The 57,671-nt window shown below is 39.2% G+C and carries 54 protein-coding genes, 1 pseudogene and 1 riboswitch (2 of these 56 cut by a window edge); of the genes and pseudogenes, 36 read left to right on the top strand and 19 right to left on the bottom strand.

From position 1 onward, the window contains the following. Positions 1-63, top strand: the 3' end of a protein-coding gene (locus PQ456_RS03470) for a GNAT family N-acetyltransferase (protein ID WP_273614870.1). Its footprint begins 477 nt before the window's first position; the window shows 63 of its 540 coding nt (coding positions 478-540); its start codon lies beyond the left edge, outside the window; the stop codon is at positions 61-63. 145 nt (positions 64-208) lie between these two features. Here the strand turns inward: PQ456_RS03470 and PQ456_RS03475 are convergent, their stop codons facing one another. Further along, positions 209-1,546: an SCP2 sterol-binding domain-containing protein gene (locus PQ456_RS03475; protein WP_273614871.1), complete on the bottom strand. Its 1,338-nt coding sequence runs from the start codon at positions 1,544-1,546 to the stop codon at positions 209-211. A gap of 54 nt (positions 1,547-1,600) precedes the next feature. Then, the gene (locus tag PQ456_RS03480) at positions 1,601-2,059 is read right to left on the bottom strand and encodes a MarR family winged helix-turn-helix transcriptional regulator (protein ID WP_273614872.1); all 459 of its coding nucleotides are present in this window, start codon (positions 2,057-2,059) and stop codon (positions 1,601-1,603) included. 200 nt (positions 2,060-2,259) lie between these two features. Here PQ456_RS03480 and PQ456_RS03485 point away from each other — a divergent pair, with 200 nt between their 5' ends. Next, positions 2,260-3,285 carry a LacI family DNA-binding transcriptional regulator gene (locus PQ456_RS03485; protein WP_273614873.1) on the top strand — a complete coding sequence of 342 codons (1,026 nt, stop codon included), beginning with the start codon at positions 2,260-2,262 and terminating at the stop codon, positions 3,283-3,285. 104 nt (positions 3,286-3,389) lie between these two features. Here the strand turns inward: PQ456_RS03485 and PQ456_RS03490 are convergent, their stop codons facing one another. After that, positions 3,390-3,836, bottom strand: a complete 447-nt coding sequence (locus PQ456_RS03490; RefSeq protein ID WP_273616229.1) for a GNAT family N-acetyltransferase — start codon at positions 3,834-3,836, stop codon at positions 3,390-3,392. Positions 3,837-4,162: 326 nt separating this feature from the next. Between PQ456_RS03490 and PQ456_RS22940 the strand changes: the two genes are divergently transcribed. The 4 genes from PQ456_RS22940 to hxlB all read left to right on the top strand — a co-directional run bounded on the left by PQ456_RS22940 (position 4,163) and on the right by hxlB (position 8,762). After that, the gene (locus tag PQ456_RS22940) at positions 4,163-6,064 is read left to right on the top strand and encodes a PfkB family carbohydrate kinase (RefSeq protein ID WP_337957874.1); all 1,902 of its coding nucleotides are present in this window, start codon (positions 4,163-4,165) and stop codon (positions 6,062-6,064) included. A gap of 2 nt (positions 6,065-6,066) precedes the next feature. Further along, entirely contained in the window at positions 6,067-7,365 is a 1,299-nt protein-coding gene (locus tag PQ456_RS03505) for an MFS transporter (RefSeq protein ID WP_273614874.1), read from the top strand. 110 nt (positions 7,366-7,475) lie between these two features. After that, complete coding sequence (gene hxlA / locus PQ456_RS03510) at positions 7,476-8,171, top strand: 3-hexulose-6-phosphate synthase (RefSeq protein WP_273614875.1); 696 nt, start codon at positions 7,476-7,478, stop codon at positions 8,169-8,171. Positions 8,172-8,195: 24 nt separating this feature from the next. Beyond that, complete coding sequence (gene hxlB / locus PQ456_RS03515) at positions 8,196-8,762, top strand: 6-phospho-3-hexuloisomerase (protein ID WP_273614876.1); 567 nt, start codon at positions 8,196-8,198, stop codon at positions 8,760-8,762. A gap of 199 nt (positions 8,763-8,961) precedes the next feature. Here hxlB and PQ456_RS03520 read toward each other — a convergent pair whose 3' ends face one another. The 4 genes from PQ456_RS03520 to PQ456_RS03535 form a co-directional block, all read right to left on the bottom strand. Then, positions 8,962-9,252: a DUF5316 family protein gene (locus PQ456_RS03520; protein ID WP_273614877.1), complete on the bottom strand. Its 291-nt coding sequence runs from the start codon at positions 9,250-9,252 to the stop codon at positions 8,962-8,964. Between the two features lie 206 nt (positions 9,253-9,458). Continuing rightward, positions 9,459-10,187 carry an amino acid ABC transporter ATP-binding protein gene (locus tag PQ456_RS03525; protein WP_204825619.1) on the bottom strand — a complete coding sequence of 243 codons (729 nt, stop codon included), beginning with the start codon at positions 10,185-10,187 and terminating at the stop codon, positions 9,459-9,461. Further along, a complete protein-coding gene (locus PQ456_RS03530) occupies positions 10,180-11,628 on the bottom strand; it encodes an amino acid ABC transporter substrate-binding protein/permease (RefSeq protein ID WP_273614878.1) in 1,449 nt (482 codons plus the stop codon). Before PQ456_RS03530 ends, PQ456_RS03525 begins: the two co-directional genes overlap by 8 nt. 349 nt (positions 11,629-11,977) lie before the next feature. Further along, the gene (locus PQ456_RS03535; protein WP_273614879.1) at positions 11,978-12,790 is read right to left on the bottom strand and encodes a hypothetical protein; all 813 of its coding nucleotides are present in this window, start codon (positions 12,788-12,790) and stop codon (positions 11,978-11,980) included. Positions 12,791-12,976: 186 nt separating this feature from the next. Here PQ456_RS03535 and PQ456_RS03540 point away from each other — a divergent pair, with 186 nt between their 5' ends. The 7 genes from PQ456_RS03540 to PQ456_RS03570 all read left to right on the top strand — a co-directional run bounded on the left by PQ456_RS03540 (position 12,977) and on the right by PQ456_RS03570 (position 20,777). Next, positions 12,977-13,900, top strand: a complete 924-nt coding sequence (locus PQ456_RS03540; RefSeq protein WP_273614880.1) for a nucleoside hydrolase — start codon at positions 12,977-12,979, stop codon at positions 13,898-13,900. Between the two features lie 467 nt (positions 13,901-14,367). Further along, positions 14,368-15,165: a DeoR/GlpR family DNA-binding transcription regulator gene (locus PQ456_RS03545; RefSeq protein ID WP_204825615.1), complete on the top strand. Its 798-nt coding sequence runs from the start codon at positions 14,368-14,370 to the stop codon at positions 15,163-15,165. Positions 15,166-15,395: 230 nt separating this feature from the next. After that, complete coding sequence (gene ilvA / locus PQ456_RS03550; RefSeq protein WP_273614881.1) at positions 15,396-16,667, top strand: threonine ammonia-lyase IlvA; 1,272 nt, start codon at positions 15,396-15,398, stop codon at positions 16,665-16,667. 94 nt (positions 16,668-16,761) lie between these two features. Continuing rightward, positions 16,762-17,061 carry a putative quinol monooxygenase gene (locus tag PQ456_RS03555; protein WP_273614882.1) on the top strand — a complete coding sequence of 100 codons (300 nt, stop codon included), beginning with the start codon at positions 16,762-16,764 and terminating at the stop codon, positions 17,059-17,061. A gap of 208 nt (positions 17,062-17,269) precedes the next feature. Then, on the top strand, positions 17,270-17,569 hold the full coding sequence (locus PQ456_RS03560; RefSeq protein WP_273614883.1) for a putative quinol monooxygenase: 300 nt from the start codon (positions 17,270-17,272) through the stop codon (positions 17,567-17,569). A 368-nt stretch (positions 17,570-17,937) separates the two neighbouring features. Further along, complete coding sequence (locus PQ456_RS03565) at positions 17,938-20,097, top strand: S8 family serine peptidase (protein WP_273614884.1); 2,160 nt, start codon at positions 17,938-17,940, stop codon at positions 20,095-20,097. 29 nt (positions 20,098-20,126) lie between these two features. Then, entirely contained in the window at positions 20,127-20,777 is a 651-nt protein-coding gene (locus PQ456_RS03570; RefSeq protein ID WP_273614885.1) for an S-layer homology domain-containing protein, read from the top strand. A gap of 104 nt (positions 20,778-20,881) precedes the next feature. Here the strand turns inward: PQ456_RS03570 and PQ456_RS03575 are convergent, their stop codons facing one another. Together PQ456_RS03575 and PQ456_RS03580 are read right to left on the bottom strand one after the other, a co-directional pair. Next, positions 20,882-21,841, bottom strand: a complete 960-nt coding sequence (locus tag PQ456_RS03575) for a polysaccharide deacetylase family protein (RefSeq protein ID WP_273614886.1) — start codon at positions 21,839-21,841, stop codon at positions 20,882-20,884. A gap of 374 nt (positions 21,842-22,215) precedes the next feature. Next, positions 22,216-22,659 carry an NUDIX domain-containing protein gene (locus PQ456_RS03580; RefSeq protein WP_273614887.1) on the bottom strand — a complete coding sequence of 148 codons (444 nt, stop codon included), beginning with the start codon at positions 22,657-22,659 and terminating at the stop codon, positions 22,216-22,218. A 165-nt stretch (positions 22,660-22,824) separates the two neighbouring features. Here PQ456_RS03580 and PQ456_RS03585 point away from each other — a divergent pair, with 165 nt between their 5' ends. The 7 genes from PQ456_RS03585 to PQ456_RS03615 all read left to right on the top strand — a co-directional run bounded on the left by PQ456_RS03585 (position 22,825) and on the right by PQ456_RS03615 (position 30,261). Next, a complete protein-coding gene (locus PQ456_RS03585; protein WP_273614888.1) occupies positions 22,825-23,292 on the top strand; it encodes a nucleoside 2-deoxyribosyltransferase in 468 nt (155 codons plus the stop codon). Then, on the top strand, positions 23,282-24,283 hold the full coding sequence (locus tag PQ456_RS03590) for a thymidylate synthase (protein ID WP_273614889.1): 1,002 nt from the start codon (positions 23,282-23,284) through the stop codon (positions 24,281-24,283). Before PQ456_RS03585 ends, PQ456_RS03590 begins: the two co-directional genes overlap by 11 nt. Next, positions 24,283-25,047, top strand: a complete 765-nt coding sequence (locus tag PQ456_RS03595; RefSeq protein ID WP_273614890.1) for a class I SAM-dependent methyltransferase — start codon at positions 24,283-24,285, stop codon at positions 25,045-25,047. The genes PQ456_RS03590 and PQ456_RS03595 overlap by 1 nt, the downstream gene beginning before the upstream one ends. A gap of 43 nt (positions 25,048-25,090) precedes the next feature. Further along, positions 25,091-26,317: a thiamine pyridinylase gene (bcmE, locus tag PQ456_RS03600; RefSeq protein ID WP_273614892.1), complete on the top strand. Its 1,227-nt coding sequence runs from the start codon at positions 25,091-25,093 to the stop codon at positions 26,315-26,317. 40 nt (positions 26,318-26,357) lie between these two features. After that, on the top strand, positions 26,358-27,182 hold the full coding sequence (gene thiD, locus PQ456_RS03605; protein ID WP_273614893.1) for a bifunctional hydroxymethylpyrimidine kinase/phosphomethylpyrimidine kinase: 825 nt from the start codon (positions 26,358-26,360) through the stop codon (positions 27,180-27,182). A 524-nt stretch (positions 27,183-27,706) separates the two neighbouring features. Then, the gene (locus PQ456_RS03610) at positions 27,707-28,360 is read left to right on the top strand and encodes a type 1 glutamine amidotransferase domain-containing protein (RefSeq protein ID WP_273614894.1); all 654 of its coding nucleotides are present in this window, start codon (positions 27,707-27,709) and stop codon (positions 28,358-28,360) included. 344 nt (positions 28,361-28,704) lie between these two features. Then, positions 28,705-30,261 (top strand): Ppx/GppA family phosphatase, encoded by a 1,557-nt coding sequence (locus PQ456_RS03615; RefSeq protein ID WP_273614895.1) that lies wholly within the window; start codon positions 28,705-28,707, stop codon positions 30,259-30,261. On the opposite strand, the gene ppk1 is transcribed toward PQ456_RS03615, so the two are convergent. From ppk1 to PQ456_RS03635, 4 genes are all read right to left on the bottom strand, one after another. Continuing rightward, positions 30,194-32,338, bottom strand: coding sequence for a polyphosphate kinase 1 (gene ppk1 / locus PQ456_RS03620; protein ID WP_273614896.1), 2,145 nt, complete (start codon positions 32,336-32,338; stop codon positions 30,194-30,196). The two genes, PQ456_RS03615 and ppk1, sit on opposite strands and share 68 nt — an antisense overlap. Positions 32,339-32,506: 168 nt before the next feature. Then, positions 32,507-32,734, bottom strand: a complete 228-nt coding sequence (locus PQ456_RS03625) for a hypothetical protein (protein ID WP_273614897.1) — start codon at positions 32,732-32,734, stop codon at positions 32,507-32,509. 150 nt (positions 32,735-32,884) lie between these two features. Further along, on the bottom strand, positions 32,885-33,820 hold the full coding sequence (locus tag PQ456_RS03630; RefSeq protein ID WP_273614898.1) for a polysaccharide deacetylase family protein: 936 nt from the start codon (positions 33,818-33,820) through the stop codon (positions 32,885-32,887). Positions 33,821-34,214: 394 nt separating this feature from the next. Then, positions 34,215-35,225: an NADP-dependent oxidoreductase gene (locus PQ456_RS03635; RefSeq protein ID WP_273614899.1), complete on the bottom strand. Its 1,011-nt coding sequence runs from the start codon at positions 35,223-35,225 to the stop codon at positions 34,215-34,217. Between the two features lie 119 nt (positions 35,226-35,344). On the opposite strand from PQ456_RS03635, the gene PQ456_RS03640 reads away from it, so the two are divergent. From PQ456_RS03640 to PQ456_RS03655, 4 genes are all read left to right on the top strand, one after another. Further along, the gene (locus PQ456_RS03640) at positions 35,345-35,890 is read left to right on the top strand and encodes a TetR/AcrR family transcriptional regulator (RefSeq protein ID WP_273614900.1); all 546 of its coding nucleotides are present in this window, start codon (positions 35,345-35,347) and stop codon (positions 35,888-35,890) included. Between the two features lie 561 nt (positions 35,891-36,451). Next, positions 36,452-37,552 (top strand): glycerol dehydrogenase, encoded by a 1,101-nt coding sequence (locus PQ456_RS03645; RefSeq protein ID WP_273614901.1) that lies wholly within the window; start codon positions 36,452-36,454, stop codon positions 37,550-37,552. 185 nt (positions 37,553-37,737) lie between these two features. Continuing rightward, positions 37,738-38,763 (top strand): nucleotide-binding protein, encoded by a 1,026-nt coding sequence (locus PQ456_RS03650; RefSeq protein WP_273614902.1) that lies wholly within the window; start codon positions 37,738-37,740, stop codon positions 38,761-38,763. After that, a complete protein-coding gene (locus PQ456_RS03655) occupies positions 38,760-38,981 on the top strand; it encodes a hypothetical protein (protein ID WP_273614903.1) in 222 nt (73 codons plus the stop codon). Before PQ456_RS03650 ends, PQ456_RS03655 begins: the two co-directional genes overlap by 4 nt. Positions 38,982-39,099: 118 nt before the next feature. On the opposite strand, the gene PQ456_RS03660 is transcribed toward PQ456_RS03655, so the two are convergent. Both PQ456_RS03660 and PQ456_RS03665 read right to left on the bottom strand, forming a co-directional pair. Then, complete coding sequence (locus PQ456_RS03660; RefSeq protein WP_273614904.1) at positions 39,100-40,113, bottom strand: nuclear transport factor 2 family protein; 1,014 nt, start codon at positions 40,111-40,113, stop codon at positions 39,100-39,102. A gap of 285 nt (positions 40,114-40,398) precedes the next feature. Next, complete coding sequence (locus PQ456_RS03665; RefSeq protein WP_273614905.1) at positions 40,399-41,406, bottom strand: hypothetical protein; 1,008 nt, start codon at positions 41,404-41,406, stop codon at positions 40,399-40,401. 267 nt (positions 41,407-41,673) lie between these two features. Between PQ456_RS03665 and PQ456_RS03670 the strand changes: the two genes are divergently transcribed. Genes PQ456_RS03670 through PQ456_RS03680 form a run of 3 tightly spaced genes read left to right on the top strand, consistent with a single transcriptional unit; the run spans position 41,674 to position 45,616 of the window. Continuing rightward, positions 41,674-43,608, top strand: coding sequence for an AraC family transcriptional regulator (locus PQ456_RS03670; RefSeq protein ID WP_273614906.1), 1,935 nt, complete (start codon positions 41,674-41,676; stop codon positions 43,606-43,608). 38 nt (positions 43,609-43,646) lie between these two features. Then, positions 43,647-44,600 carry a FecCD family ABC transporter permease gene (locus tag PQ456_RS03675; protein WP_273614907.1) on the top strand — a complete coding sequence of 318 codons (954 nt, stop codon included), beginning with the start codon at positions 43,647-43,649 and terminating at the stop codon, positions 44,598-44,600. Next, positions 44,597-45,616, top strand: a complete 1,020-nt coding sequence (locus PQ456_RS03680) for a FecCD family ABC transporter permease (protein ID WP_273614908.1) — start codon at positions 44,597-44,599, stop codon at positions 45,614-45,616. The genes PQ456_RS03675 and PQ456_RS03680 overlap by 4 nt, the downstream gene beginning before the upstream one ends. Before the next feature lie 38 nt (positions 45,617-45,654). On the opposite strand, the gene PQ456_RS03685 is transcribed toward PQ456_RS03680, so the two are convergent. The 3 genes from PQ456_RS03685 to PQ456_RS03695 form a co-directional block, all read right to left on the bottom strand. Beyond that, positions 45,655-46,389 (bottom strand): MBL fold metallo-hydrolase, encoded by a 735-nt coding sequence (locus PQ456_RS03685; RefSeq protein ID WP_273614909.1) that lies wholly within the window; start codon positions 46,387-46,389, stop codon positions 45,655-45,657. 219 nt (positions 46,390-46,608) lie between these two features. Then, the gene (locus PQ456_RS03690; RefSeq protein WP_273614910.1) at positions 46,609-47,187 is read right to left on the bottom strand and encodes a TetR/AcrR family transcriptional regulator; all 579 of its coding nucleotides are present in this window, start codon (positions 47,185-47,187) and stop codon (positions 46,609-46,611) included. 172 nt (positions 47,188-47,359) lie between these two features. Further along, positions 47,360-48,028, bottom strand: a complete 669-nt coding sequence (locus PQ456_RS03695) for a DUF1129 family protein (RefSeq protein WP_273614911.1) — start codon at positions 48,026-48,028, stop codon at positions 47,360-47,362. A 148-nt stretch (positions 48,029-48,176) separates the two neighbouring features. Between PQ456_RS03695 and PQ456_RS03700 the strand changes: the two genes are divergently transcribed. The 4 genes and pseudogenes from PQ456_RS03700 to thiE all read left to right on the top strand — a co-directional run bounded on the left by PQ456_RS03700 (position 48,177) and on the right by thiE (position 51,699). Continuing rightward, positions 48,177-49,007, top strand: a complete 831-nt coding sequence (locus PQ456_RS03700) for an alpha/beta hydrolase (protein ID WP_273614912.1) — start codon at positions 48,177-48,179, stop codon at positions 49,005-49,007. A 170-nt stretch (positions 49,008-49,177) separates the two neighbouring features. Further along, positions 49,178-49,280, top strand: a riboswitch (TPP riboswitch). A gap of 93 nt (positions 49,281-49,373) precedes the next feature. After that, complete coding sequence (thiM, locus tag PQ456_RS03705) at positions 49,374-50,183, top strand: hydroxyethylthiazole kinase (protein WP_273614913.1); 810 nt, start codon at positions 49,374-49,376, stop codon at positions 50,181-50,183. 39 nt (positions 50,184-50,222) lie between these two features. Continuing rightward, positions 50,223-51,044: pseudogene (thiD, locus tag PQ456_RS03710) on the top strand (bifunctional hydroxymethylpyrimidine kinase/phosphomethylpyrimidine kinase). Next, positions 51,028-51,699, top strand: coding sequence for a thiamine phosphate synthase (gene thiE / locus PQ456_RS03715; RefSeq protein WP_273614914.1), 672 nt, complete (start codon positions 51,028-51,030; stop codon positions 51,697-51,699). The pseudogene thiD (PQ456_RS03710) and the gene thiE overlap by 17 nt, the downstream one beginning before the upstream one ends. A gap of 239 nt (positions 51,700-51,938) precedes the next feature. Here thiE and PQ456_RS03720 read toward each other — a convergent pair whose 3' ends face one another. After that, entirely contained in the window at positions 51,939-52,466 is a 528-nt protein-coding gene (locus tag PQ456_RS03720) for a DoxX family protein (protein ID WP_273616231.1), read from the bottom strand. A 437-nt stretch (positions 52,467-52,903) separates the two neighbouring features. Between PQ456_RS03720 and PQ456_RS03725 the strand changes: the two genes are divergently transcribed. The 5 genes from PQ456_RS03725 to PQ456_RS03745 all read left to right on the top strand — a co-directional run. Next, positions 52,904-54,142, top strand: coding sequence for a DUF3048 domain-containing protein (locus PQ456_RS03725; RefSeq protein ID WP_273614915.1), 1,239 nt, complete (start codon positions 52,904-52,906; stop codon positions 54,140-54,142). Between the two features lie 193 nt (positions 54,143-54,335). After that, positions 54,336-54,950: a DUF47 domain-containing protein gene (locus PQ456_RS03730; protein ID WP_069327490.1), complete on the top strand. Its 615-nt coding sequence runs from the start codon at positions 54,336-54,338 to the stop codon at positions 54,948-54,950. Positions 54,951-55,104: 154 nt separating this feature from the next. Next, complete coding sequence (locus PQ456_RS03735) at positions 55,105-56,106, top strand: inorganic phosphate transporter (RefSeq protein ID WP_273614916.1); 1,002 nt, start codon at positions 55,105-55,107, stop codon at positions 56,104-56,106. Between the two features lie 143 nt (positions 56,107-56,249). After that, positions 56,250-57,215 carry a magnesium/cobalt transporter CorA gene (corA, locus tag PQ456_RS03740; RefSeq protein WP_273614917.1) on the top strand — a complete coding sequence of 322 codons (966 nt, stop codon included), beginning with the start codon at positions 56,250-56,252 and terminating at the stop codon, positions 57,213-57,215. Positions 57,216-57,411: 196 nt separating this feature from the next. Beyond that, positions 57,412-57,671, top strand: the 5' portion of a protein-coding gene (locus PQ456_RS03745) for a YerC/YecD family TrpR-related protein (protein ID WP_069327488.1). It continues 31 nt past the right edge of the window; 260 of the gene's 291 nt are visible here — the first part of the coding sequence; the start codon lies at positions 57,412-57,414; its stop codon lies beyond the right edge, outside the window.

Genomic DNA, 57,671 nt, shown 5'->3' on the forward strand with positions numbered 1-57,671 from the left:
TTTCATGATTCTTCTCTGTATTCTATACTTGCAAAAGAATATACAGCTCGCTCCAAATCATAAGTGATATTAGCTTATACAGGGATATGTCTCTGTTATTACATGCTAAACTAAAAAAAGAAACCCTGAAAAGTATCACTTATCAGGGTTTCTTTTTCATATCAATTACAAAATAAAAATGTACTCTAGTATTATGCTACATTTGCTATTAGGCAAAGCACTTTTCAAATTTCATCAGCAATTTAGGATTACCTTTGAGCCGTAGTTTTCCTGTGAGTAAGGCTACGCCTACATTTTTTTCTTTCGCTACGATTTTAAGCCATGTTTTGCTGTCTACAGTAATCTGGATGTCGGGTGTACCCTGTAGACCATCTTGTACCTGAAGCTTTTTATCTCGAATATCGAATGTGGTTTGTCTATTTTCATCACCTATGAACGTAAAGTGATACGTGCAGTTTAAGTCTGCTGACTGATTCGGCTGAAATACATGAGGCATAAGAGTCACCAGAAGACCGATCGAATTGGGTATTAATCCATTACCAACACGTTTGATCGTTTTATGAGGAAAACGTTTTTTGACATGCGCTTCTGCATCTGAATTCGGTATCACATAAATAGTCTCTTCTTTTGCTTGCAACGGTTTTACGATATCTTTCATAAATCCTTTGCGATCTTCTAGAAATGGCCCGATTACATCATCGCCTGCCGGACACACAGATAAGCAATAAGCCGCTTTATAATTAGCACCAAAACTCAAACTTTGCCACCATGAAGCCGCTTCAGTTGCTGGTACTTCGCTCCGGAATTCTTTCGTATTTTTGCTCTCTACCACCGTCTCTACAAAATCGCTAAAACCACCCATAAATTCCCGATAATTATGTGTAGCACAAGATGAGAAATTGAATTGTCCATCTGCGCCGATTGCACCTACCGGGCAGGCGGCTACGCAAACTTTGCATTCCAGACAAGGATTATAGTCGATTGGACGGTCTTCTTTGCTAACCGGAGCATCTAGTATAATAGCGCCTAACAGAATAAAATTACCGAATTTGGGATGGATGACATTGCGATGAATCCCCATCTTACCTAAGCCTGCTGCAACCGCTACAGGTTTAAGTGAAACGACCCAAGCTTTGCCGGGAAACTTATCCATTTCCATCGGGAACCCCATAGCTGCATTCAAAGCCCGTATGCCTCGTGCTTCTAATGTAGATACGATATTATGAGATATATCTGCCACCCTATCCCCTGTATGATGAAATTCAATATTAGCAAGTGAGCGAGCAGGGGTACGGATCGGTTCTCGATTCATTTTAGCAACAAAGCTAATCATCGTTTTGGCATGTGGAAATACAGATAGAATATCTTCACGTTGATCATCCAATTCGGAACGTTCCATAGAAATCACTCCGACATCATCTGCTCCAGCGTCCAGACATAATTCACGTATCCAATCATAATCAAGAATTTCATTTTTGACAGGGGTAGATTGCGCAACCGATTCATAATAACGAAGAACAGTAGGATGTTTTTTCATATCAGCCATATATATCGATCCTTTCTAAAATAAGTGTATATACACCTAATTGATCAAAAAAAATTAATTTTGTCTATTTAGCTTCACAATATCAGATAATTGTCTAAGTAAACCTCTATAACGATCTTCGCCCATATACTCTTGTACACGAACTTGTGCCTGTTCCCATAATGGTAAGGCAGTGTTGAGAAGGTGCTGACCGTCAGGTGTCAAAGCAATAAAACGTTTTCTACGATCCTCTCCTGGTGTAATTGATACCCATCCATTTCGTTCAAGTGGTTTTAGATCGCGTGGTAATGTAGTGCGATCCATCAAAAGTAATTCAGCAAGAGTCGTAATAGTGACCGATCCTGCTTGTTCAAGTGCCATCAGCAATGATAACTGGGTCGCTCGAAGCCCTACAGGTCTTAAATACTCATCATATAGGCTAGTAATAAAACGTGACGCTTTTCTAAAATTTAAGCAGGCGCACTCTGCTGTGTAATCGATTGTTTTGGGCAGATTAGAATTATGGTTTCTCATAAATATGAGTATATACACATATTTGTTGATGTCAATCTTTATGCTTGTTATACAGCGTAGCAACCAGATGAGATATTCTTCAAAAATAGCCATTTGTGCTACAATGAGTCCTTACGCTATGATAATATTCAAACACAGATCAACCATATCCGTATGAGCATCTGTAACTACACTCGGATCATAGAGAAAGGGCAGTAACTATGGCGAAAATGACAATGGCAGATGTAGCTCGTGAAGCAGGAGTATCCAAAAGTACAGTCTCCCAATATCTTAACGGGCGTTATGAATATATGAGCAGTAATACAAAAGATAAAATAGCTGCGGCGATTCAGGCATTGGATTATCGTCCGAATGTACTGGCACGTAGTCTCAAACAAAAACGTACGTTTACGATTGGCGTAATCGTTGCAAATATGTTGCATCAATTTTCTTTGGAAATCTGTCGGGGGATTGAGAGCTATTGCCGGGAACAGGGCATTAGCGTAATTCTATGCAATACCGATGAAGATGAAGCAAGAGAACGTGAAGATCTGGAATTGTTGCGCTCCAAGCAAGTAGATGGCGTGATTGCTTTTCCGTCCGGTCAATTAACTCCTTTGTATCAGAAGCTAGTTCAAGAAGGCTTTCCATTAGTATTTGTAGATCGGAAGCTGGAAGGGGTACAGGTAAGTCGTGTCGTTGTAGATAATGAACAAGCTGCATATAAAGCGACAGAACATCTGATCCATACGGGGCACCAACATATTGCAATGCTTACAGCACCGCTGTCTATTTCTACTCGTGTAGAGCGAGTACATGGATATACACGTGCGATGGAGGAACTATTACCACAGATCACACCGATGATATTATCGGATGAAGTTAAGCAATTACGTCATACATTAAGCACCTGGGCACAGCAAAAGCAATTACCAACAGCAATTATTGCAGGTAATGATCTGGTATTGCTTGAAGTTCTTGCTTTTCTCAAAGAATATCAATTGCAGATTCCGCAAGATATGGCATTGATCGTATTTGATAATATACCGTTTGCTGAATTGCTAACCCCTACATTGTCTACGATTGTTCAACCTTCGCATGACATGGGCAGACAAGCCGCAGAAATGTTACTTGCTTCGATTTCTGCACAGAGTACACAACAAGAACAACCAGCTATACAAGAAAAGCAATTTAATTGTACATTAATGATCCGCGAATCTTCGGCACAACCGATGAATATACAATAAAATGAATACTTGATCATCAGAATAAAGATAGAACTATACGTTTGTGATCAAAAAAAGACCGTCCAACATCTGATCAATTTGATGTTAGACGGTCTTTTTTGGTGCTATACAATCATATAATCGACCCAATCGACTCTCGTACATCCCATTCGATCAAAAAAGCGATGCGCACGTGTATTATGCGGTGCAGCTACCCAGCTCATATGAGCAAATCCATGATCTTGAGTATATGTCTGGCAGTGCTTAAACAATTGAACTTCCACTTCAGTATCTCGTAAATGCTCTTGCAGATAAAGATCGTTCATAATCGTGACTTTATCGGCTTTGATCGAGCTGAATGAAAAGTACAATGTGGCAAATCCTACGGTCTGATCATTTTGCTCGACTACAAATTGTACCCCTAATTGCAGATCCAATAACGTTGTAATTAGATGATGTAGCTTTTCTACAGGTGGTTTGGGCTTTTGATAAAAGTCTCCAATATATTCATTCATAATACTTATCAACGCTTCGACATCTGCTGTAGTTGCTTGACGAATCACTGTCGGCACAGTTTCCAAAAACATCATCTCCTTTATATGTAAAAAATAAATATACATAATTATGAATTTAAATGCAAATAAATTTATATTTATTAGTTAATTATTAGTTAATTATTTCAGAATGGGTCCAAAGTACCTTTTACCATATAAATACAGATAACGTTTACAAAAAGACTTGTATTTATAAAATAGTTGCATTATACTGACCTCATAAACCGATTTACTAAACCGATTTACTAAAATGAAATTAACTTATTGTGTTGAACATTTTCATATGAATTGAGCAGATGAAATAGATAGTAATGCTCTACTTTGTAGTTGAAAGGAGATTATCAATGTCGATTACTATTATTCCTACTTCTGTTTTTGCAGATGTCGTTAATGGAGAAGTTGCACAATTGCAAGTAGCTACACGTATTGCTGATCTTGGAGCACAGGGAATAGAGATTCGTCGTGAACTTTTTGTAGAGTCAGACGATAGTTTGCCTTTAGAACAGTGTAGACAAGCGATTCAACAAGCTAATCTTTTATATACTGTCTATTCTGTACCTGCATCGTTATGGCAAAAGAATCATGGACTGAATCAAGAAATAGTATATCGTTCTTTCACAGAAGCACAGCGATTAGGAGCAGATGCAGTCAAGTTATCACTTGGTCATTACGATAATGTGCAATCTTCTATCGATGTATTGCTTACAAGTTTGGATCAATTTTTTGCTGAACAGTCATCGGTATCTCCCATTCATCTATGGATAGAAAACGATCAGACAACATACGGGGGAGATCCTGCACATATACTTTCGTTTTTTGAACAATTAGCTACTTTGCAAGCGCATTCGCAATGGTATTCGATCGGAATGACATTCGATATCGGTAACTGGTTATATGCAGGACAAGATGCACTGGAAGCGGCGCAACATTTATCACCTTATGTGACTTATATTCATGCGAAGCATTCGGTTCGGCAAGAGAATAGATATCTAACACTTCCTTTACCGATAGAGGAAAAAGCATTATGGCGACAAGTAATCAAACTTCTTCCGAATCAAGCATGGCGGGCGATCGAATTTACTTTATCTGACGATACAGAGATTAAATATTACAACCATGTACTAAGCACAGCAGGAAGGGGCAACATTGCGATGGATCATCCAACAGATACTGCTAGAGTAAATGGAAATAAGCTTTTACCATTATCCAACTTACCTGTAGAAAGTAATAACACATTACTGGACATTGTGACATTTGGCGAAGCAATGACTATGTTTGTAGCTGAAGAAGTAGGCGATCTGCATAATGTAGCTTTATTTAGTAAACGATTAGCAGGAGCTGAAGCCAATGCAGCGATTGGATTTGCACGTCTCGGTCTTCGATCGGGTTGGGCAAGTAAAGTCGGTGCCGATGCATTTGGAACTTTTGTACAACATAAGCTAGCGAGTGAACATGTGAATCTAGATCATGTACAGATAGATTCAGAACGTCCTACAGGATTTCAGCTCAAGTCCAAAGTCATCAGCGGTGATCCGCAAGTTCAATATTTCCGTCGTGGATCAGCAGCAAGTCAGATGAGTATAGCTGATCTGGATGCTACTTATTTTAGCTCAGCACGTCATTTGCATATGACAGGTATTCCATTAGCATTATCAGATCATAATCGTGTATTTGCACAGCATGTAATTCAGCAGATGCGTGCTCACCATCGAAGTATTTCATTTGATCCTAATCTGCGTCCTGCATTGTGGAGCAGTCATACTGAAATGATCGAGACGATCAACCATTTTGCTATTCAAGCTGATATCGTGTTGCCAGGTATTGAAGAAGGACAGATATTAACAGGATCATCAGTACCTGAAGAAATTGCTGAATTTTACTTGCAGCAAGGAGTCAAAGTCGTTGTCGTTAAATTAGGCCCGGCTGGTGCTTATTATCGCACGCAGGAACAATCAGGCACAGTATCTGGTTTTATCGTCGAGCAAGTGATTGATACGGTAGGTGCTGGGGATGGATTTGCTGTTGGAACTGTTAGTGGTTGGTTAGCCGGACTGACAATAGAAGAAGCGATTACCAGAGGATGTGCCATTGGAGCTTTAGCAGTCCAATCGATCGGCGATCATGAAGGGTATCCTTCAGAAAATGAATTACAATATATGATTGAACATCATCCCAGATATCCAGCAACAGATATAGTTGTTGAGGACGTTACTCGTTATGACCCATCTTTGGAAGGAGTGAAATAAACATGCAAGAAAAGACAGCATTACCTGCTTCTCGTTGGTTAAGACTGATTCCGGTTATTTTTATTACGTATAGCCTCGCTTATCTGGATCGTGCGAATTATAGCTTTGGCGCGGCATCAGGTATGGCACATGATCTGAATATTTCAGCAGCGATGTCATCGTTACTGGGAGCGCTTTTCTTTCTAGGTTATTTCTTTTTCCAAATTCCAGGTGCTCATTATGCAGAGAAAAAAAGTGCGAAAAAACTGATTTTCTGGTCATTAATTCTATGGGGTGGACTTGCATCCGCTACAGGGATGATCACCAATGTCAATCTGTTGATCGTTATCCGATTCGCACTTGGAGTTGTTGAAAGCGCGGTCATGCCAGCGATGCTTGTTTTTAATGCACACTGGTTTACGAACAAAGAACGTTCACGTGCAAATACTTTTCTGATTTTAGGTAATCCTGCAACTGTTTTGTGGATGTCGATTATTTCCGGTTATCTAGTGACCGCAGTCGGTTGGCGTTGGATGTTTATTATAGAAGGGATGCCAGCTATTATCTGGGCATTTGTATGGTGGAAAGTAGTACAAGATAAGCCTTCAGAAGCGAAATGGTTGACCGATGCGGAAAAACAAGCATTAGAAGACGAATTAGAACGTGAACAAGCAGGAATGAAGCAAGTAAAAAATTACCGCGAAGCTTTTCGTTCGCCTACGGTTATTAAGTTAAGTCTGCAATACTTTTTCTGGAGTATTGGGGTGTACGGATTTGTGATGTGGTTGCCATCCATTATTGCTAAAGCACCGAATATGGATATGGTATCAACAGGCTGGTTAGCTGCTGTTCCGTACGTACTGGCTGTCATTTTGATGCTAGTGACTTCATTCTTTTCTGATAAAATGCAAAGTCGCAAAAACTTTGTCTGGCCGTTCTTATTGATTGGTGCGCTTGCTTTTTACGGTTCCTATCTCATTGGACCAAATCATTTCTGGATTTCATTTGTACTACTTGTGATTGCTGGTGGAGCGATGTATGCGCCGTATGGCCCGTTTTTTGCGATTGTACCAGAAGTCTTGCCACGTAATGTAGCCGGTGGAGCTATGGCATTGATTAACAGTATGGGAGCATTAGGTTCATTTGCCGGTTCTTATATTGTAGGGTATCTCAATGATCTGACAGGTGGGTTTGATGCATCGTATATGTTTATGGCGGGATCACTGCTTCTGTCGGCGATCTTAACAATGATGGTACGCAAGCCACAGACGCAGAAACCTCAAGCTTCTCCAGAATGGAAACGCAAAGTCAGTGCGACGTAATCCAAAGAGTAGTGAACACATAAAATAACACAACAATACAACAGCGTAATTCTTTTATATCTAATGATGTAAAAAAATATAGTCTATATTTGGTAAAGGAGTGAACGAGTATGAGTGAACAACAACCTGTACGTGTGCAATTAGCGCTAGATCGAATGACTATCCAAGAAGCGATAACGATGGCCAAACAAGTAGAGCAACATGTTGACTGGATTGAAGTGGGTACATCCCTAATCAAAGAGTTCGGCATCGAAAGTGTGCGCCAGATGAAGCAAGCTTTTCCACATAAAATCATTGTTGCGGATATCAAAACTTTTGATAATGCGAAATACGAATTTGAGCTTTGTTTTGAAGCAGGAGCAGATGTCGCTACTGTTATGGGAGCGGCGCCAGATGCTACATTAGAATTATGTATGCAGACAGCACGTCGCTATCAGGGGCAGACAATGATTGATCTGCTCAGCGTATCGCCTGATCGAATTCAAGATCTTGAGCGCTATACAGATGCTGTATTATGCCATCATGTTAGCAAAGACGAGCAAGAGCATAACGGACAAAAGGCCGGGCAATCAAATAGACATGAAGCTCATGCTACTTCTAATGCTAACCATGCAACACCTCAGATTGCGGTAGCAGGCGGCATTACGTTAACGACATTACCGACAATTTTACAGCAATCCCCGTCTGTGATTATTGTGGGTTCTGCGATTACTCAAGCTGCTCAACCTCAACAAGCGGCGCAACAGATTCGAGAACAGATTAATCAATTTGCTATCCCAAACGTTAATCCTTTAGCTTCTTTATAACTATATAACAGGGAGTGATATTCAATGAACCAAGTTCAATCGACAGCAACCGCAGAGCAGATTATTGCTGAGATTAGTCAGGTGATCACGCAGGTTCCACAAGAAACGATCCAACAACTAGCTACTCAATTAGTAAATAGTCAGCGTATTTTTGTAACTGGTGAAGGACGGTCTGGCTTTATGGCTAAATCATTCGCAATGCGGTTGATGCATCTAGGTGCAGATTCCCATGTGATTGGAGAAACGGTCACACCTGCACTTGCTGCGGGCGATCTACTAATTGCTGTATCTGGATCAGGCACAACCAAAGCGGCTGTATGGACCGCAGACAAAGCCAAAGAGTTAGGATGCCATATTGTGGCGGTGACTACCGACGAATCATCGCCACTAGGTACTCTAGCAGATACAATCTTGCATATTCCAGCAGCGACCAAGTATAGACGAGAAGGCGAAGCGCCAAGTATTCAGCCTTTGGGTTCTTTATTTGATCAATGTACACATGTATTACTGGACGCAGTCTGCTTGAATTACGGACAGCTCAAGCAAGTTCAACATGGCGATGTATTTGCCAAACATAGCAATGTCGAATAAGTAATTACATTTACTACGGATAGAATAGATAGGAATATGATAAATATCAAAAACCCTGCACACCATTTTTGGATACAGAACACTTTGTAGTGAAAAGTGCTTATCCATCAGGCGAGCAGGGTTTTTAGTGTGTTATTTGTTATGAGTAAATAGCTAGTAAGATAAATCTACAATAATAAAACACTACTTATTAATCAATTTATCCCCAAAGATACGAGACGATCATTACCACATAGACTGGTAAACTGAACAACAACATACTCCATGAGTTCACCATATTGCGATCTCTGGAACTCGGATCGATCGCTTGATTCGCACGCATCCGATCTCCACTGACCATTGTACCTGAAAGAGCTAGTGTAGCAATAATTAAAATGATGGTGACGACTCTAAGAATATCATTAAAGTCGTAGGGTAATAGAAAATGAATCAAATACAGTAATCCTAGAAAAAGAACGCCCGATCCTAACAGCAAACCTGATTTTTTCATATCGATCTACACCTTTCTACTATGTATTGGCAACGATGATCAATCTAAAATCTACGATGATAAAACAAAAGACTGTCGAATAATCTATTCGCAGTCTTTTGTCTATTATATCAATTAAACGTTTGACATTATACCTAACAACTAAGATCAATCAGATTTCTACAATCGAACATCATAATGTTAATGCTACCATGTTGCTTTATAACTTAAAGTACTTTTTCTAAAAAGCTAATCGTACGTTCATGCTGAGGGTTACCAAATACTTCTTCAGGCGTACCATCTTCGACAACATAACCGCCATCCATAAAGATTACACGATCCGCCACTTCGCGAGCAAAGCCCATTTCGTGAGTTACGATCATCATGGTCATTCCTTCTTTAGCAAGGGAATTCATAACACCCAATACTTCACCAACCATTTCAGGGTCAAGTGCAGAAGTCGGTTCATCGAATAACATCACATCTGGATTCATAGCCAGTGCACGCGCTATTGCGACACGTTGCTTTTGTCCACCCGATAATTGGTTAGGTAGAGCATCTGCTTTATCTGCAAGACCGACACGATCTAACAGTTGAAGCGCAATTTTACGAGCTTCTGCGGGCGAAGATTTTTTTAGTTCAGTTGGAGCTAACATAATATTTTTGATAACACTCATATGCGGAAAAAGGTTAAAGTGCTGGAATACCATTCCGATATTTTCGCGTACTTTGTTGATATCGGTTTGTTTGTCATTGATATTGTGATCATCGACAATAACGGTACCTGCTGTAATATCTTCCAGACGATTAATACAACGAAGGAAGGTACTTTTACCAGAACCGGATGGACCAATAACACATACCACTTCGCCTTCTTTAACTTCCAGATCGATACCTTTCAGTACATGATTGGAACCAAAGCTTTTTTTCAGACCGGTAACTTTAATTTTATCCATTGCTGACCTTCCTTTCGATGTGGTTAGAGATTTTAGTAAGAATGGTAATCACGATCAGGTACATTAGAGCAACCATTAACCAGATTGTAAATGAATCCAGTGTACGAGCAATAACGATTTTACCGGATTGAGTCAATTCAACTAAACCGATTGCAGATAAAATTGATGTATCTTTCAATGTAATAACTAACTGATTAATGAAAGAAGGAATCATTAATTTAACAGCTTGTGGAATAATAATTTTGATCATGGCTGTACGATAAGGTAGCCCTAGTGAACGAGCAGCTTCCATTTGTCCACGATCAATTGATTGAATACCACCACGAATAATTTCAGTTACATATGCCCCTGCATTCAGACTTAATGCCAAAATGGAAGCAACGAACAATGGCATTGTAAATCCTAAAGCTCCTGGAATACCAAAATAAATAAAGAATGCTAATACCAACAATGGAACTCCGCGGAATACATCAACAAATACTGTTGCAATACCTCTTAAAATACGATTATGACTAACTTTCATAAATCCAAAGATTAGACCTAAAATAAACGCAAAGAATAAAGAAACAATAGTGTAAAGTAGAGTTTTTAATAAGCCATTTACTAGATAAGGGAAAGATTGTTGAATTAATTCCCACCGACTTAATTTCTCTGTAACTACGCCTTTACCGTCTTTACCTAAATATTTTTCTAAAATCTTATCGTATTCTCCATTACTACGAAGATTTGCAAGACCAGCATTAAACTTTTGTAATAGTTCTTGATTTTGTCCCTTGCTTACAGCAAATCCATAAGAACCACCCGGTTCTTTTTCAGTAACTAATTTAAGTCCTGTATTTTGTGTAACACCATACGCCAAAACAGGATAATCATCAAAACAAGCTACTGAATTTCCTGTTTTTACATCATCGTACATTTGTGAAGAATCATCGAATGGAACCATAGTAAATCCATACTTATCTTTAATCGAATCAGCAAAAGTATAGCCTTCTGTTCCTGTTTTAACAGCTACACGTTTGCCACGCAAATCTTCATACGTTTTTACAGTGTCATTATCTTGTTTAACAGCCATGACTACACCAGAATCAAAATAAGGCTTGGAGAAATCAAATGTTTGTTTGCGCTCATCGGTGATGCTCATACCTGCAATAACACCATCAACCTGATTAGATTGAAGTGCTTGAACAGCAGCATTAAATCCTAGAGGTTTAATTTCATAACTAAAGTTCTGGTCTTTGGCGATTGCTGCCATAAGATCCATATCAATTCCTACAAATTGTCCCTTTGAATTTTGGAATTCGAAAGGAGCAAAAGTAATATCTGTAGCAATTTGATAAGTTTTGCCTTCCTGTGCTTGTGCAGTTGTGGCAAAGCTTCCTGTAGATACTCCAAAGAAAAGAAGGAGAGCCATTACTAACCACATTACCCTAGATTTCTTCATAAAATCCTCCATTTCATTGACTTCTTCATGTACATCAGCAATTGTTGTAGTGCGTATACCTGGATCGAGCTAGAACAAATCTACTTACGATCAGTATTGCTTACAATAGATATCTCAAATTGATATCTTACATCACATGTCTTCCCATTCTACAAAAAAAACAAGCTATTGACTATAGTTCATTCTACTTTTCGGTTAAATATGTATCACGTAAACGGTATCATTAAAATATTCATGTCAGGTATTCAAAAAAATTAAATTTAATTTGTAATCAATGTATGATATTAGTAAGAAATTTAAATGTAAAATCCCCTCAAGAATTGATCATCTTGAGGGGGAAATTTAAAATTTAAAAAACGCCTTGTCCATTTATAAATAGTTGCCATTGGAAAGATTGATTCTGATGATCATCTCCTATAAATTTAGCAGTAAGTTGAATACCAAGTTGTGTAGCAAGACCACCATCTAGTACTTCTGTCCAACCAGTATTTTGTAAATTAACTAACTTTGTCGTACCGACTTTATATGTTAAATATTGCGAAGGTAGAGTCATAGTTTGAAGTTTTGCTTTACCATCAAGTCCAGGTCCTGATTGATTAACTCTGCCATTTACACTTAGAAGAGGACCTTTAGTATTTGGTTTATCATATCGATAATAAATTTTGTCTAAACCAAGATAACTATTTCCGTCACTTTTAGTTTTGGTATGATAAAATAGCCGAATAGTAAGGCTTAAACCACTAGCAGCATCTTTTTCTGTACCTTTTCGTTCATAAGAGCCGGGCGCTGAAACTGAAAGATCAGTTACATATTGATTCAAAGTATTTCCTGTATTTACATCTTGCAATTCTCTATACAAATGAGTTTCTTCATTATTCACTTTATTATATGTGTTTTTCGATACGCTATCGCTCTCAATTGAATCGGTAGATATAGAGTTTTGCTTGTTTTCTAGGGCAGTCATTGAATTTATTTCTACGGGATTACTTACTTTAGTATTTTCATCATTAATATCATACTGTTTGATTACTTTGTAACCTTCTGGAATACTTTCGTCTTGAGGCATTCCATTGGGTTCAGCGGCTGAAGCTAAGCCCACTGAAGATAATGTTAATGCACTAGCCATGATTACGCTAAATAATTTCTTTGGAATTTCTTTCATCTTCTGTACCTCCATAAGTTGTAATTTTTTTCTTGTAATATGTTAAAGCATGCATATAAAAAATTCAAGTTTACTAGAATTCTACATATTAGCTATTATTTTTAAGTGATCTCAAACTGCCTCTCCCTTTACACCTTCACCACATATGATAAAATGCAATGAACATATAAGAAGGGGACGGGATATATGAAATCAGTTATTTTAGATGTAGATACAGGGATCGATGATTCATTAGCGCTAGCCTATGCGGCTCATTCACCTGAATTGGATATTTTGGGAGTGACGACGGTATTCGGCAATATTACAGTAGAAGAAGCAACACGTAATACACTGGTAGTGCTCGACAAATTAGAGCGTGAAGAAATTCCAGTCTATGCCGGAGAAAGCAAGCCGATGAGTCGAGAATATACGAAGCCATTTGCCCGTCATATTCATGGAGAAGATGGTATTGGCAATCAGTATCGGGAACCGTCTGAGCGTCAAGCAGAGACGATGAGTGCATCTGACTTTATCGTTCAGCAAATTATGGCTTCTCCTGGAAAAGTGACTGTGGTTGCTGTAGGCCCTCTAACCAATATCGCCAAAGCTATTCAGACCAATCCAGAGATCGTACATACTATTGAACGATTAGTAATCATGGGAGGAGCGGTAACGGTACCGGGGAATGTCACTCCATATGCGGAAGCCAATATTTATTCCGACCCTGATGCCGCGGCGCTTGTGTTAACCTCTGGCATGCCGATTACATTGGTTGGACTGGATGTCACGATGAAAACATTGTTAACCGGTGTTCATCTGGATGAGTGGAGACGGGAAAACAGTTCGTTATCTGTTTTTTTAGCAGATATGACTGAATTTTATATGGGTGCATACAATGAGATTGTAACAGGTGGTAAAGGTTGTGCTCTACATGATCCATTAGCTGTCGGCGTAGCGATTGATCCAACGATCGTGCGCACAACCTCATATGCAGTACATGTAGAATGTACAGAACAAGATACACTAGGAAATACAACAGGCAAACACGATACTTTATTACCGCATATTGATGTTGCTTTAGATGTAGATTCTTCACGTTTTTTAAATCATTTTTTAAGTCGAATTGTGTAATCATTTTTGCATAGAAATAATTCAAGCCTGTGTAGCGTATATAAGGAGGTCGTTTATCCTTGTTGAGTTATACAGGCTTTTTTAATGATATCTAGTCAAAATTTATGAATACAATAGAGATGATTTCAACATATGTGGGTTGGATGATGGTTTATACTTTTATCTACAAAAAGATATCTGTGAGCCATTATTGTTATCCGATCATAATGCTAATAGATGTCTGAACAGAGTCACTTATTGACAAAATTTTTATAAAATTGAAATTTATTTGTACAAATAAACGACTAAAGTAGACATTCTCTTTCATTTTTTATTGTTACTGTAAGGTAAATACGGTATCATTAGAGTATATAGCTAAAGCTATTGATAAACGCTTACACGAATCGTTTCGACACGAATGAGCATTGTACTAGATGCTGACCTATATACGTTTGACAATATACAATAGTAAGGCCAGGTGTAACTCCATGAGCAGCAAGAATCCAAAGCGACAAGACACTACATCCGCAGCACAACGCAAGCTGGAGACGCTGCGAATTTTGGAAGCGGAAGGCACTGTGCGGGTATCCGGACTCAGTCGCCGTTTTCAAGTAACTGAAGAGACAATAAGACGTGATCTGGAACGTCTGGAACATGAAGGTGCTGTAGTTCGTACGCATGGCGGAGCCGTATTTAACCGTAATCGGGAACAATATGAATCTCCTGCTGTTCAGCGTGAGACACAGAACCTAGAAGAGAAAAAAGCAATTGTCGAATATGCCTTATCTTTGATTGAACCCGGTGATGTGATTGCGCTGGATGCAAGTACAACTTGCCTGCATTTGGTCAAACAATTGCCTAATCGATCATTAACTGTACTGACATATTCACTAGCGATTGCTAACGAATTGGTACAAAAAACCGAGATCAATGTGATTGTGATCGGAGGCTACCTGGATCGAGATTCAATGGCGAATACAGGGATTCATGCAGAGAAAATGGTCGAAAGTTATCATGTCGATAAATTTCTATTTTCCTGTCATGGCTTTGATTTAACACGCGGGTTAACCGAACCTTCTGAAGCACATGTACAATTAAAGAAAAAGATTATTGAGATTTCAGACGAATTGATTTTGTTAACAGACAGTACGAAGTTTCGCCGCAAATCATTAGTACGTCTGATGGGTATGGAAGATTTGAATCGTTTTGTAACCGATGATCAGTTGCCTCAAGAAGCGATTCAAGATTTACAAGATATGGGTGTGGATGTCATCGTTGTTGAGTAATAGGGCGATGGTTGCTACCTGCATTTAAGCCTTTTCCTTTAGGGAAAAGGTTTTTTTGTATATAGAAATAAATGTAAGATTTTTGTTGGTTTTAGATTAATTTTCAACAAATTCTTCGGTTAAGCTTGAAAATAGGGTACGTTAGGAGTACTTTAGATAAATGAGAAAACGTTGAGAACCGTATAGAGATGGTTGAGATCAATGAGGCGTTTGGAGTGAGGAGAGAATCAATGACAGCAACTGGTGAATATAATCCGCAAATCGTAGGCATGGAAGATATCGTCCGTGCTCATCATGTATTACGCGAAGTAATTGTGCGTACCCCGTTACAGCGAGACAATACATTATCTGAAAAATACGAATGTAATATCTTTTTAAAGCGTGAAGATATGCAAGTCGTTCGTTCATTCAAAATTCGCGGGTCGTATAACCGTATTCGTAGTCTTTCTCAAGCAGAATTGGACAAAGGTATTGTATGTGCTAGTGCAGGTAACCATGCGCAGGGTGTAGCCTTTTCATGTTATGCGCTTAATATTCATGGCAAAATCTATATGCCAAGCACAACACCGAACCAAAAAGTAAAAATGGTGAAAAAGTTCGGAGGTAAAAATGTAGAAGTAATTCTAGTCGGTGATACATTTGACGATGCTTATGAAGAAGCGATGAAAACATGTGAAGAACAAGGTATGGCATTTATTCATCCATTTGATGATCCGAAGATTATTGCCGGTAACGGTACGATCGGGATGGAGATTATGGAAAGTCTAGATGTACCGGCTGATTATATTTTTCTAACGATTGGTGGCGGTGGTCTGGCTGCTGGTGTTGGGCAATATATGCATACGATGAGTCCTACCACTCAATTGATCGGTGTCGAACCAGCAGGTGCGGCGTCTATGAGTGAAGCAATTGCTCGGAATGAAGTCGTCACACTTGGTGAAATTGATAAATTTATTGATGGTGCAGCAGTGAAGCGTGTCGGTCAGCTCACCTTCGATATTTGCCGTGAGGTGTTAAACGATGTCGTGAAAGTGCCAGAAGGTAAAGTGTGTTCGGCGATTCTGGATCTATATAATGAAAATGCGATTGTAGCGGAACCAGCAGGAGCTTTGCCTATTGCGGCGCTTGATATGTACCGCGAGCAGATCAAAGGGAAAACGGTTGTCTGTATTATCAGTGGTGGTAATAACGATATTGATCGTATGCAAGAGATCAAAGAACGCTCACTGATCTATGAAGGATTGAAGCATTACTTTATGATTAATTTCCCACAACGTGCAGGCGCTCTACGTGAATTTTTGGAAAAAGTATTAGGGCCAAATGATGATATCGCTCGCTTTGAATATACCAAAAAACATAATAAAGAAAATGGGCCAGCGTTAGTCGGTATCGAACTTAGTACACCGGAAGATTACGGTGCACTGGTCGAACGAATGGAAGCTCATGGTATTAAATATACAGAGCTTAATCGGGATCTGAATTTGTTCAATTTGCTCATCTGATGAGTATTCTTAGAGTTATAGTTGGGTTTTGAGCGGAATTACTATATAATTAATAAGTCGTGCCAGTTTATTATTTATAGGAGGCTTTACCCCAATGTTAGTAATTCATGCTGAAATATTGATTCAACCAGAACACGTAGAAACTTTTCTACAACTTGCTGATCCTTTTGTGAGTGCTTCACAAGCAGAAGCAGGCAATATTCGTTATACACTGATGGTGGATTTACATCAATCCAACCTATTTACCATGGTTGAAGAATGGGAAAGCCAAGAAGCGCTTACCGCCCACGAACAAAGTGCTCATTTTCTGAAGCATATCAATGATACAAAAGATATGGCGGCTGCACCTTTGAACGTTAAAGTATATGAAGTGATGCAGTTGCCTGTAGTTTAATAAGTAAATAAGTCTGCACTATACAAAGGCTATTTCTTTCGGGAAGTAGCCTTTTGTATATCTATATGTGTTATTAGCCGTAGCTAAATTTCGTAGGTTTACAATATAATTTGGGTTTTGACATCATATAGGTTATAATTAGTAAGTGAGATTTTTAGAACATTAAAAAAATCATATTACATTATATACTTATAGGAGGTTTACTTATATGTTTGTTATTCATGCTAATATCACGATTAAACCTGACAGAGTAGAAGAATTTTTAGTAGAAGCAGAAGGTTTGGTTAGTGCTTCTCAAGCAGAAGCAGGTAATATCCGTTACACACTAATGCGTGATCTTCACCAACCGAACTTGTTCACAATGGTTGAAGAATGGAAAGACGAGCAAGCGGTACAAGAACACAACGCAAGCGCTCATTTCCAAAAATTCGTTAAAGATATGCAAGAATTTGCAGGTGCACCTTTGGATGCAAAACTGTTCAACGCAACAGAAGTACCAAGAGGTTAATTACCTGTATCTCGATGCTAAAATAGATATGTTGCGTGGCAACAATCGTTTTCGTATTGCATCATTTGGTATGGATAACTAAATAGTTACGTAAGCAAACGTTCTTTCCATTGGAAAGGACGTTTTTTTGTTATTTAGTATACATAATTCCTAAAAGCCATCCGATAAATGCTATAAGGTAAATGTCGAAATTGCTCGAAAGAGTAGAAAAGGCATCGATTGAGTAGAATGTAACGTCGTGTTTTACTGTCTGAAATTATATTTTTCGCTATTTAATTTTACGTAATCTTAATTGAACAAATGTGCGTACTACAAATAGTATCTTGCATCAAAGGCTTTCATTTTATCTATCAAAGGAGAATCAGTGAATGAAAAAATATATTGCTATCGTAGCTTCTTCGTTGCTTACATTATCTCTAGTTCATACCGGCTTAGTATACGGGGAAGAATCAGTTCCTTCTGCAACAGGGCCAGATCAAGAAGTCGTGATTGTCTACAAAAATGCAGCAGGTAAAGAAGCAGCTATCGATCAAAGTGTAGAAGTACAGCATGAATTTAAAACATTGCCTGCGGTTTCTGCGACTGTCAGTGCAGGTGAATTACAAGACCTTGTGCAAGATCCTAATATTGCTTATATCGAACGTAATGTTCCTTTTCAAGTCACCGATTCATCCGATTTTCAAGTGTTAGGTTCGACAGTCAATGCCACCGAACAATCACAATGGAATTATCAAGCAGTACAGCCTAACCAAATGTGGGATAAAGGATATAACGGATCAGGCATCAAAGTTGCTGTGATTGATTCTGGTGTAGCTCCTCATAGTGAGCTCACTATTGCTGGTGGTGTATCGACTGTAGATTATACAACATCTTATGCAGACGATAATGGACATGGTACTCATGTCAGCGGAATTATTGCAGCTCATAGCGGCGATGGTGCTGTAACAGGAACAGCTCCTGGAGTGCAATTATACGGTGTCAAAGCATTGGGCGCAGATGGTAAAGGAAATTTGCAAGATGTATTAGAAGGTATAGATTGGGCGATCCAAAATCATATGGATATTATCAATATGTCTTTGGGAACCGAATATGATTCACAAGCATTGCACGATATGGTCGACAAAGCATATAAAAATGGAATTTTGGTTGTATGTTCTGCGGGAAATAGTGGAGCAGGCACAGATACAGTCAATTATCCTGCACAATACAGTAGTGTAATCGCTGTTGCAGCAGTAGACAAAAATTTAAATCGTGGTGACTTTTCATCTACAGGTCCCAAAGTAGAGGTCTCTGCACCTGGGGTTGATATTGTGTCTACGTATCTTAATGGCAAATATGCTGTAGCTAGCGGTACATCTCAAGCAGCTCCTCATATTGCAGGTATACTAGCGATTTTAAAACAAGAACATCCTTCCGAATCCATAGCGAATCTACGTACCGATTTGGAAAATTATACAGTCGATCTAGGAGCAACAGGAAGAGATAATTCATACGGATATGGATTTGTTACATTCGCTCCTAAAGTAGACAAAACAGCTCCAGCAGAAGTGAGTGGCTTAACTGTAAGTAACACAACTACTCACTCTTTAACATTGAATTGGCAAAACCCGGCAGACAAAGATTTTGCAAAAGTAAATATCTACAATGATGCAGGCAAATTCGTAACTTCTGTTACTCAAAATGTATATCAAGCAGAAGATTTATCTCCATCGACAACGTACTCATTTACATTAAAAACAGTAGATACAACAGGTAATGAATCAACAGGCAAATTTATCTCCGGTCAGACACTATCTACACCTAGTGATTCTACACCGATCGTTGAAAGTAAGCCTGTCGTTCCAGCACCAACAGCTGTCGTGAATCCAACACCAGCCGTAACTGTACCCGTCGTGACCACACCAGCACCTACTAATCTGGTAGCGGCTGTTCCATCAGGTGGTGGGGGCGGAGGAGGCGGCGGTGGTGGAGGTGGCGGTATTCCACGCCAACCATCTACACCGAGTACAAGTGTTACTGCCCCTGTGGCTGCTCCAACACCAACACCGACTCAACAAGCAACACAACAACTGAATACAGCCAAAACATCAGGTAAAGCCGCAGACTGGTTAAAAGCCAAATTTGATGGCAAAAACGTAACAGATGCTAATTTCCAGAAGCAATTAGCACAAATCAAACAGTCTATGGGTATTAAAGACTTGCCAAGCAAAGCACAATTATCTCCTTCGATTCCGGTAAGTATCAGCTTGCAAGTTGCACTCAAAAATAAACAATATAAATATATCGATCCTTCTTCGATTACAGCCGATCATGTCACCGTGCTTAACAGTAACGGAGAAGTAGTCACCAATGTGAATCTATCTGTTAAATGGAATCGTATCTTTATCACACCAACAGCTAGTGGATTTGCCAAAAATGAAACGTATAATATCATTATCGAAAAAGGCATCCAGGCGAAGCCATCAGCGAATAGTGATCAACAAGTCACATCGACCACTCCACTAATCTTGCAATTTACAACACGTTAAAATAACACAGATCAGAAAGGTGCACACCGATGAAAATAAAATCAGTATTTCAGATTGGACTTACGCTTTGTCTGGTAGTGTCTTTGTTCGGCACTATGTTTGCTACTAAAGCACAAGCGGCAGATGGACTTCCTTTTTCAGATATTTCCAATAATTACTGGGCAAAAAATACGATTCAATGGGGTTATGAAGCTGGCTTAGTCAATGGATACAAAGACGGCCAATTCAAACCGAACAAAACAGTTAGTGAAGCCGAATTTTTGGCGATGTTGATTCGTACGTTTGAACCCGAAGTAACCAGTAGCAAAACAGGCAATTGGGCGAATCCTTATTATGTTCGTGCCAAAGCTTTGAATTATCCGGTGAGCAGTTATACCAATGCATCGACTCGTAATCAAATTTTAACCCGTACTCAAGTGGCTGAATTAATCTCTTCTGCGGAAGGTGTCAATTACAGCGGTAATAATGCGATTCAATATATGTTATCTTTGGGTCTGGCTAACGGTAGTGATGCTTCTCAAGTATCGATCGCTTCATTCAAAGGAAGTAAAGCCTTAACTCGTGCCGAAGCATTGCAGTTTATCAAAAACTTTGCAGATTATGGAGTAGGCGGTTTGCTTGATCGTCCAACTGAACCTTCAAATCCAGCCGACCTTCCTGCATTGCCGACAGCCAATTAAGTTTTGTATTATTCATAAGCAAAAAAAGCGACTTCAATGGATAGGATGTATGTCTATCCAGAAGTCGCTTTTTTAATTGTTTTTATTGGATAATCATTCTTATATTAAGGTGCAACAGGGGATGTGCCTTCAGGATCATGATCCATATTCAGCAATTCTCCGATATTGGTATTGGATACGACGGTTAATCGCTTCAATGTTAACGGATCATCGCCTGGTCGGACAAATCCTTGATGGACAGTGAATGCCATCCGATAACCTGACTCTTTAAGTGCATAGACCATTTGCATCCGGAAATCTCCAAAAGGATAAGCAAAATACGGTGTATTGATACCTGCTTCAGAACGCATAATTTTATCATCAGCGATAAAGCTAGCTTCATTCATACCTGCGGCATAATCATCGCCACAGTGAAGTAATGTTTTGTAATGCAGGTTGTACGTATGGCTGTTGTACTCAAATACATCTTTAGAAGCTTCCATTTCTTCTTTGGACACATAGCTTGTTTTGTGTGGATCGAACACTGTTGTTTTGGCTTGAATGCGTGAACCAATTACAAATAGGGTGGCATGAAAACCGTACTTTTTCAGAATAGGATACGCATAAATAATATTATTTTGATATCCATCATCGAATGAGATCACCACTGTTTTTTCAGGTAACGATATTTCTTCATCTACATATTTTTCTAACTGTTGTAGTGTTGCTGTGTGATAACCGTTATCGTGCAAGTATTTCATATCTGCTTCAAAAGCTTCCAAATTCACAATAGAATTGTTTGTCGGTTCAGTATTATATTTTTGCGGAGTAATATAATGGTACATCAGTACAGGGATTTTATCGGCTGTACCTGTAGGAACAACATAATCTGCGGCTAGTGCGACATTACGTTCATTTAATACATTATGATGCTCATAGTAAAATAATTCGTTTTGAGCGGCTACCCAGGAGCTACATATTTTGTGTGCAAGAACAGACGATTTGGGGAAATTAACCCCTAGAACATAGACAACGAGCAACACTGCCATTAGGGCAAGTGAGTATTTCTTCCAATGCTTTTTCATGCGTATCTAAGTACTCCTTTATACTGGTGGTCAAATCTTATTATCGGACAAATGCTACTTTTTTTAAATGGACGCAACAAGTAATTAACGAAAATAAATTCGCTAATCCCAGCTATCCATTTAAGCAGAAACATGACATCTGCACTTTATTGTAAACGAAATGAATATATAAAAAGTTACATCACCTTCTTGAAATAGTAACAATATTTTTGCTTATGGTTGGTAAAAAAAGGGTGGTAAGGAAATTGAAATAAAAGTTTGAGTAAGCAAAAAGAAGGTAAACCTTGATCAAGGTCTACCTTCTTTTTTATTCTCGATAGTTATTTGATTTGAGACATCACTAGCTTGATATTTTTGACCTGTATAAAAAAGAGTTAGCGAATAAAAGCTTGAGGACGCTGTTCTAGTGCATCGGCTAACCATCTAGGATGCATACGAAGTAAATTGGCAGGTAACTGGTCGGTCGGGAAAAATTGATAATCAAGCGATTCTTTAGGATCAACGATAAGCTCGCCACCGGTAATCACCGCTTCAAAACAATTGGTAATAAAATGAACATTTTTTCCATTAGGGTATTCAAAAATCTGGCTATCTGGATCCGAATAAACTCCGATTAAGCGTGTCACTTCTACGTCTAGTCCTGTTTCTTCTTTGATCTCTCGTACAACTGCTTGTGTGACGGTTTCCCCTTTTTCAACATGTCCTGAAGGGATACCCCATTGTCCGACATCAAGCCGCTTTTGCAAAAAGACATGACCTTCAGCATTAAAAATAATAACAGCAATCCCTGCATACAGTTCATCAATAACGACAGACAAAGTAGTTCCTCCTAAATGAAATATCATCATTAAATGTTGAGTCTATTATACACTTTCCTCATAGTAGAAAACATTTCTGTATAAATACCCTTTATTTACTAAAATAACATTAAATGATATTATTTAGTATATATTGGAATAAAATTCATCATTGGAGGATAGAATATGAATAAAAAATTATTTTTAGCAGCTCCTTTTAAAAATCTGATGAATATGGAAACTTCTACTTTAGAAAAAGGTACACAGGATTTTTTGATCAGATTGATTGAATTTTTTGAACATCGAGGTTATGAGGTACATAATGCGCACAAAAGAGAACAGTGGGGACAGAAGTTTATGCCTCCAGAACAATGTACCAAAATTGATTTTGACGAGATTGAGAAATGTGATTTATTTGTAGCTTTGCCCGGTATCCCAGCATCACCAGGAACACATATAGAAATAGGTTGGGCGTCTGCTATGCAAAAAAATATGATTTTGCTATTGGATCATGATCTTGAACAATATGCTTATCTGGTTAGAGGTTTACACACGGTATGTCCGGTTGATTATGTAACGTATCATACGGAAGAAGATTGTATTCAGCAGTTGGAACAGCTATTGCAAGAAAGGCTTATTGCTTATGATCTTTAATCATTTTCATGATGCGTATTTGTATACTCTTGCTAAAGTGTATCATAAGCCCCAATTCTACAATCAGCCGCGTGGTAACCGAAGCCGAGAAATTCTGAATTATACGTATGGGATTGAATCGCCAGTTGAACGCATTTGTTATGTACCTGAGCGGAAAACCAATATTATTTTTAATTTTGCAGAAGCGTTATGGTATCTATCAGGGAGTAATGATTTGGACTTTATCCGTTATTATGCCAGCAATATGAGTAAATATTCAGCAGATGGTCGGACACTGACAGGCACAGCTTATGGGCCAAAGCTATTTACTTATGGTGACAAGCGCTTGAACCAATGGGAGCGTATTAAAGAAGTGCTTCGTGAAGATCCTGATTCCAAACGTGCATTTCTATCTATTTTTGACCCAAATGAAGTACTTCAGCTAGAAAATATTGATGTGTCTTGTACACTTGGATTGCAGTTTTTTATCCGTGAAAATCAATTGCATATGAGCAGTTATATGCGTGCAAACGATGCTTATCGTGGCATGTTGAGTGATGTGTTTTCGTTTACTTTTCTACAAGAACTTATGGCTACTGAGCTTGGACTAGAAGTGGGTGCCTATTATCATAATGTAGCTTCTGTACACATTTACGAAATAGATTATGCTCAGACCAAGACAGTACTTTCCAAAGCTAAGCAAATTGGAGCTGTACCAGCGTATCCTTTCCCGCATATGCCGCAAAAAGATAATAGGTCAGATTTGCAAGTTGTTTTTGAATACGAACAGCAACTTAGACAAGGAATCACGACTTTAGATCTAGCAGATATTCGTTGTTTGGATATAGAAGATTACTGGAAGCAAGTGATTTTGTTATTGGCTGTGTATCAATCGATTCAACAAAAGCAAGCAGTAGATCATACGCTTTACCAAGAATTGATTCCACTTTATCAGATACTTGTTCAGCAGAAGTGGGAATCTTACTTTTCGATCACAATGGAGGAATCGTAATGCATACTTCTTGGAAAGAAAATAATGTATCCAGTCAATTCAACGCGTATAACGATATGTTAGAAGATATATTAGGATTCCGCTATTTATTCGCTGTTCTGGATTCAGATCCTACCATTCGTACAGTACTTGATTATGGTTGTGGTCCTGGAAAAGTAGCGGAGCGCATAGCAAAGCAACATGAACGTTATCAAGTTATTGCTGTAGATGAATCAGAAAATATGCTAAAAATAGCAACCACTCAACGGTCACATCCACAGATCAATTATCAGTTGATTCACAATAATCAGTTGGATTTTTTAGAATCGGATTCGATAGATTGTGCTGTGAACTGTTTTGTAATTATCAATAATTCTAGTGTAGATCATATTCATCATATGCTTACAGAAATTTACCGGGTATTGAAGCCGGGCAAGCCGTTATTGGTATTGGATTCGAATCCAGATGCAACAGGGTATGAGTTCACTACATTTCGCAATGGAGAAAAAGGAAAGAAATATACAAACGGAGACCGCAAACAACAGTTTCTCAAGATTCCTGAAAGTTCAGATTTAATTTTAAATGATTTTTATTGGTCCAAGCGTTTTTATCAAGAGATGTTAGAAAAAGCAGGGTTTGATTCGATTCAGATCATGGAACCATGTATTGATGATATTTCGGTAAGCAAATTGCGCGAGTACGAAGAGCAATATGATCATCCGAAATGGGGTGATGAACAGTATCATGCTCCTTTTGTTATCTATAAAGCTATAAAATCGGTGTAAGCATGGGATAGACAAATTGCTACGAAGAGGTGGGATCATGATAATGAGGAATAGTACAGCTTGTCAAAAAGGGTTTTTGGTATTTATTTCGTTTTTGCTGATGTTTGGTATTATGCCGAATGCGAGTTACAGCTATGCAGCAGCAACCGATCAACCGACAGTCATCAATGTAGCTTTATACGATTATGTTCCTGATCCCGAGCGTTTTCAGCAAGCGGTCGTAAAAAATTGGGCAGAAGTTGAACCCAATGTACGCTTGAATTTTGTTAAATGGGATGGATATGAAGCCGATCCAGATGCGAATGTAGATGTGTTTGTATTTGATGCGATCTTTTTATCCCATTTTGTAGACAAAGGATACTTGAAAGCGATACCACAGAATCAAATTCAAGATCGCCAAGATATTATTGATTTTGCAATGGAAGGATGCACAGTAAATGGAGCAGCCTACTGTATTCCACAAATTGTGTGTACTAATTTATTATTTTATCGGGAAGATGATACAGCCCTTGCCTCTGTCCGTAGTGTACCGGACTTATATCGCATTTTAGGTGAACGACAATCAACAGGCGTTATTCCTGACAATAACGAAGGATTGCTGATCGACATGTCTGGTGGTACTACCAAAGCAGCCATGTATCTGGATGCGTTGTTAGACACCCGTCAACAATATACGGATTATACTGTTTTGCCTGATCCTAATACGTTAAATTCAAAAGCATTTAAAAGTCTAAAACAATTACAAAAAATGGGCGGTAAAGATCAGATTGAGTACTGGCCTGACAACAACGATGCTTATATCCGAGCAGATTGGTTCCGTAGTGGTATAGGTCGTGCATTTATTGGATATACCGAAGCGATGTCCAGTATGGGTGATTATGCAGATGATGTGAATTTTAAAACCATCTCAATGTCGAGTAAAACAGATATTCCTGTTTTTTATGGAGATATGGTTGGTGTGAATTCGGCAATTACAGATCCTGCTAAGCAAGATATTGCGATCAAATTAGCAAATGTGATTACAGCGAGTCAAACGATGGTAGATGCTATTTCTCCAAATGAAGCTAAAGTGTATCCTCAATATTTGTTACCTGCAAGACATAGTATATACGAAAAAATGCAGCAACAATTCCCGATTTATAGCCAATTGATCCCGATTGCTACTCATCCCGATAATAAAATATTCAAAATGGGACCGGATGCAAGAAATTGGATCGAACAAGCTAAAGTAACGATTACAGATCGATTAGCAACTGTAGCTGTTCAGTAACCAAAGCTACTTCTATTCTAGTAAGATTAGGAGACTGATGATGAAAAAACTACTAACGATTGCTGGTTCTGATTGTAGTGGAGGTGCTGGAATACAGGCGGATCTCAAAACATTTTCAGCGTATGGTGTATTCGGTATGAGTGTGATTGTATCTGTAGTGGCTGAGAATACAGCGCGTGTCATAAGTATTCAGAATATCACCCCAGAAGTAATCAGTGATCAGATCGATGCAATCTATGAAGATATAGGAACAGATGCTGTCAAGATTGGTATGTTATCCGATCATGAATGTATGGAAGCTGTTGGTTATAAGCTGAAGCAGTATCGTCCGAAGCATATTGTGATCGATCCTGTGATGTATGCCAAAAATGGAAGCCCACTCATGCAACAAGATGCTGTAGGTACATTGATTCGAGATATTTTACCATTTGCGGATGTACTGACGCCTAATATTCCAGAAGCAGAGCGGATCACTGGGATAACGATTGAATCGATACATGATATGGAAGAAGCCGCTAAGCGAATAGCCGATCAAGGTGTCCGTCATGTTCTTGTTAAAGGTGGACATTCACTTGGCGATGAAGCCACAGATATACTGTATGATGGTCAGCAGATGTATTACTTTACAGAAAAACGAATAGACACTTTGAATACGCATGGTACAGGATGTACGTATTCTTCTGCTATTGCAGCAGGGCTTGCCTTAACTGATAATTTGCACGAAGCGGTGAAGCAGGCCAAAGCTTATGTAACGACAGCGATTCGTCATTCACTTCATATAGGTTCAGGTCCGGGACCTACACATCATTTTTATGATTTGTATCAACATGGACTACAGCGGAGTGATCCCACCAAGCAGATTTGATAAGTAGGGTTAGACAGCGAAATATCTGACCCATGAAGTACAATGAAAGTAATAAACAGATTAGAGGGATATCCTTTAATCTGTTTATTTTTTGCTACCATAGCTGTATCCTAATAAAAAGTAATATAAAGCGAATAAGGAGACAATAAAGTATGCGACGAAAAACAAAAGGATCTAAGCGAAAAAGAGAGAAAAAAATAGAATCTTTTTTGCACAGTGTATTAGATATGTTCTTCTGGTGGAGATAGGATGACTTGTAACAAAAAGTATAAAATAACAAACATGATAAGTAATCATTTTTATGTATATCGTTTGACATCTTTGATTTAAGGGTAAAGTAATAAAGGACGAAGATGCTAAAGTAATCTTGTTTATTGATTATAGTCAAAATTTTTTTGCTAAAAATTTGATTGTGCACAAAAAAGTTGTATAATGCTAAATATGTATTATGTATAAAAGTTCATAATCTAAAACAGAAATCATTAACTGATGTTTTCTAAATATAAATAGAGGAGTCGATTAATATGACTAAAAAAGTATTGTTAGTAGCGACAAGTGCTACAGAAATGAACGGACACCCTACAGGACTATGGTTAGAAGAATTGGCTGCACCTTATCATGTATTTCAAGATGCAGGCGTAGAACCTACTATCGTATCGGTTAAAGGCGGTAAAGTAACCATCGATAAAAACTCTATTCCAGACGGGATTCCTGCGGAATTGCAATCGGTAGCTGATATGCTTGAAGACACTAAAGCTCTTGCAGACGTCAATGTAAGCGACTTTGATGGCGTATTATTTGCTGGTGGACATGGTCCTATGGTCGATTTTGCAAGCAACCCAGTAATCGCTCAATTGATTCATGATACAGAAGCTCATGACGGCGTAGTTGGTGCTGTATGTCATGGTGTTGGTGCTCTTGTCGATGTGAAAAAAGCAGACGGTACCTACTATGTACAAGGCAAAAACATTACAGGTTTCACTAATGAAGAAGAAGATATGGTGAAATTGACGAAATATGTTCCTTTCTTACTTGAAAGCAAATTGCGTGAGCAAGGTGCAGCATTTGTAGCCGCTTCTGCTTTTGCAGATCATGTAATCGTTGACGGTAAATTAGTAACAGGACAAAACCCTGCTTCTAGTGAAAGCACAGCGAAAGCGATGCTTGAATTGCTATAATTTCTAATCGCTATACGTTCTACTAAGTAGATAATAGATAGTGAATATACAAAAGCGAAAGTTCTCTGGATGTTATCTGAGGATTTTCGCTTTTTTTATTTTATTACATCAAACTATATGTTGCGGATATTTATAGGGATTAGATTTTATCGGTTAGAAAGATATTCTATAAAAAATATACTATCCATACAAAATTTGAATAACTACGTAAGTAAATATGTACACAGGTTTAATCGAAAAACGATTGTGACAATGATGCAAATAAGATAGACTGACTTTAACTGTAATCAAGATATGATTCATATTTTGTAAATAGAAGCTTGTACAGGTCAGGAGGAGCTACCATGAAAGAACAGGAAGAACGTCGCCGTGTAGGCATTATGGATATAGGATCGAACTCGATTCGACTGGTTATTTATGAAACAGGCAATGGTGGTGGATATCAGGTTCTTAAAGAATGCCGGGAATCTGCTAGACTCAGTGCTATTGTTACTCCTCAAGGAGATATGCCACTGGAAGCAGTCAGTGTCATCGTGCCTGTTTTAAAGCAGTTTGCTGATGTCAGTGCTGCTTATGAAGTAGAAGAGATTCGAGCTGTCGCTACAGCGGCTATACGCAACGCTAGCAATGGCAAAGAAGTAATTGAATATTTGAATCGTGAAACTGGAATTACCATCGAGTTATTACCCGGTGAAATGGAAGGGCATTATGGCTTTATCGGGGTAGTGAACCGAATTGATATCGAAGATGGATATATTATTGATATTGGCGGCGGAAGTACAGAAGTCACTTTGTTCCGCGATCGGGCTCGCGTCTCTACAGTGTCTTTCCCTTTCGGAGCTGTCAATATGAATGTGCGATTTGGTAACGAAACGACAGGACGCTGGGATGAATCGTCTGTTAATGAACTGCAACAACTGGTACTGGATGCCGCAGAAAAGCATGATTGGATCAGTCAATATCCTGATCTTCCTATGGTCGGTCTGGGAGGAACGATTCGTGCTGTAGGTAAAATGCATCAACGCAAATTAAAATATTCGCTGGAACAGATTCACCATTATACATTAGAAGCAGAAGATACGGATTATTACTATCAACAGCTTCCTGCGATGAGTAATGATCAACGTAAGCGTATTGCGGGTCTATCCAAAACACGCAGTGATATTATTGTACCGGGCGTTATTATTTTAAATACATTATTCCGGTATATGCATTGTTCGCATTATGTGATTAGTGGAACAGGGTTACGGGATGGATTGTTTTTTGAATGGGAACGCGGTAAAGATAATGTGATTGTCGAAGATGTATTAGAGTATGAGATTGGTGCAGCGCTACATGGAGAGCCTTTGCCACGTCAACGCCATTTACGCTGGGTACAACAGTTATCTTCTGAACTATATGAAGCGCTTGGAGAAGGTCAGGAAGACGTTTCTAATCGCAAAATATTACGTACCGCTTCGTTATTGTATCGGGTAGGTATGAAAATTGGTTATCATGACTTTGAAGAACATACCCGTTATTTGCTGACCACTCGTGCAGTAGCTGGACTTAATCACCGGGAAACGGTTCTAGTTGCTTTTATCGCTATTTTTGGTAGCAAAGGCAAAATCAAAAAAAGACGCATCTCGACAGAGTATGCCGATATTCTTCATCCCAAAGACGAAGAGCGTATTCGCCGCTTAGGCGCTGTATTGCAATTAGCTGCTGCGATGGATGTAAGTGAGACACAACCTGTGGATCGCTTGGTCGCTGTACGCAAAGGAAGAGACTTCGAGCTGACAGTTCACTGTCATACCGAAGCCTCTATGGAAACACATGAAATTACAGAAGCAGTTAGAGATTTGGAGAAGGAGTGGGACGTGAGAGTGAGACTGGTGGTACATATGGTTTCCAAGAGTTAATTTCCCACGCTTTGAATTGACTGCGTAACGGAGGTTTTCCGTTATCAAATCGCTCATAACTGCCACTAGGTAGTAGCAATCTGGCTTTGATATTATCCGCAAGGATAAGATCCAGAATGCGCTGCATAGTGGCTTTTGTGCTTTTATCGAATAATGGACACATCAGCTCAACACGACGAGTGAGATTACGAGTCATCCAATCTGCACTGGATAACCAGATCTCAAGATCGCCTCCATTTTCAAAAGAGTAAATACGGGAGTGTTCTAGATAGCGATCGACGATACTGCGAACTGTAATTCGCTCACTCAGACCAACTACACCCGGACGTAGACAGCACACTCCACGTATAATGAGATCAATATTTACTCCTGCTTGAGAAGCGATATATAGTTCATCAATAATCTGTTGGTTAGATAATGAGTTCATTTTGGCAATGATGCGTGCAGGTCTGCCGTTACGTGCATGTTCGGCTTCACGCTGGATCAATTCGATAAATTTGTTCATCATCGTATCCGGTGCGACAGCGACAGCTTGCCATTCATGACTTTCTGTATATCCTGTAATATGGTTGAACACTTCAGAAGCATCTTCACCAATATGAGGATTCATCGTTAACAGACCGATATCTGTATATGATTTGGCTGTAGAAGCATTGTAATTACCTGTACCGATATGAATATAACGTTTGAGCCCATCTGCTTCACGGCGTACCACTAGAATTAATTTGGCATGTGTTTTGAGTCCAACCAGACCATAGACTACATGACAACCTGCTTTTTCCAGTGTGCGTGCCCAAGCGATATTACGTTCTTCATCAAATCTTGCTTTCAGTTCTACCACTACTGTAACCTGTTTGCCAGATTCAGCAGCTTTGGCAAGTGCCTGAATAATCGAAGAGCGACCACTGACCCGATACAATGTCATTTTGATCGCCATCACATCATCATCTTCAGCAGCTTGTTCTATAAAATCACTAATCACATCAAATGATTCGTATGGATGATATAACAATACATCGCGTTCTTTTAAGACGCTGAAAAAGTCGGTGTCGCTACCTTCTGGAAATTCTGGTGCATAACGCGGAATTTCTGGCGGATAACGTAACGATTCATGATTTTGCACCGAATCTGAAAATGGCAACAAAAATCCAAGATCAAGCGGGCCATCGATTTCGTACACTGCTTCAGATACGTCGAATTCTTCTTGCAACATTCGAAGAGCAAATGGATGAAAATCTTTCTCCACTTCAAGGCGTACAGGAGCACCACGACGACGTTTACGTAATTTATTCTCGATTTCTTCTAATAAGTCTTCTGCTTCTTCTTCATTGATATCCAGATCTGTATTACGTGTCAGACGGAAAGCATTCACGCCTACAGGCTGATATCCGCCGAATAATGTATGAATATGATGACAAATTAATTCGTCAATCATAATGTATTGTTGTTTTTTACTGTTTTGACGGTGAGGTAGTGCTACCAATCTAGGAAGATTGGATGGAATCTGAACAATTGCAAAATAAAAAGCATCATGCTCATCTTCAGTAATCGGTTCTCTACCTCCATGTTCAAGCACGACAGACAAATACACATTCAGTCCATGAACAAGCGGGAACGGGCGACTCTGATCGACAGCCATCGGTGTAAGTACAGGGAAAATTACATCTTCATAATACGTATCTGCCGCTTTGCGCTGAGTGGCACTAAGATCGGTATAACGATTGACCGTAATGCCCTGCTTGCCAAGTAGACGCATAAGTTCGCGGTATGTACGATATTGAGTATGAACCATTTTTTCTACTTTTTTGGTCAGACGCTTGAATAGACCAGACGGAGTATAGCCGGTAAAATCTTTTTTGAGATAGCCTTCTTTGATTTGATTGCGAATCCCAGCAACACGTACACTCATAAATTCGTCTAAATTACGGGACACAATCCCCAAAAATTTGATACGTTCTAACAGTGGAGCTTCTGAATCTTGCGCTTCTTCCAGTACTCGACTATTGAATTCGATCCAGCTTAGATCACGGTTAATATAGCTTGAATGAGTAGGATGGTTTACATGTTTGTTTTCCATAATGCCTCCGCTTAATCATTGTTATCCAATCATATTCTCTAATCTAGTGTAACGTGCAGTATGCGGAATACCAAATGTGGGGTATGCAAATACTTTTGTCATAAGGTGTCAAAACAACTCGTATAGAGTCATTATAACGTTCAATTGTTAACGCTGTGTAAAAGCGAATTACCATTCGTTCCACAAATTAGGACCGCCTACTTTGCCAATCGCTTTTTTCTGAGTACGTCCAAAGTTAAAGCCATGAGTACGCAGTTCATAACCGTCCTCATGCAACTGGTCTGGAGGGATCGTTTTTTGCAATTCAGCAACAGAACGGGTAAGATAACCGGGCTTGTGCATATTCACAAGTAATAAATCATGATGTAAATGACTCAAACATTCTGCTAATGTCATCAAGTGTAGGCTCCTTTGAATAATTACATAGCTTACTTTCAATATATATTACCCTTATACATTCGTTTTGATAATATAGTGGGTATGAAAAAAATACCTGATCTCTACATGATTGGCGTCAAACGCATCGTAGATGTCAGGTATTTGGGTTTAATCTTTTAGATGAAGAATATGTTTTAGTTCGGTATGCGAATTGACATTTAGTCGTGGTAAATGCATCAAATCATCACCCGGATGAACAAAGCCAGGTCTAACTGTGAATGCCATACGATATCCATTTTCTCGTAACGTATAGATCATCTGATCTTGATACTCTCCATAAGGATAAGCAAAGTAAGGCGTATCGATCTTTGTTTTGGTTTTCATTAATTCAATATCGTTTTTAAGACGATCATTTTCTAGACCGACCGCCGCAGTATCTCCGCATTGAATCGTATTTTTGTAGTGAAGGTTGTACGTATGGCTATTGTATTCAAATACATCTTTGGTCGCTTTCATTTCTTTACGTGAAATCGTTGTTTTTTCTTTAGGTAGAAATTTTTGTGTTTTGCTTTTGAGCTTAGTTCCTACTATAAAGATCGAAGCGTGGAATCCATATTTCTTCAATACGGGATACGCATAGACCACATTATTCTGGTATCCATCGTCAAATGTAATGACAACCGTCTTTTCAGGTAATTGAATTTCTCCATTCACATATTGCTCTAGCTCGGACAAAGTGGCTGTTTTGTAGCCATTATCGTGTAGATATTTCATACCTTTGGTAAAAGATTCTAAGCTCATCCGAGCATTATTTTTCTTTTCTACATTGTATTTCTCAGGTACGACATAATGGTACATCAATACAGGAATACGTGCAGCTTTGCCTTTAGGAGCAGTTTTGATCGACTCTGAAGCTGAAGCCACATTATCTTCACCAGCATTGAGCAAATTAGCAAACAAATCATTTTTGGTATCATAGGAAGCTTTACAAGTCTTATAAGAAAAAGCTGAGGCATGCGGATACTTTAAGCTAAGTATGTAGAACGTGATCACAAATGCGATTGAAATATAGAGCATGAGTACAAATAAATGTCGAGCCCGCATAACTGTAATTCTCCTTTCTAAGAGTTTGGCAATATAAATGTCACTTCTTTATAAAGTAAAGCTAAGAGTGATATTATGAATTAGATATCTTTGTTTCTATATATAACATCGGCTAAATCATAATAAAATTTTATGGTGCTGTAGTTCTATCTTAGGAGCACTAGCTACTCTGATCTGCACTATATCTTACCATTTACATTTTCCTACACTGCTATTTTAGAGCCATATTAATCTGGTTATAGCCCAAAGATACCTATAGTCTCAACACTTTTCGAAGTGAGCAGGCTATAGGCATCTGTATCAGTTTGAGGGGGTTCGGAGTAAAATTGGTTAATAGGCTATAAAATGATTTGGATTTTGGGACAGTGTACCTATAATTATTAGAGCTGTTGTGTTACAGCACTGTTAATATAATCTTGCCTTGAATATGTCCGCTGGTAGCTCTTTCATGAGCTTGACGAGCATCTGCAAGTGCAAACGTACTGTCGATAGCCACCTGAACTTTTCCGCTATTCAGTAATTGCCCTAGCTCTGCTAGTTGTGAGCCGTTCGAACGTACCTGAGTCGTTGATACTGTGATGCCTAGATTTGTAGCTTCCTCTTCATCAGAGAAGCCCAAAAAGACGGGGAACAAAGCACCTCCACGTTGAATTGTACGTAAAAAGCGACCCGTTGTAGGACCACCGAGCGTATCCAGAACAAGATCAATGTCGTGGACACTGTATTCAGGTTTATTTTTGGTATAGTCTATAAATTCATCTGCTCCAAGTTCACGAAGAAACGATTCATGTCTAGTAGATGCTACTGCGATAACGTGTGCGCCTTTCCATTTCGCTAATTGTAATGCTAAATGCCCTACACCGCCTGCAGCCCCATTGATAAGTACTTTCTTACCTTTAAGCGGCACCGGATGATGGGAATAAGATTGAAATGGGTTGGCTTCATCATGCCCTAAATCCACTAAAAATTGCCAAGCAGTAAGAGCAGCCATAGGTACGCCAGCAGCATGTATATGATCAATACCGGCTGGTTTGAGTGCTAGATCGGAAGCTGGTGCAGCAACATATTCTGCGTAAGCTGCACTTTCCCCTACGCTTGGAAAGCGAACCATACCAAAAACTTCATCACCGACAGAGAAATGGTCTACATCTATAGCTACTGCTTCCACAACACCTGATATATCCGATCCTAGAATAAGTGGAAAAGCTACTTGTGGTTGCCAATCAGGCGGAAGATCTTTATAACCTTCACGCAGATACCAATCGGGAGGATTGATACCAACAGCATGAACACGCACAAGTACTTCACCTGATTTTAACTGTGGAATTGGTGCTTCCTCATAATGTAATACTTCGGGACCGCCAAATTCATGCAAACGAATAGCTTTCATTGTATCTTTAGACATCTTACTTTCCCCTTCCATATAGATGAGTTATACTTACCTGATTCACATTTCGATTAAAAGGAGCGGTGATCCGTTTATGATTATACGGAGCAGTGCTCCAATTGTCAAGGAGGAAGGATATGCGCGTCGATGCCAAAAAAAATTATGATCATATACTAGCAGTTGCCGATACGGTCATCACTCAAAATGGAGCCGACGCTTCACTACGTGATATCGCTCGTAAAGCAGAAGTTGGACTGGGCACGTTATACCGTCATTTCCCTACTAGAGAAGCACTACTTGAAGCATTGCTACGTACGCAATTTGATGAGTTAACTACAAAGGCATCTGAGCTTGAAAAAGCGAATTCTGCCGAGGATGCCCTTGTATCGTGGTTACATGATGTCTTTATATGTACAGGCATTTATCAAGGAGTTGTATCTGTGATGATTGCAGCTATGGAAGATACAGAGTCTGCACTTCATGCTTCATGCGTCACATTACGGGCATCTGGAGGAAGACTTCTTCAACGTGCTCAAGCAGAAGGTTTGGCTCGTGTTGATATAGATGGTGAAGATTTATTTTCTTTGGTTGCTGCGTTAGCATGGCTTGGCGATCAGCCTTCATCTGCATCACGAGCTGAACGCCTTTTTAATATGATGATAGGTACAATTTTAATATCTTAAATAAGTAATTATTTTAGAAGAATACTCTAAATTTAGAACAAAAAGCTAAAAAGCTGATTCCATGTTAGTATGTAGAAATCAGCTTTTTGTTATATCCATAGGTATTGAATTATTCTTCTATATGCTTGTAAATATATTTCTTCTTTTTCTGCTAAACGGGATAAACTAGATGTAAAAATAAAGAAATAAACTATTGTAAACGCTTTACTATAACATACTTAATTATACCTGTCAGTGACATAATTCACTTGGTTTGGATCAATGAAGGAGTATAGTTGTCTGTAGTGATAAGTATCACAGCCCAGCGCTTGGCAATAAAAGCGCGATATCTACTGATTCTATAGAAAATGATTTTTGCATAAGCAAAATATCTTACGTTCAGCGCTTGGCAGTAAAAGCGCGACATCTACTGATTCTATAGAAAATGATTTTGCATAAGCAAAATATCTTACGTTCAGCGCTTAGCAGTAGAAAACTATGTAGCAAGGTCACTATGTCGGTCAGGAACATTAATTTTTTTATGTAGAAGGTACTGTAATTATCCAAAAGGATGTGTTCATTATGGCAGATTTCGTCAGATCCGTAACTTCACCTAGAAAATTTATTACAGGTCAGCATTTATTATCTAAATTAAATGATTATACGCGTGGTTATGGTGATCATGCTTATGTTATTTGTGATGAATTTATATTAGAACGTGCACAAACAGAAGCTGAACCTACATTTACAGCAGCTAATCATAAAGCACATTTTGAGAAATTTGAATATGAATGTACCAAAGAAGAAGTAATGCGTCACCGCGAATTGGTCAAACAATCTGGCGCTAACGTTATTGTCGGAATTGGTGGCGGTAAAACACTAGATACAGCGAAAGCGACTGCTTACTATGAGCAGCTTCCTGTAGTTATTTTCCCAACGATTGCGTCTACCGATGCACCTTGTACAGCACTTGCTGTTATTTATAAAAAAGATGGTTCTTTCGATGAATATTTATTCTTACCTAATAACCCGGATACGGTGCTTGCCGATATGGGTATTCTTGCAGGCGCACCTGTTCGTTTCTTCGCTGCGGGTGTCGGTGATGCGTTAGCGACTTATTTTGAAGCTCGTGCGTGTTATGCTTCTAATGGAGATAACTTAGCATTGATGAAACCAACAGCTACCGGACTTGGATTAGCTAAATTATGCTATGAAATGTTGCTTGATAATGCAGTCAGTGCAACTAAAGCTGTTCAACAAAAAGTAGTAACCAAAGCAGTCGAAAATACGATCGAAGCAACAATCTATTTGAGCGGTGTAGGTGCTGAATCTGGCGGACTTGCTGCTGCTCATGCGATTCATAACGGAATGACAGCTGTTCCTTCGATCCACCGTGCACAACATGGTGAAAAAGTAACATTCGGTTTGTTAGCACAATTGGTGTTAGAGAACTCGCCTAAAGAAGAGCTCGAAACAGTAGTCAACTTGATCAAAGCAGTAGGTCTTCCATTGACACTTGAAGATTTAGGTATGACTGAATTTGTAGAAGCTGAATGGCGCCAAGTGGCTGAAAGTGCTTGTGCACCAGACGATACGATGGGACATATGCCTTTCCCTGTAACTCCAGATGATGTCTACAATGCGATTGTAGCTGCTAATGCTATCGCTCATACGTACAAATAATTCACCTTTTGAATAATATATTCTATTTTTATCTCCATACACAAAAAAGAAGCTTTGCCTGAGCTAATAGGTGAGCTTCTTTTTTTGTACATTATTTTATAGAATAGGATTACGATATAGCGTGATTAAGTGTTATGGGTTATAATTGTATAAAAGGTATTTATTATTCGAAATGGGGAAAATAATTGTTAGAGTCTGTTAGCAAACCCAATTTGTTTATTGGTTCTTCTAAAGAATCTATTGAAATAGCAAGAGCAGTGAATACACAGTTAAGTCATTATGCTCAAGTGACGCCATGGTACGCAGGTGCTTTTCCTGCTAATGAGTATACAATGGAATCTATTGAAAAACAGTTAGATATCAGTGATTTTGCAGTTTTTATTTTTGCACCTGATGATATTATTCAGCATCGCGGACAGCTTTATTTTGCAACTCGTGATAATACATTGTTTGAAATGGGCTTATTTTGGGGGAAGTTAGGACGTAAAAGAGTATTTTGTATTCTTCCTGAATATATCGAACCTGTAGTTAACAAAGAAGAGTTAGTACAACAATATCGTTTGTTATCTGATCTACAAGGATTAACTCCATTACATTATGAACATCGTACAGATTCCAACTGGACAGCCGCTGTAGATATCGCTTGTGGTGAAATTAGTAAATACATTCAACGTTCTGGAAAGTATATTAATCTTCAATCAGAACTAGAACATCAAAAGTTGCAATTACAACAGAAGCAGAAAATTCTTCATTTCTTATTGATTATGAATCAAGAAAGTTTGCAAGAGGAGAAGCGAGAGAAATTTGACGATATGTGCAGTGCATTGAAAGTATCATTCTCTATTCCGTTAGAATACTATGTAACAGGAACTGCTTTTTGGCAAGCTCAAGATGAAGGGATAAAACAAATTGGTGGAGACGTAGGACAAGGCTTTTTTTATCCTTATCATGTTAATGAACATAAGCAAGCAGAAGAACCACGAATTGCTGTAGTAGACGCTTATAAACAACAAAAATGGTCTTATTTGAAAAAGAGCAATCGTGTTGCACCTACTTATATGCTATGTTATCCTATTGGAACTCAATATGTTTTGACAATTCATATTACAGGACAGATTAGTTTGAAAGAACAAGAATTATGGGATATTTTAGATGCTAATGAAGAGTTATTAGATACTATACATTATTTAATAGGAGGGGAATGGGAATGAGACATAAAAATGTAGCTAAAGGAAAATTTTCGAATTCAGGTGTTTTTTCTAATGTAGGTTATATTCATTCTAGATCTTTACGCAATTCCAAATCTATGCCTTCTGCAAGCAATTCTAGTTCATCCATTTACATTGGACCTGCGCCAGATGGAACTAATCAAGAATATAACCGTGTCATTAGTGGACATGTCAATTATAAAAAGCCTTCTTTCGCTTAAGCAATAACTTAAATTTACTTCATAAAAATAGATCAAAAGTAAAAAGCTTCTCCCTATAAAAGGAGAAGCTTTTTTAATTTCTATTATAGATAAAGATCATAGGGAAACAGTTATATTTTTAAAACATACCATTTTCATTCACTGTTTTGGCAGGGACGTCTTGAGAAAGCATCCACATTTCAGCAATTTCATTGTTTTCTACGCGGAAGATTTGGACTACAGATTGACCGGCATCGTCAGCGTTCTTTTTCATCTGACTTTGGATCAATACAAGGTCCCCTTCTGCAACCATATTAACTACAGTAGCAGTGCTATCTGGGTTAGCGCGGAATTGAGCAAGATAGTTGTTCACTAATGGTTCAATACCGTCTTTCATTTTCACATTATGTTGAACCAATGATTCACTCACAACGCCTGAAGCTGCGTCCGTATTATGCTCTACAAAAAAGCTGTTAAAGAAGTTGCTTACAAATTGAGCATTAGAAGCTACGACTGCTTTATCGGTAGCAGCAACATCTGCGCTAGTAGACGCACTTGGTAGTAGGTTTTGGATCATACTAGAAGCACCTGTTACCGGTTGAACCGTATTCCAGTGCTCTACAATTTTACCGTCAGTTACACGGAAAATGTCTACAGCCGCTTGACCGGGATCATCTGGATTAGCCATTGGGTAGTTCATGACAGCAACTAGATCATTTTGACCGATCATACCTTTGACATTGACTTTGTAATCAGGGTTCGCTTTGATAAAGGAAGCGATATACGTTTTGAACGCTTCTTTACCTGTAGCAATCATAGGATCATGTTCTTTGTAATCATCTGCAAGATACATATCTATTTTATCGGTCTGATGCCCATTGAATACATCTTGATACATACTCGCAACAACTTTTTTGTTTGCTACGATTTTAGCATTTTGAGCAGAAGCTGACTCTGTGCTAGCCGGATCAGTAGAAGTACTACCTTCTGTCGGTGTCGTTGCTTCTGGATTGGTAGCTGATGGATTACCTGTGCCTGTATTTTCAGTAGTAGGCGTGGTTGCAGGTTGATTTGTCGTACTGGAATTACTGTTACATGCTGCAAGAGCAGACATTAACAAAATACTGGTTAGGATTAAACTGATTTTTTTCATCATAAAACTCCTTTGTCATAAATAGTGAAGAATCGTTTGCTTAGCAAACATCACTTTTAGCATATGCTAGTAGAATGCGACACATTCAATTAGAATAGATTTTTGCGAAGTCAAAGACCTATTCGGTAGAATGGTGTCCTTTTTCTATTACCCATAGTTATCTATGATATCCCTAAAATGACAAAATCGACAACTTTCACGATTGATCCAAAACAGTAAAAACCGTCTCCCTATACTAGCAAAGACGGTCAGATCACAGGTTATGTTGCACTTTTGGCGGAAGTTCTATAATTCCAGAGGAGCAACTTGTGCTCGGTATGCTTCTAGCTTGGATGTCAGTTTGTAATTAGATTGTGCTGCCAAATCCATCAATCCATGCAGGTCACTAAGAAGTGTACTAGACGGATAATCTTCTGCGGTATCCGTATCATTTAACAAATCGAGATACTGCTTTTTGGCATCAGGATCGATAGTTTTGGACGTGCTATCAAATAGGGGAGTGTTGTCTGCACCATAGAATACCGTATAAACAGCATAACTATAATTTTGTTGAATAACCGATAGGCGATTAGAATGAGGATATTTTAAAATAAATTGCTCCATATCCAGTGTGCGTACTAATAACTTATCCCAACCGATCACAAGCCCTGCATCCATCAACGCTGGTTCATCTGACTCTTCAGCCATAATATCTACATAATCATTAATATCTTTGGTGACATAGTCGTCATACGCATCATACTGATCATAGTCGATAATAGGCATGTAATAGCCTTCGACATTGATAATTTGATAACCGCTATTTTTAGTGTTGGACAGTAACTTTTTAAGCGCTGGATCGGTAGTGCGTTTGATCATATCTTCTACTTTTTCATCACCATATACACCGGTTGAAGCATACATATTCATTAATTTCTTTTGGATCGATTCGGTATATTGATCTGTCCAAGCATCCAGATATTTATTTTGAGCATTTTCCAAAGTTAGAACCAGTAAAGTACCAGTGGAAGGAGTCACTTTTTTAATATTCTTTTTGAGGTAAGAGACTGCTTGAGGAAGTTTGGAACTGCTTGTTAGCATTTTTTTGAAATGAGCAACAGTGATTGTAGATGAAGCAGGTGTTGATGCCTGGCTAGTGGTACTTTTTTGAGCGGGAGCTGCAAGTTCAGCCGTGCTTTCAAATGAAGAATTAACTGTAGGGAGCGCAGATGTCTGTTGTTGACTACATCCTAGCGTCTGCAAAACAAGCAATGTGCTCACAGCAGATATAGTGATCGGATTGGATAATTTCATTAATGATCATTCTCCTCGATAGAAAAATATAAATACATATCCACATCAGATTCAACAAAATAACGATACCAAAGCTTTATGTATATCCCTACCCTTGCTCATCTGAGGTGAATCGAAAGTAAATACAATGTCATTTTTGCTCGCGATTAAGATCATAGAAAGATGTAAAAGTATGAAATGGATTGTAATTGATAATGATTATCATTAAAATAGAAAGAAGTATAGATGGGTATTCAAGTAGAATAGGTTTGTTCAAAGGGGTTAATCATGAATCTAGATCATTATATCAAGCTGTGGAATCAAGCTTCTATTCAAGTCATGGATGTTCAGCATCATGTACTGACAGCTAAGCAATTATCGCTACCATATTATGTACCGGAAAACGGATTTTTATATACTGTTCGTGGGAATGCGTTGATTACGATCAATGATAACACATACACAACAGAACGATTTCATATTATTCATAGTGGAAAAGAAAGTATCTTTCAAATTGAAGTATATGACGAGTTATTAGAATACTATCTGATATTATATCAACCACAATTATTCACCTCCAATTCATCTGCCCGCTCGTTATTAGAGCATCATTCGGTATTAGATACTGCTTATGAACTTAAACCACATCATCCTATTCTGTTGCACGATAAAATCAAACAATTGCACCAAGCATGGACATATGTTCATCCATTACAACAATTGCAAGTCCGTACTTCTTTTTTGCAAATCGTATATGACATTTTGGAACAGTTACAGACCGTAGGTCACCAGCACAAAACTACAGATCTTGTCTCGCAAGCTATTCGTTATATTCACGAGCATTATGAACTTCCGCTTACGATTGATTCGCTGGCTACTATATTAGAATGCAGTCCACGTCATTTAGCCCGATTATTCCGCAATAGTGATATTGGTCAAAGTCCATCGGATTATCTGATTCAGTTTCGCATGCAAAAAGCGAGTGAACTGCTGACTCAGACAGAGCTAACCTTACAAGATATTGCGATTAATGTGGGCTATCAAGATGGATATTATTTTAGTCGTATGTTCAAAAAGTATATGGGCTTGTCTCCGATACGATATCGTCAACAACATCGCCAGAACGTACAAAGTCTCAATATGACATCCAACATGTCCGATTTCTCTATTGTTGGGTTAGATGGACACCGCTATAGTGATAATGATTCTCAAAACATTATAGTAAGTGGAGGTTCTTTAATGATGCATAATCCGATAAGACGTTCAGCAGTGTTGATGCTGCTTCTGAGTTTTACTCTTTTACTAGGTGCTTGTTCAGCTCCCGCTTCTTCAACAAGTCAGACCGCTTCAAGTAAACAAAGTGCAAGTGAAGAAAATGCGACGCAAAGCTCTACACGCACGATCACTCATGATCTTGGCAGTACTGAAGTGCCTGATCAACCGAAGCGTATTGTTGTATTAGAGCAAGGATTTACCCAGACTGTGGCAGAACTACAAGTCAAACCTGTCGGTGTAGCAGATGATAATAAACCTGAACGGTTCCCGCAAGACACGCTAGCTTATATTGAAGGATATACATCTGTAGGTACACGCTCGGAACCGAATTTGGAAGTGATACGTACCCTTGAGCCGGACCTGATTATTGCAGATACAAGTCGTCATAGCAATGTATATGAAGAATTATCAGCGATTGCACCTACAATTGTTTTCAAAAATGATACAGCAAATTACTCTGATATTATAAATTCTACTCAGGCGATCGGTGAAGCTTTGGGCAAAGTAGATGAGACAACAGCGATGCTAGCAGAACATCAACAACAATTGGACAATGTAAAGCAAACGATTAACAGCAATCAATCTGTGCTTATTATTGCGGCTGATGAAGAAGCAAGCAATTCGTTCCAAGTACGGACAGATCAAGCATTTCATACTTCATTTCTTCAAGCGTTAGGTCTGAATTATGCTTTGACCGATGCAGAAGAAGTAAGTCAACTAATGACTACAGAACAATTATTAGCGATCGATCCTGATCAACTACTCATTTTGATTAATGAAGATGATCCCTCTGTATTAGCAGGGCAAAAAGACAATCTACTCTGGAATCAATTAAAAGCTGTGCAAACAGGCAAAGCGCATGAAGTTGAATTAGCCAAATGGTCCAGACAACGCAGTATCCCGGCATTGAACCATATTATGAGTGAAGCGACTACTTATTTTAAATGATCAACAAGCTGATCTTAGCAGTAGGGAGTCTAGCAATCTTGATCACGTTGTTGATGCTCTCGCTAATGATAGGTTCGTCCTGGATTTCTTTACCGACAGTGATCGATTATGTATTTCATTATTCTACGACAGTCAAAGAACATATTATTTTGCATATTTTACGAATACCGCGCGCAATAGCGGTGATACTAATTGGTGCTAATCTCAGTATTGCTGGCTGTATTATGCAAGCTTTGACCCGTAATCCATTAGCTTCTCCTAGTATATTTGGAATTAATGCAGGCGCTTCTTTTATGATCGTCTTGTGTACGATTGTTTTACCTGCTGTCAATGGATGGATTCTAGCAGGAGCAGGTTTTGCAGGTGGATTGCTAACAGTGATGATTGTATTAATAATGAGTGTTGCGATTCGCGGAGGCAAAGTTGAAGTCCGTATGGCATTAATCGGTGTGGTTATTCAAGCATTACTATCTTCGTTTACACAGGGATTGTTAATCTTTAATGAAGAATCGGCTAGCAAAATATTGTTCTGGCTTGCCGGATCAGCAGCAGGAGTCAAATGGGACGAACTCAGATTATTAGCGATCGTAAGCATTATTGGCTTGATCATGGCTATAGGTCTTAGCCGTTCGTTATCTCTGATTAGTCTAGGTGAAGATATCGCACGCGGACTCGGTCAGAAAATATGGACAGTACGTGTGGTTGGTAGTGTGATCGTTATTTTGTTAGCAGGCATATCGGTTTCTGTTGTTGGACCGATTGGGTTTGTCGGATTAATCGTACCGCATATTACACGTTATCTTATCGGAACAGATTATCGATTGTTGATTCCTTTTGCCGGAGTGTTTGGAGCTATTTTATTAACGCTTGCAGATATCGGTTCTCGGTTTGTACATTTTCCAGCAGAGACGCCTGTAGGGATCATAACAGCTCTAATTGGTGCGCCTTATTTTGTGTATTTAGCTAGACGGCAGAGCAGGAGTTCATTATGATTCATTCTATCGGGAAAAAGCGGAATGGTATGATCATGATCGGGCTTATTGTGACTACTTTTGTTTTGATTATGATAAGTATTCAAGTAGGTGCTGTCGATATAAGCTGGCAAGATATCGGCAGAGCATTTACACAGTATGGAGATGCTGATCTAGCCTATATTATTTTTCATTATCGATTGCCTCGCATTATACTGGCGATCTTAGTAGGTAGCGGGCTTGCAGTGTCTGGTCTGGTGGCACAAAGCATTTTGCGTAATCCTTTAGCCGCTCCTGATACACTAGGAATTTCCGCAGGAGCTGCTTTAGGAGCGGTCTGTACTTTACTTCTTTTGCCTGTAGATATACAGAGTACATGGCTGACATCGCTAACAGCTTTTGTCGGTGGAGCTCTCGGGGCTTTTTGTGTATATCTATTATCTTATCGAAATGGAGTCGATCCTCTTCGGCTGGCATTGGTCGGAATTGCGGTGAGTGCTTGTGGAAGCACACTGGTACAATTACTGATTACACAATCGTCTGCGAATACGAATACCGTTCTTTTATGGTTAAATGGTTCGTTATGGGGACGTAATTGGGAGCAGGTGATACAATTAGCACTTATTATTCTGATTATTGTACCTATTGTCTGGATATTAGCAAAATCTATTGATATTTTCGGATTAAGCGAAGAATCTTCCAAAGGGTTAGGATTACGCATAGAGTGGATGCGTGCTATATTGCTGTTACTGACAGTGATATTAGCCAGTGGTTCGGTAGCGGTTGTAGGTATGGTAGGCTTTGTAGGTCTGGTGAGCCCTCATATTGCAAGGCGCTTGGTATCTGGTGGTCATCGTTATTTTGTGCCAGTAGCAGCACTGGTAGGGGCGATCATGATGTTACTAGCAGATGTGATTGGACGTGTTCTGGCGCCACCTCTGGAGTTCCCTGTAGGCTTGGTTACTTCGGTCATTGGAGCACCGTATTTTTTATTTTTATTATGGCGTGAGTACAAAAGCAAAAACCGTACAGGATGAAGTTAGATCTGTGCGGTTTTTTGGCGTTTCTTTTACGATTACAGCGATTGTTTGATTGATAAGGAAGAAGGCAAACGTTGTTCTGCATGCTGAATAGCATCTTGCATAGCTTGATACGGATCGGTGATCATCGCACCATGACCTACAGCAAGTAAACTTGGTTGTAATGCTACTAATTTGCGAGCACTTTGTAGAGATCGTTCTTTGCTCCATGTCGCCAGAGCAGGGAAAGGGAATGTCAGACGTACTGAACCTGCCACAGCAATCCCACCTCTAGTCTGCAAAGCATCACCAGCGATTAAAGATTGATCTCTAGTGTCCCACAGCGAAATAGAGCCTGGCGTATGACCCGGTGTGGCGATGACTTGAAGAGAACCTATTCGATCCCCTTCATGGAGCAAAACAGAAGGGCGAGTTTGTAGACGCTTGGGAACACTGCCTTTGATCTTAGTCTGAGGTTCATCTGCATCCAAGCTCATATCACCAATCATTAAGCGTGCATCTCGCTGTGATACATAGACAGGTACATCAGGATAAAGCTGATGTAATGTATCTAATGAACCGACATGGTCATCATGGATATGAGTTAGAACGATAGCGCCTAACGGTTTGCCGATCTGAGAAATCGCGTGCTGAATACCTTTATAACTATTTGGCAATGCTGCATCAATTAAAGTCACACTGGACTCTTCTTCGACGATATAACAATTTACGGGAAATATGCGTGGTAAAAAAATAAGTTGATGTAAGTTGTTCTTGCTAATTATTTTCATATCAATCACCTCTTGGTTACACTATAAACTAATTGTATTAGTTTAATCAATAACTATATTCATTTTTCTGAAAAAATTATAAGTCTTTTGTAAAAGAAAGAGGTTTTCTTCACTCATCTAACGTTGATTCTGTTACCAAAAAGCATAAAAAATACACCACTCTACAGCCAGAAGTAACATATTTAAACGTTACGATCTCTGTACAAGTGGTGTATTTGCTTATTTATGATTGGACTCTACCGTATGCAGACCTTGCAGAAAAGTATTAATAATCAATTCAAAACTTTGATTTATATCGACATTCAAGCCAAATCCACCGATACGTTCTAGTGAACTAAAGCCATGCAAAACACTGCGTAGTCCACGTATCGCATGAATCAAGGCTTCTTCATTCAAATCAAATCCGTTTAATACTTGCATAAATAGTTCCAGCATTTGATGTTTGCTATCATTGATCTCTGCATCATCTATATCTGATGTATAGAACGTAGCTTCATATAATCCTGGATGAGCACGAGCAAATTCAAGATAAGCGCGCGACATTTCACGTATCGCTTTATCTTCGGATCGTCCTACCGCAGCCCGCATCAATGCGTCTTTGAGTTGATCCAATCCTGTTAATGCCATTTCACGACGTAATCCCGGTAATCCGTTCACATGATTATACAAAGAAGGCGAACGAACCCCTAGCTTCTGAGCTAATATCGTAAGTGTCACTTCATTCCATCCACGTTCATCTGCTAGTTCTGTAGCTGCTTGCAAAATAGAATGAAGACTAAGCCCGGTGCGAGGTGGCAAAGCATAAACCTCCTTTAACTATACCTGTTCGTAGAATATGAATAAGATTCGTATATAAGCTAACGATATTCATCAATCTTATTTATTGTAAGCGATAGGTATACCTTTGGCAAAAGAAAATGCAATCTATCTATTTTGCTTTATCCAATAATGGATAGACTTGCTGATCTTTTTATTTGCGCATAAAAATAAATTTCTGTCCGACTACACCGATCACAAATAACAACAAGCTTACCCATGGAGCAATCGTAATCACAGGCATCACTTCACGTAAAAAGATTCCCACACCAAAAATCAGTACCAAAATCACCAGATACGTTAAGATAGCGCGTGCATTGATTTGCATACCTGGCTTTGTCGCATCACTTTGTTCGACAGGCTGATCGGTAAATCTTGTGAGCATCTCAACCAGAGCAATCGAACCTACAGCTACAATAATCAGAGTCGCTACATTGATCTGCCCGACAATGCCTGAATCGCTAATACTGATTTTGAATAATCCCATTAATGCTTGAATAAGAAATACCCATGTTAACGCTACCCACGGAATCATCAAGTAATACATCGGCTTGCTCAATTGTTTCTTTTCCGGTAAATTACGAATTAATATATTGCCGTACTCTATCGATTCTTTACCGAATAACTGTTTGGCAGTTTTACCTTTTTTCTGCGCTTCTAGCAAATGATGACCCATTTCTAAAAGCAATTCTTCGCCTGCTTCACGATCAATTCGTGCATCCCGTACATGTACAATAACATCATCATAATAATCCAAATTTTCTGGTTTTAATTGATCCCGTACGACGTTAATATTTTTAACCATTTGGCGTATTGAGCTCATTATTCATTCCTCCATTCTCGTTGTTCGAAGCTACTATTTTGCCATACTTTCCTTGCGTTGACAATGATCTAGCGTTAATGATAATATGGTTTCAAGATTAAAGCATATTAAACTGATCGGAATTGTTTATTTAAGAGGAGGAATCATCATGGAACGCAATATCGTCATTCGACATCACGACTTGGATCTGACAGCTAGTATTCATTATCCTGAACAGGAACCACAATCAGCAGGACGAGGCAAAAGCCGTACACCGCTAATTGTGATCTGCCATGGTTTTGTTGGCAGCCGTATTGGAGTGGATCGCCTATTTGTTAGTACAGCCCGTGAATTGGCGGCTGACGGTTATATGGTGGTTCGCTTTGATTATGCAGGTTGCGGTGAAAGTGGCGGCGACTATGGCAAAGAAGGACTCGAATCAATGGTCGCTCAGACTCGTACTGTACTGGATTATGCAATGAATTGCAGTGACATTGATCCCACCCGCGTCACATTGATCGGTCATAGTCTGGGTGGTGCTGTAGCTATTCTTACTTCTGTACGCGATCATCGTGTCAAAAGCCTGGTTCTATGGTCAGCAGTAGGACATCCATTTAACGATATTATCAAATTAACCGGTCGGGACAAATACGATCAAGCAGTGATCGAAGGACAAGCCGATCATTTAGGCTACTCGTTTACACCTGTATACTTTGATTCGTTAGGCAATTTCCAACCGTTTCAAGAAGCCAAGCAATTTGGTGGCGATGTGCTGGTGATTCATGGTACAGGGGATGATGTGATTCCAGTAGATTATGCCTTTTTGTATCAAAAAGTATTCTGGACACGTTCAGAAGGACGTTGTGATAAAGAAATCATTTTTCAAGCAGATCACACGTATTCCAATGGAACTCACCGCCGGGAGCTGCTAGACAAAACCCGCCAATGGCTCACCGAACGCAAAGTCGCTCAGACCGATTGGCAACACTGGATGATTTAAGCGCTTGGCAATATAAGCGCGACTTCTTCTAATATAATCCAACATGATTTTTGCATAGCAAAATATCTTCTGCTAAGCGCTTGGCAGTTACAAACGCGATTTCTTCTAGTGTAATCCTTTACCAGATCATTCACCAGTGGTATGGTAAGAAAGAACAATCGAATAGTTACTGATTTCACTAGGGGAGCCTGTTGGCTGAGACGAAAATTCAATTTCGGACCCTTGGAACCTGATCTGGATTATACTAGCGGAGGGAAGTGGAGGCTGAATTTTCACTCATGTTGTGATATACCTGAATGAATGTTTGACCCATTTGTCTCTTCTGGAGATGGATGGGTCTTTATTACGTTATAGGAGGCAATATCAATGACTTTTCTAGCCAAAGTACGGGCGCAACATCCACTGATTCACAATATTACCAATATGGTCGTGACTAATTTTACAGCGAACGGATTGCTGGCGCTGGGGGCTTCTCCTTTTATGGCATATGCGCATGAAGAAGTAGCCGATGTGGCAGCTATAGCGAATGCAGTTGTGCTTAATATCGGTACGCTTGATCCATACACCGTCGAATCGATTCAACGTGCAGGACGTGCAGCGAATGAATCAGGTGTGCCTGTTGTATTTGATCCGGTAGGAGCAGGAGCTACCCCGTATCGTACACAGTCTGCTTTGCAAATTATTGAACACGTTCAAGTAGATGTGTTACGTGGCAATATAGCTGAAGTGGCTAATGTGATCGGCGAATCGTGGCAGATCAAAGGTGTCGATGCAGGAGCAGGCGAAGGCAATATGATCCAGATCGCAGAGCAGGCCGCTCAAAAATTAAAGTGCATTGTAGCCATCACCGGTGAAAAAGACGTCGTAACCGATGGACAGAACACCTATACCATTGCTAACAGTCATCAGATATTAACACAAGTGACAGGCGGTGGTTGTCTACTAAGTGCCGTAGTCGGTGCATTTATCGCAGTCGCTGATCCTGCACAAGCTCAAGAACGTCTGGAAGCCGTAACAGAAGCTTTAGCATTTTACGGTATAGCCGCAGAGATTGCCTATGAACAGACAGCAGGGCAAGGCACAGGCAGTTTTCAGATGCAATTTATCAATCAATTGTCTCTAGTCACACCGGAGATCGTAACTGCACGAGCCCAGATCACTTCATCCAAAGCTTAATATTGAACATACATTCATATGATAAAGGAGCGAGACAAGATGAACGTGTATCAAGCATTGACGATTGCAGGTTCAGATAGTGGAGGAGGCGCAGGCATTCAGGCCGATCTCAAAACATTTCAAGAACTCGGTGTCTATGGCATGTCTGTTATTACTGCTATCACAGCGCAGAATACGACAGGGGTATAAGGTGTCTATCCGGTTCAGATTGAAGGTGTTGTACAGCAATTGGATTCGATCGGGACGGATCTACAACCCCACGCTGTCAAAACAGGGATGTTATTTAGTGCAGATATTATTCGTTATGTCGCGGCAAAAGTAAAACAGTATCAATGGCAACATCTAGTGATTGATCCGGTGATGGTTGCTAAAGGAGGCTCGGTGCTGTTACAACAAGAAGCGTTGCAAGCGCTGATCTCTGATCTGATTCCGCTGGCAGAGATTATCACGCCTAATTTGCCAGAAGCCGAGTTATTAACAGGTCTATCGATTACCAATCTACAGCAACGCGAACAAGCCGCCAAGCAGTTTGTAGAGATGGGGGCAACGTATGTAGTGATCAAAGGTGGACATGATACATCGACGTCTACTGTAATCGATCTGTTATACGATGGAAATCAATTTGATTATTTGGAAAGTCAGCGGATTGATACGCCTCATACTCATGGCACAGGATGTACTTTTTCAGCGGCATTAACAGCAGAACTTGCCAAAGGCAAAACTATTTATGAAGCTGTACATACCGCGAAGCAATTTATTCAAGCAGCGATTGAAGATGGATTGGGTATCGGTTCCGGTCATGGGCCTACCAATCATTTTGCTTATCAGCAAAGGAGCCGAGTCTATGATCACCAAGCCTGATACTCAGCATATACGCCAGTATTTACGCCTTTATCTAGTGATGGGAAGCGTCAATTGTAATCAACCACCAGAAGAAGTATTAAAGTCTGCTATTGCAGGAGGGATCACTCTTTTTCAATTTCGGGAAAAAGGGGTTGGAGCTTTAACAGGGCAAGCGTATTATAAGCTTGCAGAACGTCTGCAACAGATATGCCACACTCATCAGATTCCGTTTATTGTGAATGATGATGTAGAGTTAGCGATCGCTCTGAATGCGGATGGAATTCATGTAGGACAAGAAGATGCACCCGCCGATCAGATTCGGGCACGTCTAGGGGATGATAAAATTATTGGTGTATCTGCTCATAGCGTAGCTGAAGCTAGACAAGCTATTGAAGATGGCGCTGATTATTTAGGCATAGGACCGATCTACCCTACAATCTCTAAGGCTGATGCGCAAGCCGTACAAGGAACAAGCACTATTACAGCACTGAAGAACCATCATATTGAGATTCCTTTAGTCGGTATTGGAGGAATTCATGCAGGTAATGCCGAGCCGATCTTTACCGCGGGCGCAGATGGAATAGCAGTGATCTCTGCGATCGCAGGACAGACGGATATAGAACAAGCGACGCAGCAGTTAAATACGCTTACCCGTCGATTGATTGCGAACTAATCACCACGACATGATCTAATGCTGGATAAATGTCTATTAACCCCATCAAAAAAAGCCATTCGGTATACCGTAGCTTACAGTACGGTGTGTCGAATGACTTTGAATGGTAAACACTATTTTCTGTTTGTATAGTGTAACGTAACAGTAGGTTCTTTCCGCTATCCTTGTGATGATCTGTATGTTACTGCGAATAACATCGATCATTCTGTAGAAGCCAAGTAATGCGTTTATTTGTATTGTTAAGCTATTTTATGCTGATTAGGCAAGGTATCTTGTTGTTTGTTACGACGGTTGAAGAAGCGAGTACGTAGGTAAGGAACAATCCAGCGATCCAGACCAATTTTACCAGCGTTTGCGCCAGCAACTACGATAAAGATTTCAGCAAGTAACAAGTAAGGGTTAGTGCTTACAGTACCCGAGAATAAGAAGGCAAAGTTCATTACCATTCCCATTAATGCTGCTAGTGTAGTACAAGCTCCTAAGATCAATCCAAGTCCGACAAGGAATTCACCGATTGGAACAAGAACATTGAATAATCCGACATTTGGTAAAGCAAAGTGTTGTAAGAATGCTCCCCAGCCTGCTTGTACACTTGGATGTTCTCCGCCTGTATTAGCGATAGCACCTGTCAAAAATCCACTAGCATCAAATCCGCCACTGCTTAATTTTTCCCATCCACCTGTGATCCATTTGAATCCGATGTATACCCGTAAGATAGTTAATAACCACATTGCCACACTATTTTCTCTTAGCCATCTGTTCATGATTGCCACTCCCCTGAATAATGTATTATTTTTTTAAGTCTGTGTTAACTTGTTGAGTTGGTGATGATCATCTCTTCCATGTCTTTATTTTAAATCACAACTAAATTTTTAAATGTGATAAAAATCACAATCTTATATAAATTTTTAATATTTTATTATTGGACTGTTAAAATATGGTATATATAGTTAGGAGAACACTTTTGAGCTTTTGAATGTGTGAATTACGCTATATGTATTCTATATAGAAGAAGCTTATGTTTTAATACATAGTAAGCTGTGTTTAACATCTTCTGAATCATACATACGTTAAGAAAGAAACTATTGAATTCATTTGGAGTTCATATGTGTGTTCTATAGTAGGAGTGTATCCTGCTAATGCACATCAGAATGAGCTACTGATCTATCTAATGATGTTCAACACCGAGGAGGATACTATTGTAATGAATCAATCCCGATTATGGAAAGTCACCAAATGGTCAGTACCGCTTGTGCTAACGATGAGCTTGATCGCTTGCGGATCTGAAGAAGTGGCTACCCCTGCACCACAGCAACAACCGGAACCAGCCAAAGTGACAGAACCGATAACACCGGAAAAACCAGCAGAAGTCGTCTATACAGCGCCACTTACAGGATTGCCTGTTGATCAGCCTTCTCTATCTAGACCGATTGCAGTGATGATTAATAATGCTCCTGCTGCCCGTCCGCAATCTGGATTAGCTCAAGCCGATATGGTCTATGAAGTGCTAGCAGAGGGAGGGATCACCCGTCTAATCGCTGTATATCAGAGTTATCATGGGGATGTAACGATCGGCCCTGTGCGAAGTATTCGCCCGTATTTGATCGGAATCGGGGAAAGTATCGGTGCATTACTGGTTCATGCCGGTGGTAGCCCTGAAGCGTACAGTATCTTGCAACAAGGACACAAAGAACATCTTGATGAGATTACTAATGCAAGTGCTCCATTCTGGCGAGACTCCAGTCGCAAAGCTCCTCATAATTTGTATACCAATGAAGAGAAGTTACGTGAAGGTGCACTCAAAAAAAATTACAAACAAGAAGTAACTATTCCAACATATCCTTTTTTGGAATCTACAACAGAAGTGACAGATACTACAAATACAGAATCACTCGATAACTATACCGATTCTGCCGATAATAATGATAAGCCTGCTGACAGTGCTACTCCTAACCAGAGTGCTACCGATCCTACAGATAATACAAATTCTACAACCAGCACAACACCTGCTACTACAGGAGTCAAAGCAACATCGATCCAACTTCAATTTTTGCTGGAAAGTTATAAAGTAGGTTATGACTACAATGCCAAAAGTGGAGTCTATACTCGCAGTATGAACAATGAACCTCATATTGATTTGAACAGTGGAAAGCCATTAACCGCGTCCAATGTTATTGTGCTCGGTGGAGATTACAAAGTATTAGATGATATCGGTAGATTAAGTCTGGATTTGGACGCTGGCGGAGAAGCTATTTTATTTCAAAAGGGTCAACAGATTAAAGGTCAATGGAGTAAAAAAAGTGGTGATGTAATTCGTTTTATGAGTAGTGGTCAAGAAGTGCCGCTTGTCCCTGGCGTAACGTATTACAATATTGTTCCTAATAGCCCGTCGTTTGAAAATCATTTAACAATAGATGGTAAAAAGTTGAGCGAAAACGGGTAAATAAGGAAAAATATGCTAAAATGATGAAAGTAAAGTCGATTTTTGTATGATTTTTGTATGATAAATGTAAACAGAATCTTTACAAACCTATGTACAGATTGATAAGATAACAAAGGTTGTTATGAAATCATTTTGTTTTCATAATTCTAATTTACGACATTTTTCGGCAAAATTTCGAAAAGGGGTTATAGAAATGCGTGTTAAGAAAAAGGATATCTTTTTTCAAACGCTGGAGAACATGGCAGATGCAATTGTGCAGGCTGCAGATTACTTTGCGGAACAAGTACCTAACTTGAAGGATATTCCAGAGTTTACGAAGCAAATGAAGATTTACGAGAATCAATGTGATGATTACACGCACACCATTATTACCGAACTGAACAAAACATTTATCACACCTATTGAGCGTGATGATATTATGGATTTGACGACAACGATGGATGATGTATTAGACGGTCTGGAAGCTTGTGCTTCTCGTTTTGATATGTATCATATGACTGAGCCGGATAACTATATTGTTCAATTTGCTGAAATTTTGCGTGAATCTGCTTATGAAATTCAAAAAGCTATTCACTTGTTGTCTCATAAAAAACTGTTGGCTATTCGTGAACACACGATTCGTCTGAACGATCTGGAAAATCAGGGTGATGACGTATTGCGTAACTGTATTAAAGATTTGTTTGCCACAGTAAAAGACCCGATCGAACTTATTAAGAAAAAAGAAATATATGAGCGTTTGGAAACAACGACTGATGCTTGCGAAGATGTAGCGAATAGACTCGAATCTATTATTATGCGCAATTCCTAAAATTGCTTACAAGATACGCATATGATCCATTTTGCTGAGTATAGATGGATGTAATATGCAGAGATGCAATAATCTGTAACAGATAACTAAGGAGGTAGGATTGCGCAGATTCTCTTGATTGGAGTGCAAGAGATCCATCTGGGCGATGAATGATATGGTAGAAACCTCAATATGGATACTGGCTATCGTCGTATTTTTGGCTTTAGCGTTCGATTTTATTAATGGATTCCATGATACAGCAAATGCAATTGCTACATCGGTTTCTACTCGAGCGTTACCGCCACGTACAGCGATTTTGATGGCGGCAGTGATGAACTTTCTGGGAGCGATCACGTTCACAGGCGTAGCCAAAACGATAGGTGGTAGTGTAGCAGATCCAGCAACTTTGGATAACGGTATAGAGATCGTTATTGCGACACTGATTGCTGCAATTATCTGGAACTTGGCAACATGGTGGTTCGGGATTCCTTCTTCTTCTTCACATGCTTTGATTGGTGCACTAGCAGGAGCTGTATTTGTTGGAGCAGGTTCAAGTTCTGTGAATTGGAGCGGATTTATCAAGATTGTAGAAGGATTGATTTTGTCTCCTTTGATTGCCTTTGCGATTGGTTATATTGTGATGACGATTCTAAAATGGATTTTTGCCAAACGTAGCCCGCATACGGTTAACAAAGGATTCCGCACGATGCAAATTTTGACAGCAGCGATTCAATCATTTACACATGGTACGAATGATGCGCAAAAAGCGATGGGTATTATTACATTTGCTCTTGTAGCAGCTGGTGTGCAAGATAATCTGGATGTACCGTTATGGGTTAAAATCTCAGCAGCAACTGCGATGGCTCTTGGAACCTCTGTCGGTGGTTGGAAAATCATCAAAACAATGGGAACTAAAATTTTCAAAATCGAGCCTATTAACGGATTTGCAGCGGATATCTCAGCAGCATCGGTTATTTTCACAGCAACATTGACTCACTTACCTGTAAGTACAACACATGCGATTACATCTGCTATTCTGGGTGTAGGTTCTGCCAAGCGCTTCCGCGAAGTAAAATGGGGACTTGCTGGACGTATCGTGATTGCATGGGTCGTTACGATTCCAATTGCAGCTGTATTATCTGGCCTTATTTTCAAAGTATTATTCGATTTGTTCTAATATAAATCGGATCATGATAGATCACTTCCGCCGTTTCTTGCGAACGGCGGTTTTTTGTGCGATTCTAAGTAAAATAGGGATAGCAGTGGACGTTCTCGCAGATGATCCGTCTATATTTGATACAAAGGAAGTGAACGCGGTCAATGATTCGCATTATCGGTGTTACTCAAGAACATGATATTGTACAGAATATACAGTTAGAAGAGATAGAGTCTGGCGATTACTTATGGTACTGGGTAGATTTTAATCAGCCTACTGAAGAAGAGTCCAAGTTGTTAAGTACTTTTTTTCATTTTCATCCATTAGCTGTAGAAGATTGTCTGCATGTGCTTCAACGTCCGAAGATTGATTACTATGGAGATGTGCAATTTCTTGTTCTGCATGCGATGCATCCTGAGACGTTACTGGTCGAAGAAGTCGATTTGTTTGTGAGTGATCGGTTTTTGGTATCATTTCATCATAGCGATCTACGAGAAATTGAATCCGCATGGCAACGGATTATTAGTTACAGTCAGCAAGGCAATCGTCCCAAATGGGCGAACGGCCCTATTGCTGCGGCTTATATCGTGACAGACAAAATTGTTGATGAATATTTCCCCTGTGTGTATGAGATTGAAGATGAATTGAATGAACTTGAAAATACAGGACCAGATGAACCGGTTGATGATCTGTTAGCTCAAGTATTTGTATTACGTTCTCGTCTACTGAAGTTAAGACGTACTATTATTCCGATGCGTGATCTGATGTATCGGGTTATTAATTCACAGCATATTCAGAAAGTCGATCAGCATCACTCGTATTTTGGTGATATTTATGATCATTTGCTCAAATTGTCTGATATGATTGAATCTAATCGTGAAATGACATCTGATCTACGGGATAGTTATATCTCACTCAACTCCAATCGGATGAATACGATTATGAAAACGTTAACGGTGATTACGACTATATTTATGCCACTGACGTTAATAGCCGGAATTTATGGTATGAATTTTGAAAATATGCCAGAGCTTAAATGGAAATATGGTTATTTCGGTGTATTGTTGCTGATGTTTGCTTTGGGAGCAGGCATGATGACTGCTTTTACAAAGCGTGGATGGTTTAAATAATTGTTTTTGCTCAGAGGACATTTCATTGTAAAACAGGCTTTAATGAATGGTAATGCTTGCTAGACGCGTGAAGTAAGATATTTTGCTAAAGCAAAAATCTGGTATCCTGTAATGCTGTACATCGTTAATGCTTGAAAAAATAACCAGTAATCTATACAATGTAGGTACAGTAACCGTAGTAGGGGATGATCACATCGTGCAACTTAAAAAACTTGATGATAAAAGTGTTGATCAATTATTCGAAGCGATTTTGACACTAAAAAATTTAGAAGAATGCTATGTGTTTTTTGATGATTTGTGTACAGTTAATGAGATTCAGTCGCTGTCACAACGTCTTGAAGTCGCACGTATGCTAGGTAAAGGTTCAACTTATAATCAGATCGAAGCAGAAACGGGTGCAAGTACAGCAACCATTTCTCGTGTAAAACGTTGCCTGAATTATGGTAATGATGGATA

This window comes from Paenibacillus kyungheensis (assembly GCF_028606985.1).
In the GTDB taxonomy this organism is placed as follows: Bacteria; Bacillota; Bacilli; order Paenibacillales; family Paenibacillaceae; genus Saccharibacillus; species Saccharibacillus kyungheensis.

What these genes read in the sequence shown, in the direction of transcription:
- PQ456_RS03475 (WP_273614871.1), bottom strand. Translation starts at nt 1,546, where the DNA reads ATGGCTGATATGAAAAAACATCCTACTGTTCTTCGTTATTATGAATCG.
- PQ456_RS03480 (WP_273614872.1), bottom strand. Translation starts at nt 2,059, where the DNA reads ATGAGAAACCATAATTCTAATCTGCCCAAAACAATCGATTACACAGCA.
- PQ456_RS03485 (WP_273614873.1), top strand. Translation starts at nt 2,260, where the DNA reads ATGGCGAAAATGACAATGGCAGATGTAGCTCGTGAAGCAGGAGTATCC.
- PQ456_RS22940 (WP_337957874.1), top strand. Translation starts at nt 4,163, where the DNA reads ATGTCGATTACTATTATTCCTACTTCTGTTTTTGCAGATGTCGTTAAT.
- PQ456_RS03505 (WP_273614874.1), top strand. Translation starts at nt 6,067, where the DNA reads ATGCAAGAAAAGACAGCATTACCTGCTTCTCGTTGGTTAAGACTGATT.
- hxlA (WP_273614875.1), top strand. Translation starts at nt 7,476, where the DNA reads ATGAGTGAACAACAACCTGTACGTGTGCAATTAGCGCTAGATCGAATG.
- hxlB (WP_273614876.1), top strand. Translation starts at nt 8,196, where the DNA reads ATGAACCAAGTTCAATCGACAGCAACCGCAGAGCAGATTATTGCTGAG.
- PQ456_RS03520 (WP_273614877.1), bottom strand. Translation starts at nt 9,252, where the DNA reads ATGAAAAAATCAGGTTTGCTGTTAGGATCGGGCGTTCTTTTTCTAGGA.
- PQ456_RS03525 (WP_204825619.1), bottom strand. Translation starts at nt 10,187, where the DNA reads ATGGATAAAATTAAAGTTACCGGTCTGAAAAAAAGCTTTGGTTCCAAT.
- PQ456_RS03530 (WP_273614878.1), bottom strand. Translation starts at nt 11,628, where the DNA reads ATGAAGAAATCTAGGGTAATGTGGTTAGTAATGGCTCTCCTTCTTTTC.
- PQ456_RS03535 (WP_273614879.1), bottom strand. Translation starts at nt 12,790, where the DNA reads ATGAAAGAAATTCCAAAGAAATTATTTAGCGTAATCATGGCTAGTGCA.
- PQ456_RS03540 (WP_273614880.1), top strand. Translation starts at nt 12,977, where the DNA reads ATGAAATCAGTTATTTTAGATGTAGATACAGGGATCGATGATTCATTA.
- PQ456_RS03545 (WP_204825615.1), top strand. Translation starts at nt 14,368, where the DNA reads ATGAGCAGCAAGAATCCAAAGCGACAAGACACTACATCCGCAGCACAA.
- ilvA (WP_273614881.1), top strand. Translation starts at nt 15,396, where the DNA reads ATGACAGCAACTGGTGAATATAATCCGCAAATCGTAGGCATGGAAGAT.
- PQ456_RS03555 (WP_273614882.1), top strand. Translation starts at nt 16,762, where the DNA reads ATGTTAGTAATTCATGCTGAAATATTGATTCAACCAGAACACGTAGAA.
- PQ456_RS03560 (WP_273614883.1), top strand. Translation starts at nt 17,270, where the DNA reads ATGTTTGTTATTCATGCTAATATCACGATTAAACCTGACAGAGTAGAA.
- PQ456_RS03565 (WP_273614884.1), top strand. Translation starts at nt 17,938, where the DNA reads ATGAAAAAATATATTGCTATCGTAGCTTCTTCGTTGCTTACATTATCT.
- PQ456_RS03570 (WP_273614885.1), top strand. Translation starts at nt 20,127, where the DNA reads ATGAAAATAAAATCAGTATTTCAGATTGGACTTACGCTTTGTCTGGTA.
- PQ456_RS03575 (WP_273614886.1), bottom strand. Translation starts at nt 21,841, where the DNA reads ATGAAAAAGCATTGGAAGAAATACTCACTTGCCCTAATGGCAGTGTTG.
- PQ456_RS03585 (WP_273614888.1), top strand. Translation starts at nt 22,825, where the DNA reads ATGAATAAAAAATTATTTTTAGCAGCTCCTTTTAAAAATCTGATGAAT.
- PQ456_RS03590 (WP_273614889.1), top strand. Translation starts at nt 23,282, where the DNA reads ATGATCTTTAATCATTTTCATGATGCGTATTTGTATACTCTTGCTAAA.
- PQ456_RS03595 (WP_273614890.1), top strand. Translation starts at nt 24,283, where the DNA reads ATGCATACTTCTTGGAAAGAAAATAATGTATCCAGTCAATTCAACGCG.
- bcmE (WP_273614892.1), top strand. Translation starts at nt 25,091, where the DNA reads ATGAGGAATAGTACAGCTTGTCAAAAAGGGTTTTTGGTATTTATTTCG.
- thiD (WP_273614893.1), top strand. Translation starts at nt 26,358, where the DNA reads ATGAAAAAACTACTAACGATTGCTGGTTCTGATTGTAGTGGAGGTGCT.
- PQ456_RS03610 (WP_273614894.1), top strand. Translation starts at nt 27,707, where the DNA reads ATGACTAAAAAAGTATTGTTAGTAGCGACAAGTGCTACAGAAATGAAC.
- PQ456_RS03615 (WP_273614895.1), top strand. Translation starts at nt 28,705, where the DNA reads ATGAAAGAACAGGAAGAACGTCGCCGTGTAGGCATTATGGATATAGGA.
- ppk1 (WP_273614896.1), bottom strand. Translation starts at nt 32,338, where the DNA reads ATGGAAAACAAACATGTAAACCATCCTACTCATTCAAGCTATATTAAC.
- PQ456_RS03625 (WP_273614897.1), bottom strand. Translation starts at nt 32,734, where the DNA reads ATGACATTAGCAGAATGTTTGAGTCATTTACATCATGATTTATTACTT.
- PQ456_RS03630 (WP_273614898.1), bottom strand. Translation starts at nt 33,820, where the DNA reads ATGCGGGCTCGACATTTATTTGTACTCATGCTCTATATTTCAATCGCA.
- PQ456_RS03635 (WP_273614899.1), bottom strand. Translation starts at nt 35,225, where the DNA reads ATGTCTAAAGATACAATGAAAGCTATTCGTTTGCATGAATTTGGCGGT.
- PQ456_RS03640 (WP_273614900.1), top strand. Translation starts at nt 35,345, where the DNA reads ATGCGCGTCGATGCCAAAAAAAATTATGATCATATACTAGCAGTTGCC.
- PQ456_RS03645 (WP_273614901.1), top strand. Translation starts at nt 36,452, where the DNA reads ATGGCAGATTTCGTCAGATCCGTAACTTCACCTAGAAAATTTATTACA.
- PQ456_RS03655 (WP_273614903.1), top strand. Translation starts at nt 38,760, where the DNA reads ATGAGACATAAAAATGTAGCTAAAGGAAAATTTTCGAATTCAGGTGTT.
- PQ456_RS03660 (WP_273614904.1), bottom strand. Translation starts at nt 40,113, where the DNA reads ATGAAAAAAATCAGTTTAATCCTAACCAGTATTTTGTTAATGTCTGCT.
- PQ456_RS03665 (WP_273614905.1), bottom strand. Translation starts at nt 41,406, where the DNA reads ATGAAATTATCCAATCCGATCACTATATCTGCTGTGAGCACATTGCTT.
- PQ456_RS03670 (WP_273614906.1), top strand. Translation starts at nt 41,674, where the DNA reads ATGAATCTAGATCATTATATCAAGCTGTGGAATCAAGCTTCTATTCAA.
- PQ456_RS03680 (WP_273614908.1), top strand. Translation starts at nt 44,597, where the DNA reads ATGATTCATTCTATCGGGAAAAAGCGGAATGGTATGATCATGATCGGG.
- PQ456_RS03685 (WP_273614909.1), bottom strand. Translation starts at nt 46,389, where the DNA reads ATGAAAATAATTAGCAAGAACAACTTACATCAACTTATTTTTTTACCA.
- PQ456_RS03695 (WP_273614911.1), bottom strand. Translation starts at nt 48,028, where the DNA reads ATGAGCTCAATACGCCAAATGGTTAAAAATATTAACGTCGTACGGGAT.
- PQ456_RS03700 (WP_273614912.1), top strand. Translation starts at nt 48,177, where the DNA reads ATGGAACGCAATATCGTCATTCGACATCACGACTTGGATCTGACAGCT.
- thiM (WP_273614913.1), top strand. Translation starts at nt 49,374, where the DNA reads ATGACTTTTCTAGCCAAAGTACGGGCGCAACATCCACTGATTCACAAT.
- thiE (WP_273614914.1), top strand. Translation starts at nt 51,028, where the DNA reads ATGATCACCAAGCCTGATACTCAGCATATACGCCAGTATTTACGCCTT.
- PQ456_RS03725 (WP_273614915.1), top strand. Translation starts at nt 52,904, where the DNA reads ATGAATCAATCCCGATTATGGAAAGTCACCAAATGGTCAGTACCGCTT.
- PQ456_RS03730 (WP_069327490.1), top strand. Translation starts at nt 54,336, where the DNA reads ATGCGTGTTAAGAAAAAGGATATCTTTTTTCAAACGCTGGAGAACATG.
- PQ456_RS03735 (WP_273614916.1), top strand. Translation starts at nt 55,105, where the DNA reads ATGGTAGAAACCTCAATATGGATACTGGCTATCGTCGTATTTTTGGCT.
- corA (WP_273614917.1), top strand. Translation starts at nt 56,250, where the DNA reads ATGATTCGCATTATCGGTGTTACTCAAGAACATGATATTGTACAGAAT.